Here is a 57,671-nt window from a genome sequence, read left to right as displayed (position 1 = left end):
AACTCTTAATTATTCATTATTAATTATTCATTATTCGGCAAGTACTGTATTAATTATTGAATATTAGCCATGAATATAAATTCATTACGATATTTGAGTCTTAATGTTTTGCTTATAAATGTTCTATAATACCAATTTTAAAAAAGAATATTACGAATAATAAGTGCGGTTAAAAGACAAGTTCAGGAAGTTTTCCTTTGACAAAAAAGAGAATTTACGACCTAAAAACTGTTATTGAAGCAATTCCCATACGACTCCTGAGGACTGACTCCTAAGAAATAGCCTAGCTATTTGCACCAAACATTTATAAAATCGGTATAATACTTAATATCACTATCATTATTCCTCTAATTCTTGCGTTACTTTTCTCTCTTTTCTCCTTCTTTGAATAATTTTCAGTGCCGAAGCTGCTCCAGCACTTATTGCAGCAGCTCCTAATATTAGAGTTGATGAATCTATTACTCCTATCCCCGTTCCAATTAGAGATACTGTAACCATTGCTGTACTCGCTATTGTTGTAGAAGTATTTTCATTTTCTCTGCTAAATGCTGCTTCATTTTTTTGATAACTGTCATTAGGTTCTTCTTTCATAACTAAAATTGTCACCTCTTAATTCCAAACACAAATAAAGTCATTAATCCTATACCTATTATATTAGAAAAGAAAATCAACCAAAAAGATTCTTCTCTGGGTGTTGTATCTTGCCATTCTTGATGCAAACTTAAAACATAGATAAAAAGCCCAAAAGATATCGTAATAAATAGTCCTGCTTTTTGCACTTCATCAGCATTAATATTAGAGTCAAATAATAGTGTTAAACCTCCAGAAATAGAAGATAACGTAAGTTCTATTCCCCAAAAGAAATCTTGTCTTTCCCAACCTCTCCCTCTTGCTAATTTCTTGGCAATAGAACCTATAAATATAATTACTAAAGGAATAAATAGAGCCTCAAATAAAAGGTCTAAACTAACATTGTTGATATTTACCACTTGCTTTTTTTTAACCTCCAGATGACTTTTAATTTTCGACTCTTGACTAATAAGATTGACAAATTATATGGCAATCTAAAATATAGGAAAAAATATATTACTCAACTTTTCTCTACAGAAGTATAAAAGTACATTATGCAAACCCTACCAAACCCAACCAAAACTCCAGCAAATCAACCTGCCTTTGACACAACTATCCATCGGCGAAAAACCCGTCCAGTCAAAGTCGGTGATGTAACTATAGGTGGTGGTCATCCAGTCGTAGTCCAGTCAATGATCAATGAAGATACCCTTGACATTGACGGTTCCGTAGCTGCCATTCGTCGTTTACACGAAATTGGTTGCGAAATAGTCCGCGTTACCGTTCCCAGTATGGCCCATGCCAAATCCTTAGCAGAGATTAAACAGAAATTAACAGAGACCTACAAACCCGTACCACTGGTAGCTGACGTTCACCATAACGGTATGAAAATTGCCCTAGAAGTTGCCAAACACGTTGATAAAGTCAGGATTAATCCTGGTTTATATGTATTCGAGAAACCTCAATCTGGCAGAAACGAATATACTGAAGCAGAATTTGAGGAAATAGGTAAAAAAATCCGCGAAACTCTCGAACCATTGGTAATTTCTTTACGAGACCAAAATAAAGCCATGCGAATTGGAGTTAACCATGGCTCCTTAGCAGAAAGAATGTTATTTACTTATGGAGATACCCCAGAAGGCATGGTAGAATCTGCCCTGGAATTTCTCAAAATTTGTGAATCTTTAGACTACTACAACTTGGTAATTTCTCTAAAGGCATCGCGGGTACCAGTAATGCTTGCTGCTTACCGATTAATGGTAAAACGGATGGATGAATTAGGTATGGCCTATCCTCTTCATTTGGGTGTAACTGAAGCAGGTGATGGAGAATATGGTCGGATTAAGTCTACTGCTGGTATAGGTACACTTTTAGCAGATGGAATAGGGGATACAATTCGCGTATCTTTAACTGAAGCACCCGAAAAAGAGATTCCAGTTTGCTACAGCATTCTCCAAGCCTTGGGTCTGCGGAAAACAATGGTAGAATATGTGGCCTGTCCCTCCTGTGGCCGAACTCTATTTAATCTAGAAAATGTTCTGCATCAAGTGCGAGAGGCGACAAAACACTTAACAGGATTGGACATTGCTGTTATGGGTTGTATTGTCAATGGCCCTGGAGAAATGGCAGATGCAGATTATGGTTATGTAGGTAAGCAACCAGGTTATATTTCTTTATATCGTGGACGGGAAGAAATTAAAAAAGTCCCTGAGTCTCAAGGTGTTGAAGAATTAATTAATTTAATTCAAGCTGATGGGCGTTGGGTAGAACCTTAGTCTATAATTAACGTTTAATTGGGAGTGTATTTTTAATTACACTCCTTGGTTATAAATTCCTAATGAAGTTTGAGGTATAAAATTCTTTTATTTTAGGGAGTAGGAAGTAGGGAGTAGGGAGTAGAAAAGAAGAAAAATAACTGTACCTCAGTAATTTGATAAACGCTATAAATTAACAACTGTTATAGATGGAGCTTTTATTTTTTTGCTATGAGGAATCTAATAAGAATCTAAATTAGTTAATTTGGATACAGATAAAATATCATAAATGTTGGCAATAAATATACTATTTTTCTTAATTAGAAAAGCTGATAATTGATAGATGAGAGTGAGACTAATATTATTATTAGCAGAGATAGTTAAAAATAATATGTAAGTATTCAGCCGTCAGCTATCATCCATCAGCTATTGCTTTTATCTCAAACTAAAAGCTTTACTAATTGAGTCAAAATTTATAACTATAAAAGCTGGCTGAAACAGTCTATATTTATTCAAACCCCCTCATAAGAGCTGAGAGCTGACAGCTAATAGCTGTTTGCGCAGCATTCCGCAGGAAATGCTTACAAAAATATTCAATAACTGTAGAAGTAAATTCTAACTTTAATATACCTCAAAAAATGGTTAATACTAAATGTTAGATTAAAGATAGTAAACAAAAATAATTATAGATTGCACTTATACTAATACTAGAAAAATCAACATTTATAGCAGTTTTAATTAGGGCTTGCTGATTAAATATAAAAGTATTTACAGATCAAAGTTTTAGTCTTTTTTTTGTCTTTAAAAAGTGCCTGGTTTTCAGATCTTCACGCTCAAAAAGGAGCGTATTTTAGACTCATAGTTGGGCAGAAAAATCATTCTTACAATTCTTGCTCCTACCTTCTCGCTCATTCCCATTTCTCCCCTCCTGGAACGGGTTAAGGGTGGGTTTTCTCCTGTTTACTACCCTCACCACCCATCAGACTTTTTCAGCAAACCCTAATTAACATAGAATACAGAAATTATGGCTTAAAGGCAGCCATGTAGAAGGCATAAATTTTGTAATCTACCTTGATGGAAACCGCTATAATCTCAATAAAAATATTTTTTTTTAGACATACACCATAAAAACAAAATACAAAATAAAGTATTTCCTTTAAATATCCTAAATTTATAGATGAGGATTTACCTGATTCCCTTTTCTTTATCTTAATTTTTAAATCTCAAACAACCTAATTATAAGGATTATATTACTTATGCTAAATTAGGCATAATAGTAGTGATGTAGTAATTATTGTTTAAATTAATTCAACAAAAAAATGGTTATAGCAAAACGTGGGCTAATTCTTGGTGCAACAGCATTAATGTTAACAGGCGTTACTGTCATAGGCGCTGGTATTCATCTTTCCTCTCAAGCATCATTAAATAATAACGACCCTAAAGAATTAATCGACCAAGTTTGGCAAATTATTGATAAAACTTATGTTGATGGTACTTTCAATCAAGTAGACTGGAAAGCTACTCGCACTGAATATCTCGATCAAACTTATACAACTGATGAAGAAGCTTATGATGCAATTAGGGAAATGCTAGAAAAGCTAGGAGACCCTTATACCCGCTTCATGGACCCGGAAGAGTTTAAAAATATGCAAATTGACACTTCTGGAGAACTCACAGGTGTAGGTATTCAACTAACCCAAGACCAGGATACAAAAAAATTAGTAGTAATTTCACCAATAGAAGATACTCCGGCCTTTGAAGCAGGTATTCAAGCTAAAGATATTATTAGCAAAATAGATGGTCAAAGTACTGAAGGGATGGATATAAATCAGGCAGTAAGTTTGATCCGTGGTCCTATCGGTTCTCAAGTAACTCTAACCATTAAACGAGAAGGTCAGGAAATAGACTTTCCTATTACTAGAGCAAAAATTGAAATTCATCCCGTAAAGTATTCTCAGAAAGAAAGTTCTCTGGGTAAAGTTGGTTATATCCGCTTAAATCAGTTTAGTGCTAATGCTGCTGGTGAAATGCGAGAGGCCATAGATGAGTTAGAGACTCAGAATGTATCGGGTTATATTTTAGATTTACGTTCTAATCCTGGTGGCTTACTTTATGCTAGCGTAGAAATTGCTCGGATGTGGCTCGAACGTGGAGATATTGTTTCTACTGTAAACCGTAGTGGTGTTACCGATCGCCAGAAGGCTACTAATAGGTCTTTGACAGATAAACCATTAGTGATTATGGTGGATGGGGGTTCGGCAAGTGCAAGTGAGATTCTTTCTGGTGCTCTACAGGATAATAAACGGGCGACATTAGTAGGTACTAAGACATTTGGTAAAGGGTTGGTGCAGTCCGTGCGTGGTGTGGGTAAAGGTGCAGGGTTAGCAGTGACGATCGCTAAATATTTCACTCCCAGCGGTCGCGATATTAACCATGAGGGAATTAAGCCAGATGTAGAAATTTCTCTGACAGATGAACAAAAAGAGGCTTTGCGGAAAAGTCGGGATAAAATAGGTACTCTTGACGATCCTCAATATGCAAAAGCATTGGAAATTTTGAATCAAGAGATTGCAAAAGTCCAGAATAATAAAGCTCAGTCAACAAACAAAAAAGTAGATTGATAAATTAATTCTATTAGTTATTGTGGTTGACATTTTCCGGCTCGAATCAATCCTACACGACGGGCGATCGCTTCTTCCACAGTATTAAATGGACCCCATGTTTCTATAATGTTGGGGTCTTTTTTTTGTTCGACTTGTGTACTAGACAAAATTTCACAGTTTTTTTCTGGTTTCTTGACAATATAGTATTTTTGTGATGAATCATTCATTATTGAAGAAGGCAGCTATGCTGAAGGCAGAAGGAAAAATTGCTTATGGATAGTCTTCGATACGCCACTGAGTGTCTCATAACCCCAAACAATTTTCAATACTTCCGTTGATGCTGGGGAATTAACCCGCAAAAGAAAAAATAATTGGTAATTGGTAATAATTTAGAGAGTATTTATACCATGTCCAGATAATTAAGCTTAATCAAAATTTGGCGTTGCATAAATGCGCTTGGGATTTTAATAGTTTTGTGGAATGGGTATCTTGCCTGTTCCTGATATTTTCACCGCAGGCAAGATACCCGCTTATATTCATTCCTCCCCTCAGCAATGCTCAAAATTTTCTTTCTATTGAAGGGTTATTGAAGGAATATCCCAAATTTATGCTTCGTTTCCAGTGTTAGGTATTGAATTTACACCTACGATTTACCACCTAACACCTACAGCCTAATAAAGATAAATATTTACTTAATAATGTTACAAACCATATTAACATAATAGTGCTTTTTGTACTTCCAGTAAAATCATCAAACTAAAAATATGGGACGTAAGTTTTATGGTGTAGTATTTCCATTAATTTTAGGCATAGGATTTGTCTTATCTATTACCCCAAGTAGTAAAGCTCAGAAACAACAATCAAGTGAAGGTCTTGACCAAACTGCTAAAATTTTAGACAAAATAGAGGAATACAACCCACTCAAGCAACCTCCACAGAAATCGAAACCACTTGAAGAATTAGACCAAAAAAAAACAAATATTGTTACAGACAAAAAAGACGATACTTTAGGACAAATAGAACAATACAATCAACTCGATCGCCCTCCCGAAATACCACCCTCCCTAGAACGAGTTAACTCTGTCAATCAACTTAGTGATGTTCTACCCACAGATTGGGCCTATAGTGCCTTACAAGGATTAGCAGAACGCTACGGTTGTTTATTGGCCTCCCCAAATAGTACATTTGGTGGAAATAGAGCCATCAGTCGTTATGAGTTTGCTGCTAATCTCAACGAATGTTTAGAAGTTATTCAAAGTCTAATTGAAGAATTCGGTGAAGGTTATATTAGTCAAGAAGACTTAGCTAAAAGTCAACGATTACAAGCAGATTTTGCCGTCGAAATAGCCGATACTAAATCCCGCCTTAATGCCCTAGAAACACGGACAGATATTCTCGAAGCTAATCAGTTTTCTACCACAACATTACTAAAAGGGCAAGTAACTATGGCCCTTTATGATGCTTTCGGTAACGATGGAGAAGATGGCGCTACCGTGAGTGCTGATGATAGCCAACTGGGGTTTGGTCATGCCTTGACATTTAACTTTGATACCAGTTTTACAGGTAGAGACTTCCTCAGAACGAGGATCAGAGCTGGAGATCTCCCTGGAGTAAATACAGGTACTGCTATGACCTTCTTGAACTCAGGTTCCCCACCTAACGACATAGCACGACTGACAGAGGTATACTATATTTTTCCCCTCAATAACGAAATGAGTCTTTATATAGGAGCTGCTGGACTTGACTTCGATTTAATGGCTCCTGCTCTTAATCCTAAATTAATCAGTGGTAGTATAGGAAGTTTGGCTTTGTATCCAGCTTACAACCCTACTATATACATCCAAGTAGGGGGTGCTGGTTTAGGTTATAGTTATCAAATTAACGATAACTTCAGGTTAGATTTGGCCTATCTCGGAGGTGGTCCTGGTGGTGGTACAGGTAGAGTCAATGATCCGAATGAAGGTGGTGGAATTTTTAATGGTACAAACAGTGCTTATGCTCAATTAACAGTCTCACCAACCCTAGATTTTGATTTTTCTTTTGCTTATGTAAGAGCGTATTATACGGCGGATTTAGTTAATGTAGCAGGTTTTACAGGTAGCCAAAATGCTCAACGGCCTTTTGGTAGGGTGGCAACTTCAGCAGACCATTTTGGATTTCAAACTAGCTATCGGTGGGCACCGTTTACTATTTCTGGTTGGGTTGGTTACAGTAATGCTGAAGCAGAAGCAGGGGAGCGCGAAGGGGATGAAGCTGATATTTGGCATTGGGCAGTAACAGTAGCCATAAATGACTTAGTATTTGAGAATGGAATGTTAGGTCTTTCGGTTGGTCAACAGCCAAAAGTGACTGATATTGACAATGGTGAAGATGACCCAGATACCTCCATACAATTTCAAATTTTCTACAGTTATCGAATTTCAAATAATATAGATATAACATCTGGTTTTTTCGTGGAAACACAACCAGAACATAATGATAAAAATGACCCAATTTTGGTATTTGTAACTCGCAGCGTTTGGAGATTTTAATCTTAAAACTAACAATTATGAACTTGAAACTGAAAATTATTATTGCTTCATCCCTAGCATTTTTGGGGATTATTTTTCCGCAAAAAATTAGTCACTCACAAACACAAGAAACAATTATTAGAAAAGAGCAGATAGTAGTAGGAGTTAGGGAAGATTCCTATTGGTTTGGTTCCAGGAATGATAAGGGAGAACGGGAAGGATATTGTATAGATATTGCCTATGCATTACGTGAACGTCTCAGTGCTAATCAACTTGAGCCAATTAGGGTAAGATTTGTGACATCAACTGTCCAAAGTCGTTGGGATATGGTAAAAAGTGGTATGGTAGATTTGGAGTGTGGCCCTAATACTATTAGTGCCGAACGTGAAGAAAAACATGGTATTAATTTTTCTGCACCTTTTTTTATCACGGCAACACAAGTTTTAGCTCAAAGAGGCAGTATAGAAGAAGATGTAAATGCAGGTAATGCCATAGTTGGTGTAGTTAGGAATACTACCAATGAAAGCGATTTAAAGAGTGCTTATCCTGAAGAACAAATTGAGGATAAATTTTTAACTAGAGAACAAGGTATTAAAGCTTTGGCGGATGGTGAAGTTAGTGGTTTTGCTAGTGATGGAACTCTTTTGTTAGGTGTGGCATTGAGCATGAACCTAGATATGGAAAATGATTATACTTTTGTTACTATCAATCAGGAAGATGGTCGTCCATTTTGTGCAGGTTATGGGTTCATACTTCCTGGAGGGGAAGAAAATTCTAGTTGGCAAAAGTATATTAATGACTTTCTTGCTAACGATAAAAAAGCTGAAAGAATTAGACAAGAATGGTTGCTGGAAGAGATAAGTGAGAATAGTCAGATGCTTTATGATGCTTGTACTCAGGAATAGGGAATAGGGAGTAGGGAGTAGGGAGTAGGGAGTAGGAAGTGGGGAGTAGGGAATTTCTTTCCTTTCCTTGAAGTCAAAAATCAAAAGTAAAAAGTAAGATCATTGTCATCTAAATATGAATTATAAATATTCACCCTAAACACTACTTGTTCCTTAACTATTGATAGAACTATTTTCTACTCCCTAATACCATTTATTTTCATTCTGGAATTTTATTTTAATCCTAGTTTATAAGAATTTAATCTATTACTAATTAGCCAATTAAATTCATGAATAAACGTATAATACGATTACTACCAGTAACTGTATTTTTAGTAATTATCATACTTGTATGGCTACTATTAGCTTGGATTCCAGAAGACAATTTTAATCAAAAACTTTCACTACGAATTCTCGGATCATTGAACTCTGTTTTATTAGGCATAATTACTGCCTATATAGTTAAAATTCTTCCTATAACAAAAAATTACACAAACCCGAATGTCCAAGTTAACAAACGACACAACTCACCAAACATATTCTTTATAGGTAAAGATACAAAACTCATATCACAACTCACATCACCCCTGGGTAATATATATTGTTGGACTTTTATTTTCTGCAAGCATTCTTTTTTTGATGCCCCTTATAAATTATTCTGATTACATAATGTATATAGTAGATAATTCAGGAAGCATGGGGGAATGTGAGTCTTATAATACAATCACAGGATGCGAAACTCGAGATAACCCAAAAGAATACCCTATAAACAAATTAAAGCAAAGCTTATCTAAAAAATTTAAAGATAAAAGTCTAGGATCTGAAGAAATTCCAAATCAAACACAAAATATTCTTCTTGAAAAGATAGTTGGAAGAAAAATTCAAACAGGATTAGTTGAAGTTGGAGGAGAATCTGGTAGAGGTGAATGTAATGCTCGAACTCTTCAAGAACCTCAACTTAATAACTAAACAAAATTAGCTAGTGCCGTAGAAGATGAAATAGTTCCCAATGATAGCGGACTGACAGCATTGGTAAAAGGACTTGAAAAAGCTAAACATGAAATTACAGAAGATACAAAAAAAATTTTGAATTTCAGTTCCTCAAATAACATTATATTTTTCACAGACGGGGACTAAGAAAATTGCCAAAAAGATGAAAGTTTTTGTGAAGCAGTTAAGAATGATATACCTAAAAATTTTAATATTAAACTAAATATTGTTACAACAGAAAAACCTAGCTGCAACTCATTTGAATGCTCTATTTTGAAAGACTATTCATGTGAAGTTGTCACAGATTTTTCCTATGAAAATATTTCTCCAAAAATTGATAAAATAGAAAAAAAAATAGTTGTTGAAAATATCAATAGAACAGAAAGTAAAATACCTCTTTTACCACAAAATATTAATTTGATAGCTAATTCAATAATTGTTTTTTGCTCTATAATTATCTTATTTGCAATAAGCAGCTTTTCACGGTTTAACTTTTCATGGATTATCAAAAAAACTAAAGATGCCTATTTATGGCTTAATGGTATAGAATTCGCATTCAGAATACGTTTATTGCCTACTATTATTAGATTTGCATTATTTGCACTCATTATCGCTCTTGCCACCATAATTTTAGGAAAGTAAAAAGCCCTTAAAAGTTATAAACATTGCTTTTGAAAAAATTGTATTATGATGTTGCTATCACCCCGGAAATTTTCCACCATGCGGACTGCCTACCAATATAAATTAAGACCCAACAAAGAGCAAATAGCCACAATAGAAATGTGGTTAGAATTGTTGCGTCGGCAGTACAACTATAGGTTAAGTGAGCGGTTCTCATGGTGGTCAGAAAACCGTTATCCAGTTAACGCCTGCACCTTAGTGATGCCAATTCCTCAACTAAGAGATAATCCAAATTATTACTCTCAAAAACGAGATTTGGTCAATACCAAAGACAAGTTTTCTGAGTACAAGCTGATTCATTCTCAAGTATTACCGCGATTGCATAAAACGGGTAAAACTTGCCTTTGATAGATGGTTTAAAGCAGACAAAAATGGACATAAATTAGGAAAGCCAAGGTTTAAAGGAAAAGGGCGTTATCGTAGTCTTACTTATCCTCAAATCAAACAAAACTGTATTGAAGAAAATCAAATTAATTTGCCAAAAATAGGCAAGATAAAGTTGATTCAACATCGGCCGTTACCTGATGGTTTTCACTCTTAAACAGTAACAATTAGTCGTAAAGCTGACGGTTATTATGTAACTTTATCCCTAGAAGAAAAATCAGTTCCAGCTTTAATAACTGAAGTTAAACCTACATTAAAAAACACTCTGGGAATTGATATGGGACTGAAGGAATTCTTAGTAACAAGTGAAGGAGAATTTGTCCCTATTCCTCAATACTATCGAAAATCTCAGCAGCGATTAAAAACTTTGCAAAAACGTTGATATCGAAAGAAAAAAGGAAGTAAAAGGAGGCTCAAGGCTGTTAAAGCTGTAGCGAAACAACATAAAAAGATTGCTGATAAACGTAAAGATTTCCACTTTAAAACAGCCAATGAATTGTTATCAAAAGCTGAGGTTATCGCCCATGTAGACGCGGAGCGGCGTGCCGGAGGCAAACTTAAATATCAAAGGGCAAGCATTGACCCGTTTGAGTAAATCAATTAATGATGCTGGATGGGGCAAATTCCTATCTATTTTGACTGTTAAAGCTGGAAATGCTGGAGGTGAAAACCATAGGAGTGAACCCCAAAAATACTAGCCAAGATTGCTCAAATTGTGGAGAAAAAGTCGATAAAGAATTAAACATACGAACCCATTCTTGTCCGCACTGCGGTACAGTAATAGACCGCGATGTGAACGTGGCGATAAATATAAAAAATAGGGCGGTAGGGCATTCTGTTATTAGAGCTTTGTGGAACCCGACGGGATACCGGGGCAACGAAACGAGAAGCCCACACTATAGCATCAGCTTAGTGTGGGAGATGTCACAACGGTGGGATCATAGTTTCAGAACGGTGGGATCATAGTTTCAGGAGCTTCTGTGGAGACACCTATTGATGCGCGGTTATGTGGAGAATCTAAATCTATCTCCGGACCAATAGGTACAATTTTAGTAGGATTAACATTTGGATGACTCATGTAATAATGTCGTTTAATATGGTCAAAATTACAAGTTTCTTTTATCCCTGGATATTGATAAATATCTTTCAGATAATTCCAGAGATTTGGATAATCCCAAATATGACGTAAATTACACTTGAAATGAACATAATAAACAACATCGAAACGAAGCAAAGTAGTAAACATACAAATATCAGCTTCAGTTAAGCGATCGCCACACAAATAACGTTGTTTTGATAATATATTTTCCCAATAATCTAAAGCAGCAAATAAATCTTTTACTCCTTCTTCATAAGCTAATTGAGAACCTGCAAAACCCGCTCGATAAACACCATTATTAATTGGCTGGTAAATAGTATCAAGAGTTTTTTCAATAGTATCTTTTAAATCTTCAGGACACAAATTCAGGTCATTTTTAGCAATACCATTAAACTCAGTATCAAACATCCGAATAATTTCACGGGATTCATTATTAACAATAGTATTTTTTTTCTTATCCCAAAGTACAGGTACCGTAACTCTCCCACTATAATTAGCATCAGCCTTCAGATAAACTTGCCAAAGATAATTAGTATGATTAATAGTATCAGGAATACATCCCGATTCAGAATCAGAAAATTCCCAACTATTTTGGTCAATTACTGCCCCTACAACTGACAACCCAATAGCATCTTCTAATCCTTTTAACTTGCGCATAATAGCAGTTCGATGTGCCCAAGGACAAGCCCAAGAAATGTATAGATGATAACGTCCTGTTTCTGCCTTAAACCCACTAGAATTATCTGCTGTAATTTTATTCCTAAATGTGGTATTGGGGCGAATAAATCTACCTTGAGAATCTTCTTGTTCTCGTTTAGATACCCATTTTCCATCAATTAAAATACCTAATCCCATGATTACCCCCTCAAAAAATAAAATACTTGTTGAATAACTATCATACTATTTGGGGGTGGGGAGTAGGGGATTCAACAATTAATAATTAATAATTAAATAATTCGCGCTTTGAAGCCTCCCCGTTTAAGGGGAAAAAAGCGGTCGAGGGATGGCGATCTTCGGAGCGGCTCTGATAAGAGCGGGTCTCGGAGCCATATCCATGAGACCAAGAGAAGAAATAATATTTCCTTATATTTAATTCCGTAGCGGTTAAAACCCGAGGTAATTATCAATTATCCATTATCAATTATCCATTAATGAAGTCTGCTTTGGAGATGTTTTTATGTCCAATCAAACAGATTTGATATAACTCCTAAAAAAGCTAAATTATATAGCTTAAAGAATGGGTTGGTTAGGACATAGACTGATAGATAAACCTGAGACAGGGAAATATTTTTCCCACTGTTGCCAGATGAGCTGTTGCCTATTCCCTATTCCCTATAACTTTTGACTTTTAACTTCCGCGTAGTGGCACTAGCTTCTTTTCTAGCCTTTAATAACTCCAAATTTTTTTTCAAAATCACCATAGCATCTTGATTTTTTTGTTCTATATATAATTCTCCAGCTTGCAATAAATTTTCTACACTTTGATCATCTTGACGTAGATTAGCAAAAGCCAAACCCCGATTATGATAAGCTTCAGCAATAGTTGAATTATTTTTGAGAGCTTCAGTAAATTTATTTATTGCCTGTTGATAATTGCCTTTTTGATAAGCCTCACATCCTTGTTGAAAATTTACTTCTGCCTCTGATGGTATTGGTGAAGATGTTGAGATAAATTCTGTAAAGAGGACAGAAATACTACCTTTTCCACGATAAGCATATATCATAGCACCAATACCAATGCCACTTATCAATCCAAAAAAGAGTAACCAAGTCAAAAAATTTGCGGTTTCCATATATTAATATAGTTCTAATAGTTCTAAGTCAATTGAGTAATCACTATTCAAGATTTAAACATCAAGTTATTGATGATTATAGCAATCCTAATTTAAGTTGTAATATTTGTAAGCATTCAGCTATTAGCTGTCAGCTTTTCGGTGCGGAATGCTGCGCAAACAGCAACAAGACTTTCTCATATAGGACAGTGTTTAAATTAATATAGACTTTAAGAGCAAGGGAGACAACTTTTATAGTAAGACAATTAGTCAAGCTTCTATCCTAAATTAAAATCAATAGCTGTTAACGTAGTTCCTCCGGAGGAGGCTAACTGATGGCTGACGGCTGAATGCTTACTAATATTTTGGTGGCAATTAGGAGTCAGGAGGACCGAGTCATAATTTTAAAGGTTTTCATTTAAAATTAACTATTATAAAAATTTTCACAACCAATGCGCGGATTGCTATAAGTAATTTTTCCCAGAAAAAATGGTTTAAATTATAGGGTTTTTATCTAAGATGTGGAGACCAAGTGTTATGAAAAAGGTATGGAGGGAATATTCAATAATGGATAATGGATAATTGATAATTACCTCTCCCTAAAAACGGATAGGATTGAATAAAAGGAAAATTTTTTCTCTGTTGGTCTCATGGATATGGTGAGGTCTCCTCGCCATCCCACCCTACGGGAAAGCTGCGCTTTTTCCTGACGGAATGCTCCGCAAACATGTCGCGTAGCAAAACGACTGCTTGTTTCTCCACGGCGAGTAAGAGGATTTTTACCTTAATTATTCGGTAAAGGAGGTAAAACAGCATTAAATAGTAGCAAACACAAAAATATAAGGTAATAAATTTATTAGTAACATTATTTTTGAATGCATGGTATTAGCGAGCAAAAACTTCCTTCTTTTTTCCTCCTGAGTCCTGAGTCCTGAGTCCTGAGTTCTGAGTTCTGACTCCTCCATGGTATTAACGATAGAACTCCGTTCCGCTGACGCAAACGAAAACTTCCTTCTTTTTTCCTCCTGAGTTCTGAGTTCTGAGTTCTGAGTCCTCCATTGACATAATTTCATCATATTACTTAAATCAACAGCAAGCTAGAATTGAGAAGATAATTTACCAGTGAACCTTATACCAATGGATAGCAAATTAGTCAACCAGGCTAGATATTGGCCTTTGCTGTTATCTGCCCTTCTATTAAGCTCCTGTGAAGGTGGAACACCACCAGCAGTAGCACCGCCACCTACTGCCGTCGAAATAGCCAGAGTCGATCAAACTCAAGTTGCAGACAGCACAGAGTATATCGCAACAGTAGAAGGAAAAGAAAGAGCAACTATTACACCAAGAGTTAGTGGACAAGTAAGCCAAGTATTTGTATCATTGGGTAATAGAGTTCAAAAAGGAGACCCCATACTGCAAATAGATCCTTCTCAACAACAGGCAGTTCTTGATAGTAATATTGCTCAGATAAGTTCAGCTCAGGCACAATTGGATAGTGCAGAATCTCAACTAAGAGCCTTGAGGGACGATAGAAGAGAACTAATAGCACAAAGAGACTTAAACTCTGAAAGAGCTAACTTAGAAAATGCTGAAGCGAACCTCCGGAGGGAACGTCAGGAACTAAATAGATTACTAGCTGAATTTGGTTTTCTGTCTGAAGAAGCTAATTTAGAAAATACTCAAGCAACTCTCAGGTCAGAGCGCCAGGAACTAAATAGATTACTAGCTGAATCAAGTTCTTTATCGGAAGAAGCACAATTAGAAGATGCCGAAGCAGCTTTACGAGCACAGAGAGCTGAAAAAGAAAGAAGAGAAGCAACTTTAGAATACCAAAAAATTGAACAAGTAAGATTTTCTACCCTGTATGAAGAAGGAGCTGTTCCTAAAGAAAGGTTTGACCAAGCTACCCGCGATATCAGACAAGCTGAAGCTGAAATAGATGCTATAGAACAAGAAATTGATGCTGCAAAAGCACGAGTAGAAAGTGCCAAAAAAGATTTACAAAGGCGTACAAGTACATTAGATGCTCAAATAGCAGCTCAAAAAGAAGTTATAGATGCTGCTAAAGCACAGGTAGAAAGTGCTAAAAAAGATTTACAAAGGCGTACAAGTACATTAGATGCTCAAATAGCAGCTCAAAAAGAAGTTATAGATGCTACTAAGGCACAGGTAGAAAGTGCTAAAAAAGATTTGCAGCGTCGTATTGAAACATTAGATGCTCAAATAGCAGCTCAAGATGAACAAATTTCCTCTCAGGAAAGTCAGGTAGTTCAAGCTCGCGGTCAACTACAACAAACTCAGGCAAATGCAGTGGCAGAACAAGTAGTATTACAATATTACAATATTCTTGCTCCGATTAGTGGGGTGGTGGGAAATGTACGACCGAAAGTAGGTGATTATGTGGATAGTCAAACTCAACTAACTACTATTCAGGACAATAATACTTTAGAAGCTAATATTAATATTCCTATAGACCGACTGCCTGAAATTAGACTGGGTACACGAGTTGAGTTACTAAGTCAACAGAGGGGTGAGTTAATTGGTAGCAGTAGGGTATCTTTTATATCTCCAGATGCAGGTCAAGGAACTCAGACTGTTTTAGTCAAAGCAATATATGATAATGCGGAAAAGAGACTGCAGACCAACCAACAGGTAAGAGCAAGAGTTATCTGGGAAGAAAAACAAGGATTAACTGTTCCGGTTACCTCTGTCAGACGGATCGGAGATCAAGCTTTTGTTTTTGTTGCAGAAGAGAAAATCATGGATGGTGAGAAAAAGTTGGTTGCAACTCAAAAACCTGTGAAGTTGGGAAGCATTCAAGGTCAAGCTTATCAAGTAATTGAGGGATTGAAAGGCACTGACAAAATAGTTGTTTCAGGTGTGGTCAAACTCCGGAATGGTATACCTATTGCTGATGATTCTGAGTTGGGCAACCCCACTGTGGGGGAGTAGGGGAGATGGGGGGATGGGGGGATTGAAGTAATTATAGAACCTGTTTGGTATCTCTAAAAATTTAGGCGTACGCTCTTATTACTTGACTTAAGCATGTATCTTTATCCTCAAAAGACATCTCCAATCATTAAAAATCAAATCAATTATCGTAGAGTATGTCATCAATTATTTCCCTCTACTCCCTACTCCCCTCCTGGGAGGGGCTAGGGGTGGGTCCCTACTCCCTCTTTTCTGGAGAGAGCTAAAAGATACGGTTGGTTCTATAGAATTATAAATATCAGGACTTACTCGGCATTAAAATAAAATATCTTATGTCTTTTAACCATATTCCCTACTCCCTTGTAACTAAATTTGAGAGCTTGAGAATATCTTAAGCTAAAGTCAGAAGTTAAATTATTACTGTACTCATAACTGATATAGCAATGTGCGCTGGCATATTTACAAATTGCAGGAATTGTCCAATAGCTAAAATCTGATAATATAAGATTTTTATTCCCCCTATTGCCTGTTACCTATTGCCTGCGCGCAGCCCTATAACTGATAACTGATTAATTATGCTTTTAAGTATTGCTGATACGTTTATAAAACGGCCTGTCTTAACGACAGTTTGTACAATCATAATTATATTAGCGGGGGCAATTTCAATTCCATTGTTGCCCATTGCCCAATTACCACAATTAGCTAATACCGAAATTCAAGTATCATCAACCTATATTGGAGCTGATGCTCAAACCACAGAAAATACCGTAACCACAATTTTAGAAAGAGAAATTAACGGTGTGGAAGACATGAAATATATGTATTCCAATACCAGTAATAGTGGTCAGACAAGTATTAATATTGTGTTCCCTAATGATGTAGACCGAGACACCGCTCAGGTTAATGTTCAAAACCGAGTTTCTCAAGCAGAAGCTTCTTTACCAGATTTAGTCAGACAAACAGGTATTACTGTAGAAGCTGCATCTCCTAATATTCTCTTAGTAATTGCCACTTACTCAGAAAAAGATGAAAATGGCAACTTTTACTACAGTCCTGACTTTATGAGTAACTATATCGATCTGAATGTCTTAGATCAAATTAAGCGTATTCCTGGAGTTGGTCAGGCAACAATTTTAGGGGAACGGAAATATGCCATGCGTATTTGGCTTAACCCCCAGAAAATGGCAGTTCGTGAATTAACAGCTCAGGATGTAGTCAATGCTTTGCGAGAACAAAATATTCAGGTGGGAGCAGGTAAAATTGGTCAAAACCCAGCGCCACCAGATTTAGTTTATGAAATTCCTCTGCAAGCTATTGGTAGGTTAAAAAATGCCCAAGAATTTGAAGATTTAGTGCTGAAAGTAGATGAAAATGGTACTTTGGTTAAGGTTAGAGATATTGGTAGAGCTGAACTTGGAGCGGAAAATTACGATCTAGTTACCACATATAATGGAGACCCGACTACGGGTTTAGCAATTTATCAACTTCCCGGTAGTAATGCTCTAGAAACAGCAAATCAAATCAAAGCTACAATGGCAGACCTCAGTGAGAGTTTTCCTCCCGGATTACAATATAGCGTTGCTTACGATACAACCTTATTCGTGGAAGTATCACTGCAAGAGGTAGTTATTACTCTACTCCAAGCTGTAGGGTTAGTGGTTTTGATTATCTTTATTTTTTTACAAGATTGGCGAGCTACTTTAATTCCAGCGATCGCTATTCCTGTAGCTTTAATTGGCGCAATGGCGGGTTTGAAAATTTTGAATTTTGAAATTAATACTCTGACTTTGTTTGCTTGTACTTTGGCATCAGGTCTGGTGGTGGATGATGCGATCGTGATTGTGGAGGCAGTCTCTAGTAAAATTGAACAAGGAATGAAGGCAAGACAAGCAGCATTGGATGCCATGGAGGAACTCACTGGAGCAACGATCGCTACTTCCTTAGTATTGATGGCTGTGTTTATTCCGGTTTCATTCTTCCCAGGAACAACAGGAGTAATTTACAAACAGTTTGCTTTGACTATTGCTTTTGCTGTTGCCTGTTCAACTTTTAATGCTCTGACTTTCTCTCCTAGTATATCTGGTTTGTTACTACGTCCAAAACAAGAAGCTACTGGACTCTTGGGATGGATATTTGATACCTTTAACCGAGGTTTTGGTTGGTTACAAGACAAATACGGTAAATTAGTCAGCTTTCTCACTCGCATTAATATCATTGTCATGGGGATTTTTATTGCGGGTCTAGTTGCAACTGTTTGGATGTATGGTTTAGTTCCTGGTGGGTTTGTTCCCGAAGAAGACCAAGGTTATTTTATTGTAATTTATCAAGCTCCTGACGGAGTTTCCCTCAATTATAATGCTGATGCAGCAGCCAAAATTCAACAGGAAATTGAGGAGATTGACGAAATCAAATCTTCTTTTGGTGTTGCAGGGTTTGGTTTTGATGGTCTCAACCCTAGTCAAGGGGTATTTTTCGTCTTACTTAAACCTTGGGAAGAACGAACTTTACCAGAGCAGTCTGTTTATGGCATCACCAGAAGATTAAATGGAGCGTTGCAAGGAATAAAAGAAGTAAACGCTTTTGCTGTGAATGCCCCACCAGTACCAGGACTAGGTAGTACAGGAGGTTTTGAGTTTCAGTTGCAAGACCGCAGTGGAAATTTGCCTATTCAAGCATTGCTAGATAATGGTAATAGATTAATTGGAGCAGCTTATTCCCCAGAATATCCTAGTTTACAAGGTGTTTACAGTCAATTTAGCGCTAATAAGCCTCAGAAGCAAATTGAAGTTTTACGCGATCGCGCTAAGGCATTAAATGTGAATGTTAATGATATATTTTCTACCTTACAAATTTATTTCGGTTCGTCTTATGTGAATGATTTTGTGTTAGGGCAACGCCAGTATCGGGTTTATGTTCAAGCAGAACCTGAGTTTCGTTCTAAACCTGATGATATTAATCAATTGTATGTCCGCTCTGTTGATGGTGAGATGATTCCCCTGGGAAGTTTAGTCACAATTAAAGATTTTGTTGGACCGGAGATTATTACTCACTATAATATTTTCCGTTCCATGAAAATTCAAGGAGGAGCTGCTCCTGGTTATAGTACTGGACAAGCGATCGCTGCTATGGAGCAAGCTTCGGAAGAATTGTTAGACCCTGGTTTTGGTTATGCTTGGCAGGGTAGTGCTTTAGAGGAAAAGTCTTCTGGTGGTGCTGCACCGATTATTTTTGGCTTGGGTTTTGTGATGGTGTTTTTGGTACTAGCAGCACAATACGAGAGTTACATCGACCCTTTAATTATTATGCTCTCGGTACCACTGGCGGTATTAGGTGCTTTGGTAGCAATTTGGTTTCGGTCGAATATACTTATGGCTGGTTCTGTTTGGCCAGTGGTGACAAATGATATCTATGCTCAGGTTGCCTTAGTGATGTTGATTGGTTTGGCTTCCAAGAACTCAATTTTGATTGTAGAATTTGCTAACCAGTTAAGGGATAAGGGTGTAAATATTACTAAGGCAGCGGTTACAGCAGCAGAGCAACGTTTTCGACCAATTCAGATGACGGCAATCTCCAGTTTGATTGGTTTTATGCCTCTAGTTATTGCTACTGGGGCAGGTTCGGGTAGTCGTTGGTCTCTTGGTACTGCAATATTTGGGGGAATGTTGTTTGGTACCCTTTTGAGTTTGTTGATTACTCCTAATTTATATATTGCTGTTAAAAATTTGGAGGGATGGCTGTTGAAGGGTGAAAAACCTAAGAAGTCAGAGCGACCTGATTTGTCAAATTATGATGATGCTCATTCTCATGGATATGAATCTGTTGATGATGGTATCAAAGATAGCGATCGTGAGCACACTGTCACTGCAAATGGTTCCAATGGTTCATCTGAAAATCAAGCTAATTCTACAGAAAATACTACCTCTGATTCTGATATTGATGAGGTTGTCAGACAGAAGCCACCTCAAAGTTAGATCGAGATAGGATTATTGCAGAAGGAAGAGGGAAAAATAGCGAAATAATCTCTCAATTCTTAAAATTGTTTCGCTAATATACCTCCATTTTACTATCCAAGTCTTTGATCTCATGTCCGGTAGCATCGTATAGAGTATGATAACTATTGTCCAATAGTTGTGAGCGCTATATATAGCGTATATGCGTAAGTCCTAATGACAACACTTTTCTACAAATAGCAACTACTTTATACAATTTTCATTCAACAGTTAATCACCCCTACTACTCCCAGGAGGCAGGGTCAATTTATTGTCACCCTTAGAAAAATTGTATCCTTTGAAATTTCGTACATCTTGCTAGGGTGTGTCATCAATTAAAAAATTGACAAAATGGATATAGTATGCTTTATGGAAATGGCGATCGCTATGCTAATAATAATGACTGAGGCTGCCTGTAGGAATTCCTCCGGTGAAAGTTAACCGAACGTTTATTGTATCTAGTAGCGATATAGCTGCCGCACTTGCTCCGAATGGCGCTCGATACTGTTTGAGAAGGCGCGAAAAAATTTTCTATCAGATGATGTGCTTTATACAATCAGGACTTACGCACAGACACTATATATAGCGTCTACCTATTTAGACGATTGCTGACGCAAAGCTCCGCTAACGCTTAAAAAATTATAGCGATCGCCTGACCAACAAAATTATCATAAGTTTTTACAAATATACGGTAATATAATTGATTTTAGCTCTATGTAAATGTGGCTAATTGTAAATAAATTTTGCTAAAATAGACTAATTATTGTAAGATTATATTATTGTTAATTTGAGCTGAAAAGATGAATTTTAACTATATTGATCCCATACCAATATCTACTCAATTCTCATACAAATTATACAATCACGCTCTTTAGCAAATCACCTAGAAAATGTTAGCCATGACACGATAAATCGTTATTTAAAAATCGAAAACTTTGATGGTCAAGATTTATGGAAAAATGTTAAAAAAGAAATTATAACTAATGGAGAAGGTTATTTAATCTTTGATGATTCAGTTTTGAACAAGAAACATAGTGATAAAATTGAGTTAGTTCGGCGACAGTGAGCGTGGTAATGAGCATCAAGTAGTTTGCTGACGCAAGGCTACGCCAACGTGGTATAGGGATAGTAAATTGTATATATTTTAATCCAAACATAGAGCAATTTTGGCTAATAGATTATAGAGTTTATGACCCAGATACCGATAAAAAAACGTGAGGAGCGATCATGTAGAAGAAATGATTTTCTGTGTGGTAAATAAGAAAAAATTACCATTCAAGACTGTATTAATGGATAGTTGGTATGCAACAAAAAGGTTAATGGGATTAATAGACAATATAGGAAAAATTTATTACTGTCCTTTAAAAATTAATCGCGCGCGTAGATGATACTGGTGTTGTAGAAAAATATAAAAAGATAGGAGAATTAAGTTGGAATGAGCCAGAAAAAATATCAGGTAAAATAATTAAAGTTAAAGGTTTTCCTAGAGATAAAAAAGCGAGTGCGTAATTCTGAGGTCCCCTCAGAATGTAAGACGCACTCAAGACAGTCAAGCTCCATACGGGCAACTGTTTCTACCAACAGGACAGAATATGTTGTCACTAATGACTTAAGTCAATCTTCGCTCTTATGCTGTAGAATTTGAATCTCAAACAAGATGGAAAATTGAAGAATTTCACGCCAGAATTAAGCAATTAACAAGTATTGAATTTTGCCAATGTCGTCTCAGCAAAATTCAAAAAAATCACATAGCCTGTGCTATGTTAGTCTGGAATTTCTTATGCATATTAGCAGTGAAAATAGGAAAAACTATTTATCAGGTCAAACACGAATTACTCTCAGATTATTTGCTCCAAGAGCTGAAAAAGCCCACAATAAAATTCAGGGCTATTTTTATTTTATAGGTGTTTTTTTTCCCTTGTTTTAACAATGGCAAAACTCTTGAGGCGTGAGCGGAGCTTTGCTTCAGCAATCGCTATAATTTTTTAAGCGTGAGCGGAGCTTTGCGTCAGCAATCGCCTAAATGGGTAGACGCTATATATAGTGTATTTGCGTAAGTCCTGACAATATCTCATCGTAATTGCGAAGTTCTTTTCGGTTTTTTTTGGAGGAATAACTACTTCTATTCCTCTGTCAATCAAAGGTCTAATTACTCGCTCCTGAGCATCATAAGCTATCCCCCAATACTGATTCTGCTTCTACCATTGGTAATAGAACATCTGCTCTATCATTCGTCAGATGCTTGAGCTGGAGTTAAAAAAAATGAGTTGGATTACCCAGAGCATCTACTACCCCATGTATTTTTGTGCTTAATCCTCCTTTACTACGGCCAATATCTTCTGGCTCTGCACTACTGTCTTTTGCTCCTGCACTACGAGTATGAGCACGAACAATAGTAGCATCGATCATGGCATATTCGGACTTCTGCATCCTCAGCTAGAGTGTGAAATACTCTTTCCCATACCCCTGAACGGCTCCAACGACTAAAACGGGTATGGACAACGCAAAAATCCCCAAATCTTTCTGGGTTATCTCTGGTTCAGAATTCCGGCTCTATACCTGTATAAAACAGCTTCTACAAAGAGGCGATTGTCCAATGCTTTCCTTCCTACAGTTTCTTCATGTCCTGGTAGTAAATTTGTATGGGCGTTCCCATTGGTCCTAACGCAGGCCATAACATTTATTCATCTATATAGAGCAGCCCTTTTTTTGTTATTCCTGTAGTTATAGCGCTGTGCGCAGGCAACAGCTCATCTGGCAACAGCTCATCTGGCAACAGGGGGAATAAATTGCCGATAATATAAGACTTTTAGCTATTTGGCCTCTCCTGCAATTTGTAAATATGCCAGCGCTCATTGCTATATTTTTATACGCATACTATACCATTAATGTCAACCTCTTTAATTGATTACACGCCCTAGACGACATGATAGAGAATCTAAAACATATAGAGAACGAGAAAATCACCTAGTAGAGATCGGATCAAGTTTTTTTTGTAACTCATTAAACAAAAATAAGATTGGCGCTCGAATTATTATGATTATTTTTTGAAAAATTACTTTCTTCATCTCTGCAAAAAGTAGTCATATCTGTACTTCCTCTGAGAATGTAACCCTTGCCTAATTTATTAGTTTTAACATCTGTTTTATTCAGACCATCAAAAGTTGTAATTTCTTTAATATAATTTGTACTAACTATTCTTAAATCTAAAGCCACTGTTGTAATTTGTACAGATGAATTATTCATTGATTTATATTGCTTACTTTTTCAAATTATACCTTAATCTTATCGTAAGCTGCAATGATTTTCTAGAGATTTAAATGATTTTTTTGTAAATATTTTCTTTCAGTAAATTCATCTAAGCTTATTCAATTATTCAGCAGTATTACAGATACAAATAGAATGATTAATTAGGGTTGACTGAAAAAAAGTTTTGGTAAGGGTAGAACTTAGAACTCCGTAGAAATGGGAATTAATTAAGAGGAGGTAGTCGGAAGAATTATTCCTTGACTTTTCTGACCTTGTATGCACAAAATACTAAATTTTTGAGCTTTTTAGACCACTTTTTTCGATCTAAAAAAGCACTTGCCTTTATTTGTCAATGCTTTGAAAGTTAATCAGCAAGTCCTAATTATAACAAATCCAAAACGGATAGATAGCGCTTTAAATAAAATTATTTGTTAGACAGAACAATTATTAAGCTGAAATAATTGTCAATTTACAGTGTAGATAATACTGATTTTAACTCTGTAAAAACTCAGTATTATCTGTCAAAAATATTCTCAAGTATGAAATTTTGTACTCGACCTACTGAGTAGCTAAGTTAATCTATTTAATCTATAGCAAAGAATAGGTTGGTTAGGACTTATGCTGATAATAAACCTGAGACAGAGAAATATTTTTCCCACTGCTGCCTGTTGCCTACTATAGAACCCATTTGATCGCTATATAATTATGGTAGTCAAGTCTTTTCGCGCATCAATTTTGACGAAAAATCAGCTATAAGGAGTGTTTTTTGTATTATTTCTCCCCACATCTTCCCTCTTACCAAATAATTAATAATTAATAATTAATAATTCTGGTTTAAAGCCTCCCCTTTCAAGGGGAAAAAAGTGGTCGTTTGCTTTGCAACGCTGGCGCGAAACGCGCATCTCGGAACGGAGTTCTATCTTCGGAGCTTCCCGCAGGGTGGGATGGCGTTTTGCTCCGCAACATATAAAGCGGAGCGGCTCTGTCAAGAGCGGGTCTCAGAGCCATATCCAATGGACCAAGAGAAGAAATAATATTTCCTTATATTCAATTCCGTAACGGTTAAAACCCGAGGTAATTATCCATTATCCATTATCCATTATCCATTAATGAACTCCTGTCTCCTAACTCAAGGCTAAAAAAACGCGCATATTTATGAAGATACGATCAGGGTTTCTATAGGGCATAAGCTTCCCGTAAAACCTAAGTCATTTGACAGAAAAATTCTTAAAATATGGAAAAGAATATATTTGAAGCAATTATCTTCGTGATAGGTTCTAAATCAAATCAAGCATTTGTCATACTTATAGTGACTTTCAGCTATTCATTAAAAGGAGTGTATCCATGGCCTTAAAAGTAGCCATCAATGGATTTGGCCGTATTGGACGTCTAGTTTTCCGTGCTGGACTTAACTATCCCGACTTAATCGAGTTTGTTGGGATTAATGATTTAGTACCACCACCAAACCTAGCCTATTTATTAAAGTATGATTCAACTCATGGACGTTTCCCAGGAGATGTATCAGCTTCAGATGATGGTATGACAATTAACGGAAAATTTATTCCATGTGTATCAGTTAGGAACCCTGCCGAATTACCTTGGAAAGAAAAAGGTGCAGATTATGTAGTTGAGTCTACAGGATTATTTACTACTTTTGATGGTGCTTCAAATCATTTGGCAGCAGGCGCAAAGCGAGTCATTATTTCAGCTCCAACAAAAGATCCAGATAGGGTAAAAACCTTGTTGATGGGTGTTAATCACGATCGGTTTGAGCCTACCGAAGATACTATTGTTTCTAATGCTAGTTGTACTACTAATTGTTTAGCCCCTATTGCTAAAGTTATTGATGATAATTTTGGTTTGGCAGAAGGTCTAATGACAACTGTTCACGCTATGACTGCGACTCAACCAACGGTAGATGGTCCGAGTAAAAAAGATTTTCGGGGTGGACGTGGTGCAGCTCAAAATATTATTCCCGCTTCTACTGGTGCAGCAAAAGCAGTAACTCTGGTTTTACCACAATTAAAAGGCAAACTGACTGGTATGGCATTCCGGGTTCCGACTCCAGATGTTTCTGTGGTTGATTTAACTTTTAAGAGCGAGAAGTCAACTAGCTACAAAGAAATTTGTGCAGCAATGAAAGCTGCTGCCGAAGGACCGATGAAGGGTGTTCTTGGATATACTGAGGACCCTGTAGTTTCGACTGATTTTACCAGCGACTCTCACTCTAGTATTTTTGATGCAGGTGCTGGAATTGAACTTAACTCCAATTTCTTTAAGGTTGTTTCTTGGTATGATAATGAATGGGGTTATTCTTGTCGAGTAGTAGATTTAATGTTATCAATGGCACAAAAAGAAGGTATCTTAAAGTAAATAGCTAACTAGCAATAATTCAATCATGGTAGAGGTACTCCACGCCTCTACATTTTATTCTTCTTTTATGTCCCTGGTTCATAAGTATAGCAGTTATCATTACTGCATTTGACATATCAAAAGCTTAAAACTCAGACAACGCCAGATTTTTTCTTCTTCCTTCTTCCTTCTTCCTTCTGCCATATCATAATATAATCATATAAAAATAAGTTAAATGGAGTCAGCTTTTATGTCTGAACTACCACCACTGAATACAGAAACTATTCAGGCAATTATTGATGAAAAGATTGATGATAATACTGTTAATCAATTAGTTTGGTATTATCTTGGTTATCGCTATGACGCTACTACTGATAAATGGGATGCTTCTGGTGTCGCACCGGAGTGGCGAGATGAATATCTAGAACCTCCTAATTTTATTGAATTTCGCCCGCCCACTGTCAAATTGACTCGTTCTATTCCTAAAGAAAATAAACAGTTACTAAAGCAAAAGTTGGGTTTTAAAGGTTATAAAATAGGAGAATTTACCCCTGTACAAGCACGTCGTGCTACTATGGCAAATTGGCTTTTAAGTTACATGGAAATTAGTGATCGTTGATATTTTTTACTTCAAATTGTGGCGTTGCATAAATGCGGGATAATTTTAATAGTTTTGTGGAAGTGGAATGGGCAAGATGCCCATTCCTGATATTTTCACCCCAGAAAGTATACCCACCCCACTTATATTTATAACCCTCTCAGCAATGCCCAAAGTATAAACTAAATGAGTCAATCCTCTTCTTTTCAAGGAGATGTATTTGTTAACAATTAATTAGGGTTTGCTGAAAAAGTCTTATGGTTGAGGGTAGGAGTCAGCAGACAGGAGTAAGAATAAATTGGAGTTATAAAACCCCTAACCGGATCTTTTCTTGAAATACATTGGCTGACAGAAAGCCGAATTCATCGCAGCCTAACAACTATCAGGGTTGCTGGAAACCGAAAAATTATGAACTTAGGACTATAAAAGCCGGCCGCAACTTATTACTCTATGTAACTTGTTATCTGTCAATAGCTATAATTACTTAAGCATTTCTACTTGTCTAAAATTTCTCGTTTTGAGATTATTCACCTTTGCCAAAAATATAAATATTCTGGATGATATTAACGTAAATACTTGCTTGTAGCTTTATTCAAGACAGAATATTTTACTTTTAAACACAACATTGGCAAAATACTTTATGTACAGACTATGATACCAAATGCCTGAAATAACGCAAGTGCGTGAAATATTTTGTAATAATTTGGAAAAAACCGGAGCTTGTTTGATTAAAATAAATAATTTTAATTACTAACGTGATAAGTTAAATCTATATTTTTCCCTTCTTGTCTAATTTTGAGGGGTGAAACTACTTTTGGATGATTGGCGATCGCCTGACTGACAAAAAAGAGAAAATTAAAGATACACTTAGGGGTTCTATAGAGGAGGTAGTCGGAAAAATGGTCTGTTAATTTTTCTGTCCTAGTTAGCCTTTTGTGCTAACTTTTTAAACCTTTTTGACCTCACTTCTAGCACTTTTTCTAGCCCTAAAAATGCTAAAAGCTTTATCTGTTAATGATTTTAGATTTAATCAGCAAGCCCTAATTATTAATTAATAATTCTTGAAACATAGATCTAGTTTTTCTGAATTTTTGTCTAAAATAATAACATCCGAGTTGCTCTCTATTTTGATTTTTTGAATCCAACCTTTATCTTGTAGTTGTAGTAAAACATTAGATTTTTGGTCAATATTTGAGGAGCTTTCAGTTGAACAAACAACTTGTAATTTTAACCAACTTTCTTCCGATTTATTCAATCTCATAGTTACTTGGAGAATACTACCATTACTAACTATACCTTTAACTTTCTTATCTGTTGTATTATTTAGTAATTCAATTGGTTCGTGTAACCTTTCGGGAGAATTAGCGCTATGATTAATCAAAATGAATGAACCTATATCCAAAGATAAATTTGGAGAAAATATGGAATTTGGTTTTGGAGATTTTACATCCAATGGCTGTACTAATTCTTTTGCTAAAGGACTTAAAAAATATGCCAATATTCCACCTACTAATACCAAACCTCCTAATATCCATATTTCTAATATCAATATTTGTCTTCTGCTTTTATTGAGTGGGGTTTGAGGGTTTACTACTACTGTTTTTGTTTGACCAGTTTTTACTACTGTTTTTATTTGGCCAGTTTGAATATTTAATGCTTCTAATACTTCTGTTGCATTTTCATAACGCAGCAGAAAATATTCATGTACCATCTTATCCAAAGTATTTGCTAGGCGATCGCTCACTCGTGCTTCATTTCGCCAGATAATATGTTCTGTCTTGGGGTCTGTTGGTAAATTTTCTGGGTTTTTACCAGTCAGTGCTTTTATTCCTACCATTCCCACTGCATAGATATCGCTACTTAGTTTTGGTTGTCCTCTAGTTTGTTCGCTTGGCATATACCCAGGTGTTCCCACTGCTACAGTGAAAGTTGTTGCACCTGGTTGGTTAGCTGTGGTTAGTACACTTATTTCTTTGACTGCACCAAAGTCTATCAATACTATTTTGTTATCTGACTTACGACGCATCAAATTTTGTGGCTTAATATCTCGGTGAACTATATTATTTTGATGAGCTACTGCTAATGCTTCTAAGATTCCTTTGAGTAAGGTGATAGTGTAAGACTCACTTAATTTTTTCCCCCAGTCAGTTCTTTACTTATATCGTGCCCTTCTATATATTCTTGTACTAAGTAAAATTCTGTTCCTTCTTGGAAATGAGCAAATAATTTTGGTATTTGGTCTGAGTCTTTGCCTAATTTGTACAAAGTCCTTGCTTCTCTCTCAAACAACTTTTGGGCAATAGGCAAAACTCCTGGGTCTGAACTTTTAGGTTTGAGTTGTTTAACTACACATTTCGGATTTTCTGGTAGATCTAAGTCTTGAGCTAAGTAGGTATCTCCGAATCCTCCACTTCCAAGAGGAGAGTCGATAATTTTGTAACGTTGTCTTAAGATTTTTCCAGATTGCATAGTTTTTTCAGTTATCAGTGATCAAACTTTAACGCCTTTATGTCTAACTAATCTTCTACACACCCATCTATTTTTTCTGAATTTCTTTCCAAAATAATGACACCCAAGCTACTCTCTATTTTAACTTTTTGAATCCAACCTTTATCTTTTGGTTGTAGTAAAACATTAGATAATTCTAGGTCAATATTTGAAGGAGTTACAGTTGAACAAACCTGTAATTCTAACCATGTTTCTTCCGATTTATTCAATTTTCTAGTTACCTGGAGAATACTACCATTACTAACTATACCTATAACTTTCTTATTTGTTGTATTATTTAGTAATTCAATCGGTTCGTGTAACCTTTCGCGAGAAATATCGCCATGATTAATCAATATCAATGAATCTATATCCAAAGATAAACTAGGAGAAAATATGGAATTTGGTTGTTGGCTAGGCTTTTCCGTATTTGCTGCAAAAGTATTAATCTTTGGAGACTTTACATCCAATGGCTGTGTTAATTCTTTTGCTAAGGGACTTAAAAAATATGCTAATATTCCACCTAATACCAGAAGTATCAGAATTCCTGACAAGTAAAACCACCCACTTTTATATTCTGAGTCATATGGAAAATTTTTGGGTTTATTCTCGAAAAATTGACTATCTGATGAATTAAATTCCGAATTTTTTCGTGATTTTTGTACTTTTAAATGCTGAACTTTTACAGGTGGAAGAGACAATTCTGTTATCTGACCTTGATCAGTTACTTGATAATACACTAAAGCTACTGTTACATTATCATGCCCATTTGTAGCGTTAGCAATTTCTATTAATCTATCTCTCACTGTAGCTAGATTTGTTTTCCCTTGTAGCAATGGTAATATTTCTGTTTGCCAATATTCCTCTACTCTATTTCTATCGCTTAAACCATCAGAACAAATCAAGAAAATACTATCTTCATCTATTGGAAAACGTTGTACAGTTGGATGTAAACTTGTTGAGGCCGTAATACCCAAAGCTTGTACTAAAGCACCTGATGCTACTTGGTTGACAGCATCCTGATATAAAGAGTAGCCTAATCTGACTTGACGAGTCGCAACGTCATCATCTAGAGTTACTTGATGGCATCGAGTTGGAGTAATCCAGTAAGCACGACTATCTCCTATATGAGTGATGTAGAGTTCGTGGAGATGGGCAAGTGCCATAACTAGAGTCGTTCCCATCCGTTGACGACCCTGGCGTTGCTCGTTATCGTTACGCTCATAGATAGCATCATTAGCAACATAAGCAGATTCTTCTAACTTTGTAGTTATAGTCAGAGGATCTCCATCTTCAGGTATATTCTGTAATCTTTGGCACAAAACTTTGATTGCTAACTCTGATGCTTCTTCCCCTCCTTCTTGACCACCAATACCATCGCAGACCATAGCTACTGTTTTATAACTCGGTGGATAGCTAATCATTGTTTTACTCGCTGGGTAACAAGCATCTTCATTGTTAGAACGATTAGGTCCAGTATCTGTAGCAGTGGCAATGTGAATTTTTCTAATTTGCGATCGCCCCAATACTTCCAGAGCTAGATCTAGTTGTACTATCAGTCGATCTGCATTGTGGACTTCACCTGTAATCATTTGGTGAAACAGTTGTTTCAAGAATTTTTCTACTACTGGATGAGCATTGCTTGCCCATTTCTGCCAGAATCTACCTAAGTGCTGTAATGTCAAAGATTTTCGATCTGCTTGTAGCTCTAATAAGCGTACTAATTGTCCTTCTACCCGCAGATTTTCTGAATTTAGCAAACTAGAAGCTACTTTTTGCACATTCAACGGTTGCCAAAGTTGAGCCATTTGCCATAACCAATTTAACTGTCGCATTGGTGTAGCATCTTTCCATGCTCTAGCTATTTCTGGCATTAAGCTTCCTGAATTGGCATCAATTGGCCCTCCTTCTAGGAGCCAAATTTCTCGAGTCCTTTTTTTTTCTGTTACTGATAAAATTCCATAAACTTGAGGAATATGAAGTCTATAGGGAAATAATCTCAAATATGGTTCTATTTCACCCGGAATTTCTTCGGGCATCTGGGGTGTTTTTTCTGGTTGAGTATCCAGTAGTATTCGATCGCCTTGAACTTGATAACGATCTACTATTATTTCTCCTGGCCGATAGGTTTTGATCCCTTCACCTATAGCCCACAGGTAGTGTTTTGGCATAGTGTTTTGCATCAAGGGTCCTCGCAGCTTTCGGCCATTTCTTTTATAAATTAGATTTATCTTTAATTCTTTGTGCTAGTTGAATTAGGTCTTTGTTATTGATTTTTCAGCATAATTTCAATACCTATCTCAAAATATCTAAATTACTAAAGTGTTTTCCTGATCAAACTATAAATATTATTTCAATTATTCAGTTGTATAAGCTAATTTTATCATATATTATTTTTAGTCATTTGAGGTCATTCATGTCTAAATATTCTGATTCTGGTGCTTTTAGTAATTTTACCAATCAAGAAACTAATGACAAACAGCCACTTCCTAAGATAGACATAGATGAGCTGTTAACTCAACTCAAACATTCTCATGAATTATATTATAAAATGCTTAATCTGGAAATTTTTGCTTTAGTCGAAACTCTAGAGGAATTTTTTCCTGGTACTTGGAGTCAATTTATGGCCAATCGTCAGATATCTATGAAGCAATTTTTGCAACATTATCAGAGTAGAAGAGCACAAATATAATCCGATAACAGTGATGTTATCAGATTATTATATTAGAGATTAAATTTTAATATGCTATTTAGCTTCTGGGTCAATGTCTACTCTTGGTAGTCCTAGACTATAGTTATTGACACGACCACCTAGATTATAGCTAATTTGACCTGATTGTAATAGCGATCGCACAAAATGCTCTAGATCGGAACCTATACGACGTAGGTTGTATTCAGTTAAATCTTCCCCATTATAAGATTCTACCAGGTCGTCAAACTTGCTGTTAATCTGCTGCACAGCAGTATCATTCCAGTTAAGTTCGTTATCGGGATCTATATCGAGAGTTAGTACCTTGTCATCAGGAACAAGTTCATTGTCTTCTATAACTCCGGCAAAGATATGTATATGTCTAGTGGTTGACTTTAATAGCATAAGTAATTTTCTGTCTGTGACTTTTTGTTAAATTCTATCGTAAGTATCGAACCCACATTCCGCACCACAAAATGTAGTATATAATCAGTCCTCAGTCCTCAGTCCTCAGTCCTCAGAATTTAGGAGAAAATCATAGCTGTCGTGATTGAGTAAACAATTAGGGCTTGCTGATTAAATATCAAAGCATTGATAGATAAAGGTTTTAGCTGTTTTAGATTAAAAGGGGTGCGCCTGTTTTCGGTAAAGATTGCTCAAAAAACTAGCATTTTGTGCAAGAGTTGGGCAGAACAATTTTGGGACAAAACGCCCGCTCCTACCTCCTCTACATTCCCATTTCTCCAGTATAGCTGTCTTCCCCTCCACGGTCGGGGCCCGCGGGTGGGTTGTCTCCTGTCTCCTACAAAGAGCAAAAAGACTTTTTCAGCAAACCCCAATTAAGTAAGTATTTATGCTTAATTGTTTGCTCGGAATTTGATGAACGAAAAAAGTAATTGAGATAACTTGCATAGTATAAATGCTTAAGTTTGCTACAGATTTTATACTAATTTTCATGTTACAAATTGAAGTGCGGAATGTGGGTTGAAGGATCAAATTACTTAACTTAATAGGTTAAAAAATTATTACGGAAAAATATTCAGATAATTAACGCTAAAATACTATATAGCTAGGATGAAAACTATAGTGCTACGCTACATTTAGTGTTTATAACTAAAAAATTTGTAATAGCATTACTATTCACAAATGTGATGTTTGATGAGCGTCTCCCCATCTCCCTATCTCCCCATCTCCCCATTACTAAAGATAAATAGCAAACTTTTTGAGATTTGGTATAACATCAAGTTCGCTGAATTCGATATAAAAAAATGTTCCAACCGATGCGCCATTGCCAAATCTTTCTCACTCTCCCCCTCCTGAGAGCTATCCATTACCCACATCTTTCTTAACATAAAGCTTGACAAAATAGACGAGTTATGAATAAGTTTTAGCTCGGCTTTTTCGGGATAAAAAATGTATGGAAAAATACATTTTTTTGGACAACTTCAGTAGTTTTACTTAGCTACTATGATTTTCCTCCTTTCTCCCCTGCTCCCTGCTCCCCTGCCCCTCCTGGAAGCAGGGCTAATTCATTGTCGTAGCGAGAATATTCATCAGAAATACATTTAATTGTGCAAATATACAAATCTCCCCATCTCCCCAGGGCTAATTCATTGTCGTAGCGAGAATATTTACAACCCTATATTTTTTTGAGTTCCTGTGCTTCCCCCTCTCCCCCCTCTTCCCCTCTTCCCCCTCTTCCCCCTCTTCCCCTCTTCCCCTGACTTCCTGTGCTTCCCCCTCTTCCCCCTCTCCCCCTCTCCCCAAACTCCCCAAACTCCCCTACTCCCATTCTGGACCCATTAACTTACCTCTTAATTGCCATTTACCTAGCTTAGGGTCATCAACTTCTAGTAACCCACTATACAACTCTTGTTTGGTGTATGGACTCTCTAAAACAGGCCAATTTTGTAAAATTCTTTTTTCCCCATTAATTACAGCGTCCCCAATAGCACCATCTTGCTGATATGTCATAACTATGCGATCGCCAGCTAAACTCAAATAACTCAAACGCCCTTGACTATCCCATTCACTATCATCAACCAGAGTTTTATCCAAAGCCTGTTTTAAACTTTCAAAATCTCCAATATCAGCTACTCTTGCTACATCAGTAACCCAAGCTGTCTTTTTTCCTTTAGCAACCATTGCTTGGTAATCTTTATATTTCCGAGATAATGGTTCAGGACTTACCTCATCTGCCCAAGGTCGAGCACATAACCAAATATTTTCAATACGCCAAATATACCAATTTTTATATTTTGTCGGTTCGCCATAACGCTTTGGCAAGACTAAATGCGACTGTGCTGGAACTCCTGCTTGCAAATCTTGATCGCTAAGAATTAACTGAAATATTACTGCTCCCTTCTGCTGAACATATTGATCGCCAGGACTACGTCCAGTTGCTTGGGGTCCATGATAAGTGCCACCTAAACCTACTACTGCGTTATTAATGCCTTCTGGGTCGCGCACTACTAACTTATAAGTAACATATTGTGCGCTAATTGTACCCTCAACTTGATAACTGCGAGTAGGCTCTAATAAAGTTCCTAAACTATAATCCTCTGTTATATAGAATTTTTCCCATAAGCGGTTTCCTTGAGAGTAACTGTAGTAAATTGGATGACTTGCTCTGAGCTGAAATGGTAGTGGCACTTGTTTAAGAGCTAGTGCCCGCAGATGTTCTGGAGGACGATATGTGCTTAGAGCTGCTGGCAATGCTAACCTAGCAGTACCATTTGTCATTTTTTCTGCAGCTTCAGTGCCTTCTCCCCACCACATCCATGCTAATGCACTTAACCCACTATTCCAGGTACGGCGATCGAAACCCCGACTTTCTGCACCTCCAGCAGTCCCCCAACTTAGTCTTAGTGCCATATTAGTTGCATACCAATCTAGTAAACCTTTTGCCAGTTTTTTTAATTCTGGGTCGCCAGCAAAATCATAGATATTAAGTAATCCACCAATACTATATCCATAATAAACTGAAGAATGAAATTCTCCTTGTCCAATAGTTAAAAATTTATTCAGTTCTGCTCGCAACCATGCCTCATTTGTAGCTTCACTTGCTGGGTCTCCTACAGGCCAACCACTTCCATTCATCAATGCTAAACCGGATGCACGTTGCATAAACATATGATTTTCTGTTCCAGTTTTTATCCAGTTGAAGACTTTCGGTCGTTGTAGTTGACTTTTGTAAGATGCTAATACATCAGATGGCATTTTCTCTCTAAATAAAAAGAAAATTCGCACATCTAGATAACTACGGAAGTGATAAAGGTCTGGTTTATCTTTATCTAGTTGGAATAAAATTTTCCAGGTTTTTTCTTGATCATAAAGTTCTCCTGCTTGTGTGTCTTCTAAACTTAATCTAGCTAAAATTACTGGCAGTAGATATTTATGAGGATCTCCAATATTTCTTGGTCTCCACCAACTATCTAGTTCTTCTAAGTCTACGGCTGCTAGTTTCTTACGAATTGCCAAACTTCTTGCTTGAAATTTACTTTCTTCTTCTACAGTATTTGGTTGTAACAATGTTGTATTGTTTTTGTCATCTAATTCCTGTATTTTTTGGCTATTTTTTTGACATCCTAAGATTATGAAATTTAATAGTATAGTGGCTATTATTACTATGCTAATATAAGAATTTTGCTGATTTTTCATATATGTCTTGCTGATTTTAAAATATAGTTTACTAATGCCAAATCATAGATTTATCAATATTTTTTACCGAAAAGTTGTGGGTATGTGCCTCCCTTTTTAAAGGGATAAAAAGCGGTCGTTTGCTTTTGCTTCGCAAAACTGGCGTAACGCAACGCTGACGCGAAACGCGCATCTCGGAACGAAGTTCTATCTTCGTAGCTTCCCGCAGGGTGGGATGGCGTTTGCTATCGCAAAGCTGCGCTAACAGCGGAGCGGCTCTGTCAAGAGCGGGTCTCGGAGCTGGCCTCCAATCAACCAATAGAAAAGAGACTATTCCTGATGTCAAGCCTCCTTATTGCAGAGGTACTGATAACTGATAACTGAAATGACTGCCATATCGTACTTGAGCTTTTTGCATAATATAATAATTGATATTGATAATTACAAGATTTATAGCCCAATACAGTTTCCTACGGAATGCTGCCCAAACAGATAAGACAAAAACTCATCAGGTATGGAACCATTAAAGTAGCTCTTCAGATGACAGAACTGACAAAAAAAATCTGTAACTGAACCATATTGATTTATAGCCGATCCAGACAGTTCATTATCGCTAATATCATCTAACTTAATATCATTTTTGTATGATTTGCTTCTGACGATCAAGTTTTTTTGAAATAAAAATATAGTAATCACTGATTGCAAATTATTATGTTGTATTTTGGCACTAAAATAAAAAAAATATTATCCTTAATATATTAACTGAAAGAATTCTATTTTGACTATAGTGATATAAATCACTAATTTTTCAGATAAATATCACTTGGAGTTAAGTCATCTGTCACAATTATTTATTGTTAAATTGGAAATACTATAACTATAAATAGTATATTATGATGAACTGCTATGAACTATCAAGCCCTTTTACCAGAAGTAATAATTGCAGAGTTAGTATTCCAAGTCTATCGCTCTGGCATTTTGACTCTAGAGCACAGAAAACAACTAAGAAGTTTATTTTTATATCATAATCTGAGTGAAGAAGATACAACAGCAATTAATCGATTACTTCATGCTATTAGGCGTGGATGGCTGAAGATAGCAGATTGATACTTTGACTATTTTACTTAGCTAATAATAGAAAAATAGATATCATCAAATACACCTCTTTTCTAAATCATTGGAATATATAACATACATTTGAATAACACCAAAATTTCAGTTTGTAGAAAATTGTTATAGCATTTATGAAAATGTGAAACCAAACAAAACTTTGACCAGAAACAAAGATTTAGTGGTGGTCAAGCCTATATTGGATAACCTGCAATTAAAATCCCTAAAAAAAAGCCCAAAATCAAGAATTAGTATCTGAAAGTATTTTTGTTGAACATCTAATTAGATTAGTGAAAATATTTCGGGTAGCTCAAGAAATATTTAGATGAAATTGTCATAAATATGAGCCAATAATATTGACTATCTGTGGTATTGTCAGATTACAAATAGGTACATTTATTTTGTATAAATAAATCAGCCTTAAAAATATAAAAATTAGTTAACTTGAGATGCTATTTTTGAGCTAAATTTTAATAGCAAGTATCTATAGTGCTGATTTTATCGTACCAATTAACTATCTTGAATATTATTAGCTACATCTCCTTCAAAAAGATAGTTACAGTGTATCCTTGAGTATTTTCAGAGATGTCTATTCTTTCACAAAATATAATGCTTGAAATACAAGTGACAGTTTTAGGTAAAATTAAAATCATCCTATTTTTAGATGATACCAAATTAATATGAAGCCGCATAGAATAATATTTTATGAGAGTTGACTGTAGATCGAGATAGACAAGTGAATAAATTGCATAATTCTGTGCCACCTCAGATAAAATTGACATAACACCTAATACCTAATTCTGTGCAGCCTCACATAAAATTGGTACGATCGCTATTATTTTAAAGTTCACAAATGAGTGATATTTACATCTCTTGGCCAGAGTATCATCAAACAATTGAATATCTAGCAGCAAAGATTTATCAATCCCAATGGGAGTTCAATCAAATTGTCTGTTTAGCTAGGGGGGGAGTAAGAGTAGGAGATATTCTCTGTCGCATTTTTAGGAAACCTTTGGCAATTCTCGCTACTTTTTCCTACGGCGGTATTAAAGGTCAGGAGCGAGGTAATATTAAGGTTGGGAAAAATTTGACTATGACTACAGATACTTTAGGTAGTCATGTTTTGTTAGTTGATGACCTAGTTGATTCGGGAATTAGTATTCAAAAATCTATTGTTTGGCTACAGGATAATTATAGTCAAGAAATTCAAGAATTAAAAACGGCTGTTTTATGGTATAAAGCTTGCTCAATATTTGAGCCAAATTACTATGTTGATTATTTGACTGATAATCCTTGGATTCATCAACCGTTTGAGATATATGAACAAATGAATCCTGCTGATTTAACTTTTGCCAAGATGGGTAGTGATATTAACTTTGATTAAATACTTAATTTATTGATACCGACTGAGGGGCAAAATTTTGGCGTTGCTGAATTGAAGTATGAATGCACGATTGTTTGGTTCTCGCCTTCGCCCCCGCGCATATCCCATTCAACAAAAAGCGCAGCATCCTCTGGCTTCCCCCTTGAAAAGGGGGAAGGGAGGGGGATTAATAAAGGGGGACTTTTAGAGTTTTATTCCCCCCAATTTTGGGGGGTTAGGGGGGCAAAATTATACCCATAATCAGCAACGCCAAAATTTTTTGTACTAAGTCAAGAAATACCCAAATTAATTAAGTTAATTTCTATTTAATTAGGGATTGCTGATTAAATCTAAAAGCATTGACAGATAAAGACAAGTTCCTTTTTGGGGTCTAATTGCAGTGCAAATTTTTCAGCTTTTTATGCTCATGTATGGAGCGTATTTTAGGCTCATAGTTGGGCAGAAAAATCCCAAATTGACAATTGTTATACCAATTTCATAAAATATTGCAAAGCGTGACGACACAGCTCCGGAAGGCAACAGCTCCGGAAGGCAACAGGGAAAGAAAAACATAAATATTAAAGAGGAAAAAAGGTGAAAATTTTAGAATTTATGGAATTTATAATTTTTTCTTTTAGGAATAAATCACAAATTAAGATGTAACTACCTTTTTTGAATTTGGTATTACTTCTACCTCCTCGCTCCCGAGCCATTTCTCCAGTATAGCTGTCTCCTGTCTCCTACCCCTACTTAAAGACTAGTGAAGCGCAAACCCTAATTATTTCTGCCATTCTGCAATAGTAAATTGAGCTTGAGGTTGAGGTTGTGTGATATAGTTCTATATTGCTAAGAGTTTCTATATATTTATTTGTATTTAATTTCTTATGTCTACTTCTAAACTAACCTTGAATTTGGTAGAAGGATCTATATCTTTTGAATTTTCTCCTGAAGCTGCAAGAAATTTACAAGGTGTTATAGCTCAATTAATGCAGCAATTAAAATCTGTTGCGGCCAAAAATGCTGCTGGTATTTCTGGCAAACCAACTCCACAAAAACCTACAGAATATCAGTATACAGGAGATGTCTTTTTAGAAATATACTGCAATCCTAATATTTGGCCTAGTCCTTTTGCCGCTAAAGTTTTGATTACTTTACGAGATGAGCGGATTCGGATTACTACTGAAGCTGAACTTACTAGGCTTAATGAGGATATTAGTCAATATTTAGAGCAAGTAGGTTAAAATTTTTGGTGGTCTTAAATATGAAAGGATATTAGTTAGTATGTAAGCATTCAGCCGTCAGCCATTAGCTAGCCTCCTCCGGAGGAACTACGTTAACAGCTATTGCTTTTAGTTTAGGGTCAAAGCAATATTTAACTGTCTTACTACAAAAATTGTCTCTCTTACCCTTAAAGTAAGTTGTTAATTTAAACACTGTCCTTTAAGATAGAGTCTTGTTGCTGAAGTCCGCAGTTCCTCCTCCGGAGGCTAGCTGACAGCTAATAGCTGTTTGCACAGCATTCCGTAGGAAATGCTTACGTTAGTGTATCTCTTTAATTGTCAGGAGCTAAATGGAATTAATTATAAATAACAATGTGCATCAAGAGTATTAACTTTCAAAATTGGATAGTCAAGCGGGAGGTTCGCCCTATTATGGTCTAATAAGTTGGTATAAATATCAAATAGATTCTCATAGATTAAAAATAGCAATTCAACAAATAGTAGATAGTGTGCCAATTTTGGGAGGGAGATTGGTAAAGAAATTGTTCTCTCCATTAAAAGTTGTATGTAACCCACAAAAATCTGGTTTGGGTTTTATAGAAATTGATCTAGACGAACAGGAAATAAATCTTGATAATTTATTAGATGCAAAAACTTATTTGACATCCTCCCCGGCCTAAAGGCGCGGGGATTCCTACTAAGCCGTAGCTCCTCGGCGGGTTGACGTTTCACAGGGTGCTGCTTCCTTGGCGGTAGTCTAACGCTTCCCTCCACGTCCGTTTAGAGTTTCCGAGTGCCCCCCGGCAACTAATAACACTATAGCATATATTCAATTGACTTAACATAAAAATAAAAAGTCGCCCTACAAGGGCGAGGCTTTAAACCCAATTTTTCGGTAAACAATGAATTCAATATTCCCAAAAATTCTTCAGATGCTATTAATCAAGATACTCCATTAGTATATGTAATTTTGAATCATAATCAAAATTATTATGGTGTAACTCTGCTGGTTAATCATCTCATAGTAGATGGTGGAACATATTTTCTATTGTTAAAATATCTTTCTCAAGCATACGAAGACCCAGAATATGTTCCTAAATCTGAACCATTATTTACAATAGATTTTAATAAAATAGATGATTTTATTGCTGCAAGTTTTAAAAAATTATCATGGAAAGATAAACTTTTAAATTCAACATCTTCAATTATTTTGATATGTAAAATGCTTGTTCAAAATAAGAATAATTGGAGTTCTCTTGAATGTATCTTAACCAAAGAAAAGTTAGACTTAATTAAGAGAAAAAATCAAAATCTTGATAATCAAGAAAAAGTATATAGTACAAACGATGCTTTATTTGAATTTTTATCAGTTGTTCCTATTAAACGATTTATCTTTCCTGGTAATCTAAGATATAGAAACGTTGGCATTCCAGAAAATTATTTAGGAAATGCTGACGTTTTTGTCTCGGATTTAACTAAAGCAGAAAGCAATTATATGTTAAAACATACTGATGTGAGAAAATCCGTCAATCAATTTCCACTAATATATAGTTTGATACCTGCTTTGAATGAAGACTACATATTTCATAATTCATGGGTTAAATTACAAAATTATTCACCTAGTTTTGGTGGAAAATTAATTCTGCAAAAACTATTTGAATTTGATGATGTACCAAGAAAAGATTTATTATCATTTGCTGTAAAATATTCACTAATATACAAGTTGACAGAAAATAAATACTTCTTGATGTATATCAATTTAAAAAATGTTGTTTCGCAAGTTGAAAAGAAGTTAAGAAATTTTGGTGTAGAAGAGATGATTATTAAAGCACTTTCATAAAGTAGATAATAATCACAAATTGCTTCTGCTTCAAAAATCAATTAGCCTTTAAATTTCTAGTTATTCAGATTAAAAAAATCTAGTTCCAGCTAAAAATATTCTCAAATAACTTTGTCACTTGCTTCTATCCGCGTTATATTATCCAGTACAGTCTATTTCTCAATCTGTAATCAGAGAGAAATTGTCATTTGATATTGAATTAACTTACACTTATGAATCCTGATAATCTGACCCAAATAATACAAAAAGGATTTCGTGTCACTCTAGGTGCAACTTCCTTTTTAATAGAAACTGTGCAAGACTCTACTAAGCGAGATGAAAATTTGAATAAATTAAGTACTGATTTCAATCAACTAACTGAGGAATGGGCTGATAGAGGAGAGATGACTGAGCAAGAAGCTAGGAACTTTGTTGATACAATTTTGAACCAACAAAATAGTCAGCTCAATACTGATAGTACAACCGTTTCTTCAAGTCCTACTTCTGCTTCTGGTTTTGCATCATCAGACGTACAAGAAGATTTGCTGGAGCTAACTCAAGAAATCGCCAATCTACGAGCTGATTTACAGAAGCTTCAGGAGTCAAACTCTCAAAACTAATCATACATGACAATATCTACTTTTGGATAAATCTTAGTCCTTTATCCAGCTATTAAAAAGTATTTGATCTCAACATTGGTTGAAGACCCACCCTCAGGAAAGCACGGGAGCGCCGGGATTTTTGCGTAGCATGACCCAGGAAAAACCAATCAATTTTGTGGTTTTGCCAAAGCGTGTGTTAGAATAGATAAGGCTTCTGGGCTAGCAGTGTCTAGGGGAGCCTTCATGTTAGCGACGTACTGTGGAGCGACCATAAGACCGGAAAGAGGCAAAGGCCTTGGAGGTAGGTGCATTGTTTTGCTAGGGCATAACTATCGTTAACCCTTCACGACATATTTGCGCAACATGACCTAGGAAAAAGCGCAGCTCTTCTGTCAAGAGGCAGCAGACAGCCACTATCAGCGATAGTTAAGAATCCCGCTTGGGCGACAAAGCGCAACGTCGGGAGGATGTCAAAAATAGGATAAATTACAAAACCTAACCCAGCTAATAGTCCAATTTAGCTGAGTTAGTTTTTTTTAGTCGTTTTCCCATTTTTCATTACCTATTAGGTCAGCAATTCGGTCTCTAAGTAGAAAGTTACATTTTTCTAACTCATCTTCTACACAAGCCCATTCTCTGATAGGAATGTATTGGCAGAGAGTATAAATAGGTTGCTGACGTCCAAGGACTCCTTTTTGTACAAGTTCTTGTGCTTCATCCCTGATGATGTCTAAAGAATATTGAACTGTAGTGTAAGTCATAGTCACCCTTTTCTTTTTGCGTAGTTTTTAGTAATTTTCGGCGCTATTAATAATATAGAACAAAAATCCGGATTATGAATGTTAATTTTTTCAGTATACAGAGTTACAATTTGTTATGTTCTTTTGATAAGAATTCTAAAAGTCATAGAACCAAAACATTTCTTTTCGTGTTGGTCTAAATTGCAACTATGTACTATGAAATATGATCTACAAAGTCACTAATTGAGGATTTCTCTAGCCTCTTCACCTTAAATAATCGTCTCCGATTATCATTTTTATGTTTTTTTGTCAATAGTCAGGCTAGTTCTTTTAGATTTTAGAGAAATACTTGTAGATTTGTAAATTTTTAAGTATTGTGAATTTGCAAATTTTTAAAGAAAAGCTTTAAAGCGATCGCCAGGGCTTTCGGCATTTGTCCATAACAAAAAACATTAAGGTATATCTGATCACATTTCACAGGAAAACTGTTTCAATGTATACTGATCTACCGTATATGATGAGACCCTGTAATTCACCATTTATTAATAATTTTTTAATTAAATCCTGCGATGCTTGTGTTAAACTAGCTATTTTACTATCCGTAATATTTCCCATAATTTCAGCATACTCTATAGCTTTTTTGAGATTTGTTTGAGTAATAGCAGCGATCGCCATTGGTGGAGGAAACCAAGTTGCCCCGGCGAACCTTTGACCTACTCCCTCCTCAATATCAGCAGCCAAAAGTAGAGGAATTTTTGCCCAAGACTTAAACTGTTGGATACGAGTTGCCAAATCTATAGCGTTGTTGCTCAAGCGAAGATTTGAATGTTAGCGGTATGTTTCGCTGCGCGACATGAAAAGCTAACCATAAGCTAGCTAAATCAATTAGCAGACAGTGCTTTTATGAGTTTCGGAGACAGCTCGAATATAAAACACGATGGCACGGTTCTAAATTAGTAGCAGTTGATAGGTTTTTTCCATCATCAAAAACTTGCAGTAGGTGTGGTCATGTTCAAGATATGCCGTTAAGCCTGAGAACTTATGATTGCCCTGACTGTGGCTTGTCAATAGATCGAGATTTAAACGCAAGTATAAAGAGCGACAGATGCGGTCGGCTCGACCGTGAATGCCTGTGGATGAGCAACCGCCGACGGCCTCACAAGAAGCAGGAAGTAAACCTCAAGTTGTCACACTATGTGACGCTTTGTATCAGTTTTATAGAGCAGGTTCCCAGTCTGGATCAGGAATTTGATTGTCAAACAGGTTGCCGGAAGCTCTAACTACAAGCATCTGAGCGACTTTTTCTGCTAAATTCATAGTAAGGGTGACGAGTATTGTAGAAATGAATGGGTAATTAACAGCCTTCTCTTGACGGAGACGCTGCGCGAACGGCTGGAAGTTAGTCCTCAGGAAGACCGAGTTAGTAGAATGTTTTTGCGAATGCTCCGATAAGCTGGCTCCTGGCACCGAAGCCTTATGGGGTATAAATTCCCACCGTCACCCGTGGTGTCTACAATTGTTTGGGTTTGTAGACACGAAGTGGCCGGTCGTTGACTATCCCCATGCAATTGATTCTGTCTCCTGTCTTCTGTCTCCTGACTCTTTCTTCAATCTATTCCGTCTGAAGTAAGTTTTCCTATATTCTGAGAATCTGATTCTGTAGGATTTTCAGTTGCCTGTTGTTGACGTTCTTCAGAAAGCTGGTTTAAAAGTGATATTATTTGAGTCCCACGTTCTAGAGAGCGGTCTTCGACAAACATAACTTCTGGAGTCCTACGCAGACGTATCCTATGACCCAACTCACTCCGGACATAACCAGTAGCAGATTTTAGACCTTCCATAGTTTGGAATCTTACTTCCTCAGAACCATAGATACTGACAAATATTTTAGCGTGTTGTAAATCTCCAGAAACATCTACGTCTGTGATGCTGACCATACCAATACCTACACGGTCATCTTTGATGTCATGGAGCAACATCTGGCTGACTTCCCGCTTTATTAAAGAAGCAACCCGGGAAATGCGGCGATCTGTAGCCATGATCATTACCCCCTACAATTTAATACTTAACTATACTATTCTAATAGTTCTGTATAACTTTTACGATACTTCTGATAAACTTATGGCAGCTTTGGAGAATGAAGTTGATTAATACCCAGGCTATAGTTTTTTGATTTTGAATTTTTTATTCATTAGGCATTAGTAAGGATATTGTATGGAATGTTTGGCGTTGCTCAAGTGGGGGTATGATTTTCTTGCTTAGGGAGTAGTTAAACAATTAATAATTAATAATTAATAATTAACAATTATATCATGTCCGGTAGCATCGGTATTGTATAGCTAAGGTAAGGAAGAAGGAAGAGAGAATAGGGAAGAAGTAGGAATGCTTAAGAGCAAGAAAAAAACTTAAATTTCCAGACATTCACCCTTGGGTTTACACAAACGCGCCCCAACGGACATGATATTACCTCTCCTTGAAAAACGGATAGGATTGACTCAAAGGAAAAATTTTCCTTGTTTCTCCTTTAAAGGAGAGGATTTTTACCTTAATTATTCGGTAATGAAAGAGATTGACTTCTCACCCGACTGAAGTACGGGTGATTCTAAGGAGTTGTTCCAAATCGGTTTAAAAACACGATTCGTCACACCTACTAGCTGTCACTGGACTTAATCTTCCCAGTGGTAGCAGTCAAAAACCACCTACAGACTCAGATATGCTGACAAAAATGCCACACACATTGCCTTTACTTTTTTAGTTTTATTTTCAGAGTGGTTTTACTCAAGTCAGAGCCATAAATCCCTATCTCTGCTGCCTACTTGCCTGTGCCAAGCGTCTTAATAGAACAGTGCTACTAGTTTCTTACTGGCGGGAGTTTCACCCCTACAAGCATTGAGTCTATGGGACAAACCTTGTTCCTACTCGTATTCATTAACATTATTCCACATTTTGGGATACTTGGGAATAAATTCCCACAACTTGTTTTCATCCAAGGGCTAAAGCCACTTGGCTTTCAACTGCACGTTTTTTTTGTAAATATTTATAATTCCTATCTAAATTATGCAACGCCCAATTTTATATAAAGACGGAAAAAAATGCGTAAGTAAACGTATAGTAGATTTATATACTATTGGATGATTAATTAGTGCTAATTAATCAGCTCTTTAGTATTTTGATTGTTCAAATTCTGATTATAGCAGTCGAAGGAAAGGGCGCGGACAAATCAAAAGCTTAAAACTCAGATAACGTCAGATTTTTCCTTATCCTTTCTTCCTTCTTCTTTCCTCCTTCTGCTATATCAACTTATTTGCAAACCGCTATATTTGGGGTGATTAAAAATGGAGAAAGAATTTTTTATTGGTCAGAAAGTAAGGTTAGCTATTAAACCACCATACATTAAAACTGCTGAATCAATGCCGATATTACGTCCCCCTGATATTGTACGTTTGGGTGAAGTAGGAACTGTTTTGAGTCACAAACCAGGAAATTATTGGGCTGTTCGTTTTGAGAAAGGAGCATTTCTCATAGATAGTCAATATATAGAAGCTGCGACAGTTGATGCTGAAACTGCCCAGCCACATCATAATATTGAAGAAGATACTGCTAAAATCAGTCCACCTTCAGATCAATTGTAGACTTATCTGAGAAGTTCTTCCAGATTACCAATAGTTCCTTTAACTTTGTCTACGATTTCATTAATTTTACCTACATCTATGTGCATTTCTTCCGTAGGATATTTTTCTAGAACTTCCAGGACTGATATTCGATTGTCATCTGCTGCTGCTAAGATTATGGAAGAACGTAAGGCTTTGTCGCTTTCGTAATTGTGTCTTGTCTGAACTACTTCCGCAATACCTTTGGTTACATTTTGGCCAAGGTTACTATAAAGCACTTTGGCTAAGTTACTAACATTAGCTCCTACTTCTAATGTCATTAAGCCACGAACTGTATTAGGATTAATTTTCGATATTCCGAGAGCTTGGGAAATTGTTTTGGTAGTTTTGCCCGTTTCTGCAAATACTCGCAGGTCCTTGACTTTGATTGATGCTCTTATTGGGCCAACTAGATTTATTACTATTTTTTGTGTGGCGATCGCGCTTTGAGAAGAGAGTATCACTCCAGCGATCGCTCCTAAGACAATTAATGGACTACGAGATAGCATATTTGGTAATTGCATATTTAGTTTTCAATTATATTTTAATCTAAGCAATTGAATACACATTTCTGGATGGTTTGTCAATCTATAGTATGATCTTTAATTCTCATATTTATTTTTTGTTTGTAAGCATTTCTGCGCAAACAGTCGTCAGCTATTAGCTAGCCTTATAAAGTCCGCAGTTCGGACTTGAGCTATTAATTTTGCGGAAAGTCATTTCAGTTATCAGTTAGCTTCCTCGGGAGGAAATGTGGACTTCAGTACCTCTGCAATAAGGAGGCTATGAAAATAAGGAATTCTCTTTTTTTTTATCCCCTTAAAAGGGAAGGCACATACCCAGAATTTTTCGGTAAAAGCAACCTTTGAAATTGATGCAAAATAAAAGTTACTGCCAAAGTCTGCGGACTAAACTTTAGAAGTAATTATTCATTAGGCATAGGCGTGAAAATAAACTTGCCCTTTATTTGCTATAAACTAGAGTTTAATCACTCAAAAAATCATTTTCCGTATTTTTTTCCTAAAAACATCTTCCTTATTCCCTGCTCCCTACTTTTAGAGAAAGTCTATATCTTTTTCAAGCCTATGTCTATTACTAATTGCTTTTTGCGTAGAATTCCAAAGGAAGCGCTGACTGCTTATAGCTGTTTGCATTTGTATAGCATCCCGCAGGAAATGATTACTAAGATGTTTTTATAGATGTCATTTCATATTAATAATCATGGATTAAATCGGAGGATAATTCTCTTTTTCTGGGATTTATTTTGACGATTTTTTTATTGACAAAAGTCTTGACTTAGTTTTGAATAAAATTCAATTTATTATGGCTGTTTTTTATTAAGCGATCGCTCCTACTTTACTCTTCCTGAGAATTTTTTTTGATAATCACTACATACAATTATCATTAAAGGCCAAATAAAAGCCTGGCCAAAAAAATTGACAAATTTTTATTCTGATAATGTGTTTTTGTTACCGCTATAGTGTAGAATACCGAATCAGTTCTTCACAGTCATTTTGGCTTGATAAATAGAACTTAGGCTATGGCTACATTACTACATATAGTTATCATTAAAGGCCAAATAAAAGCCTGACCAAAAAAATTGACAAATTTTTATTCTGATAATGTGTTTTTGTTACCGCTATAGTGTAGAATACCGAATCAGTTCTTCACAGTCATTTTGGCTTGATAAATAGAACTTAGGCTATGGCTACATTACTACGTTAAAAGTGACGGAGCTGAACTTAATCGATACATATACCTACTTTTGATTGAAGTAATTAATTAAATTACTTAACAACAATTCATGTGTTGAAAAAATCAGAAGCGATCTCTAGCACTAACCAATGTGTGAGATAGTCACCACACTTTCAAATTTCTTGAAATAGATTGGGTGGTATCAGTGGAATTTAAGTATTTTTTTTTGAGAAAGTATTAATAAAATGAAAAATAATAAATCAATATTCAACTTAAGTAGTAAAATTTTGGGAGCTTCATTATTTTGTCTCACCACATTTGTACCTGGTGCTTACTCTCAAACCAGTGTAGAAAATTCAGCTTATTATACAAAACCAAGTGAAGTAGATTTACAACAACTTCCATCATTAGTATCTAATATTGCCCAACAAGTTACTGTGAGAATTTTTACAGACAATAGTGCTGGTTCTGGAGTAATTATTAAACGGCAAGGTAATACCTACACTGTTGTTACTAATCATCATGTAATTGACAATAACTCTAATAAACTTTACCCAATTATGAGTGGAGATGGGATGACTCATCAAGCCACCCTAGTTTCATCTCCTCAAATAGGCAACCTGGACGTAGCATTATTGCAATTTACTAGCGATCGCCCTTATCAAGTTGTAGAAATTGCCAACAGTAATCTACTTTCAGTAGGAGAAACTGTGATTGCGGCAGGTTTTCCCAATTGGCATCAACCAAACTCCTCAGAAATGAGTAGTACCCGTAGTTGGGGTAGTCGTGCTTTTCAGTTAACTTTAGGAGCTGTAAAAATGTTACCCAGTCGCACCCTCAGCCAAGGATATCAATTAGGTTATACCAATGATATTAAAAGTGGCATGAGTGGTGGACCAATTTTAAACAGTAAAGGTCAGTTAATTGGTATTAACGGACGTTCAAAATATCCCATTGCTGGAATTGGAGCATTTAATTTTACAGATGGTTCTCAACCATCTGTTGACCAGTTCAAAAAAATGGAATCTCTAAGTTGGGGTATTCCAGTTTCTAGAATTATCACAGAAAAGAGGCAGTAGGCAGTAGGCAGTAGGGAACCCACCCCTAACCCCTCCAAGGAGGGGAAGAATTGATCTATCTAGTGTGATAATTGATTTGATTTTTTATTATCACACCTATGTCTATTAACTAAAAGCTCAAGCTCCTAAAATTCTACAGACAAAGAGTCCCACTTTTCATCAAACCATTGTTTCTCGCTTTTCCATTTAGGGTCTCTACTTTTCCGCATTTGGAGATTAATGCTCTTGGTGACATCATCTAGTGCATTTCTAGATAATCCATGTCTACCTCTATTAGTAGATTGTTGAGTTAAACTCGTACTTCTATCCTTGGGCAAACTATTAGCACTGGTACTCAACAATTGTTCTGAGGAACCTGTAACATTCGTTACTGACTTTTCTTGAGATTTTGCAGGAGTAGCACTTAAGCTAACAGCACAAAACATTGTTAATGTTGCAGTAAATAAAGTTTTAGTAGTTGTAACTTTCATTTTTTTCCTCTTGACAATTGATTGAGATACTTTGGGTAAACAAATTCACGCTAAAGCGTTATTTTATTATCCCATTAATTAACTACAATTAACTACTTTTTTAGAGGTTACTTAATTTAGAAAGTATAATTTTGAGAATGAAATTAGAAATTAATTCATAAAGTAGTTAAAACAGACACAAACTTAGAGAAAACTAAGCCATTAGTGCCTGAGAAAATCTTCTACAGATTTTAATTGGATATTTCCTATTTATTATAGTTTGAATTGAGAAGAGAAACTTATTTTCAACTAGCCTTTTCTCAAAATTATCCAATTTAAATAATTCAGTAACTAGAGAGTTCAGAAATAAGGAATGAAGAGGGGAATTTTATTTGCTTACTTATCAAAATAATTGAGTCTAAAGCCCAGCCTTTTAAGGCGAAATTTTTTTTGGGGGGGGGTTGCTCAAGATCCCCGTTACAAAAACAACTTCTGACTTCTGACTTCTGACTTTGTTATCCCCTCAACATCTCTACTAAAACCATTTACTTATTCGTAGATAGGTTCGTCACTAGCAGTACCTTGTCCGAAATCTTTAAATTGAGTGATAATCTCTTCTGATTTATCACGATTTCCTGGCTTTAATGTAAATACTACATTATCGAAGCTAGGCTCTTCTTCTGGAGAAACATAAACTACTTGCTCATAGTTTACAACTCCAATATTACTGATATCTGCAAAAGTTTCCATTCCCAGGGCATAAGCAAGGTTAGTTAGACGAGTGCTAACAGATTGACAACGACGGTCAGGAGTATAAGCACCTTTGGGATGATCGGAAGAGAGAGTTGCAGTCCACACAATCATTGGTTTAGAGGAAACTTGAATAACTTCTCGTTTTACTAGGGGATATCCACCTAAAAGTCCAGGCTCACTTGTATCCCGTGTTTCACGAACTATTTGAGGAACAGTAGCATATTGATTTTCTGCAGCATTCATTGAAACACAAGTAAATACTACTTTGTCAGTAGTTTCTAATTGTTCTGCTTTGGCTTCTGATTGAGGTATGAAACCCCAGAGACCAACGGTTGCTAAGACACCTACTAGGGAAACTTTTAATTGGTTGTTCACAATCTTGACCTCTGAAACTTAATATCTACATTTGAGAGAGAAGTTATTTGTTTTTCTCCATACTTTTACGGTAGAGGAATTACTTATTCTTGTCAGTAAGAATAAAGTAATCTTTCAAAACATACTTTTTAGGTAAGAAGTGATAAAAAAGTAATATTATTAGCTTTTTGTCTATTATTTTACTGATTTTATGTATCGATTTTGCTAGATATAATTGATTAGTTTATGAGTTATATACTAACTCAAATTTCAGTTTTTGCAACCCTCAATATCTAAATTTAGATCGTAATTTAAACTAGGTAAAGGTTTGAAGTAGAAAATTATATAAATTAAATGTACTTTAAGTAGGGTTTGCGCTTCACTAGTCTTTTAGTAGGAGTAGGAGACAGGTAGACAGCTATACTGGAGACAACCCACCCCTAACCCCTCCCAGGAGGGGAGAAATGGGAATGAACGAGGAGGTAGGAGCTAAGTTTTGTCCCTTAATTTTTCTGCCCAACTATGAGCCTAAAATACGTTCCATGCATGAGCACCAACAGCTGAAACAGGCGCACTTTTTTCGCCCCCAAAAAGGCACTTGTCTTTATCTGTCAATGCTTTTAGATTTAATCAGCAAGCCTTAAGTAATATCATGCCCGGTTAAATACTTATAAATAACGACAGAGGCGTCATAAGTTATAAGTTATAAGTCAGGAGTCAGGAGGAAATAAAGAAGAAAGTTTTTGGCATTGCACAGCGACGAATGATTTGAGATTTTTGATTGAATTGAATTGTTGGCGTTGGTAATTTGAGGTATGATACCATGCCCGGATAAGAGCGCGATAGAACTCCGTGACCTTTATGCTCCCCGAAAAACTTTATCTTTCTACTCGGGGTTTCAACTTCATTCTTCCCCTCCTGGGAGGGGCGAGGGGTGGGTTGACTCCTGACTCCTGACTCCTGACTCCTCAAGAATTAAGATTCATATCATACACGCGCTTTACCAACGCCGAATTGTTGATTAATCAATTGCTAGAATGATTAATTAATGGTTATTTTTAGTCAAAGTCTAAACTAATTTTTGGCAATATCATTCCATAATGTGCAACCCCAAGTTTTTTATCACGCTATTAAGCGGACATGATATAGCGCTACGCGCAAGTCAGAAGTTAGAAGTAATTCCTGATGCTTGTTTGAGTGTTTATAATTGCCCTAACCTATTTGCGTAGTGCTATGTAATATTATTTCTCAAAAAGAATGCAAGACTTCAATGATTAAGTAATTAGTAGAATTCAATCAAGTTTTGAGCGATTATTAGACATCTCCTCGAAAAGAAGGAATAGGGATAAATAAAGGAATAGGGATAAATAATTGAAAGTTGATGGTAGTGCATAGTAACCCACATTCCGCACTTCAATTTGTAACATAAAAATTAGTATAAAATCCGTAGCTTGCTTAGGTATTTATACTATATAAATTATCTTTATTTACCTTGATCGGCAGTCAAATTCTCAGTTAAATATTAAGCAGAAATACTGACTGAATCCTTGACTCCTATTGACCACTATAATTTTCTTCTTACTTCTTACTTCTTACTTCTGATTTCTTACTTATTACTTCTGATTTCTTACTTTTGACTTATTTCTGACTTTTGACTTTTGACTTTTAACTTATGTTTTTATGCTACATTTTGTGGTGCGGAATGTGCATAGTAATGGTAGAAAGAGTGTGGGGAGTATGGGAAGAAATGAAAAAATATATATCTTCACAGGTTGGTGACCAGGACTACCAAAAAATTTTCCATCTGAGCGTCATTGCCAAATCTTTCTAAATTCTCTTCCTTCCTTGCCTCCTGACTCCTGACTCCTGACTCCTGACTCCTGGCTCCTTCTTCTTCCTAGTGACTATTCACAAACTGCAAGTAAGAATTACTCAGTTCCTTTACTGCCAACTCATAAAACTGCTTACCATGTTCAGGGGTTGCTAATGCAGGGTTTGAACCCATCCGACCATCAGGATATCGGTAACGGAAATTAGCAGCACCATATATGGGATAACCACTAGCTACATCTTCTGAAAGTGGTGCTACTTTAATTGCTTCTGGGTAAACATACTGAGTTAAAGCTACTTCACTCGGTGTAGCGTGAGAACCTTCCTCATTGCCATACAATTCTTTAGCTAATTTATAAACTGAGCCACACATAAACCAATTTCCTACCTTGCACTTGACCAACTCCCCATTAGCCATATTTAGATCGGCCAAATGAGCATAAGTTTCTGAGAAGGCAGCCTTAAGAGTCGCAATATTGCCTCCGTGGCCATTGATAAAGAAAAATTTGGTAAACCCAGACCTAGTTAAACAAACTATATAGTCACGAATTACTTGAATCATCGTACTAGGTCGCAGACTGATTGTACCTGGGAAACCTGTATGATGTAATGCCATACCTACATTAATCGTCGGTCCGACTAATGCTCCTACTGTTTCTCCCACACCCTTAGATATAACTTCTGCACAAATAGCATCTGTGCCAATCAACCCTGTTGGTCCATGCTGCTCCGTAGAACCTATTGGCAGAATAATACCTTGAGATTGACTCAGATAAGTTTCGACTTCAGACCAGGTACTTAATTGTAGTAGCATTTTTTAATTATTTATACTTTTGATATTGAATATAAGTAGAAAAATTAATCTAACTTTAAATAGGGATTAACCTTTTAACTAGCTATCAGCTATTAGCACTTCAACTATCAGTCTAAAAAGGTAGTGTAGCCGATAATAGTATTTGGCAAGAAGAGCATTCCGGAACGGAAAAGCTTGGGTTGTTTGTCCCCGACTTCTAGCTCATTCCCTTTCAATGGCGGAATGCTTTGTGCGTTTGCAAAGCTGACTCCTAAATATACCCTAAATTTCTCAATCTTTACATTTCAATGATTAAAAACTGTTCCGGAACACAAAGGGGATGTTTTATCCATAAATTTCTCAATCTTTAATTTCAATGGTTCAAAACTGTTTCGGAACACAAAGGGGATGTTTTATCCATAAATTTCTCAATCTTTAATTTCCATGATTAAAAACTGTTCCGGAACACAAAGGGGATGTTTTATCCATAAATTTCTCAATCTTTAATTTCAATGGTTCAAAACTGTTCCGGAACACAAAGGGGATGTTTTATCCATAAATTTCTCAATCTTTAATTTCAATGGTTCAAAACTGTTCCGGAACACAAAGGGGATGTTTTATCCATAAATTTCTCAATCTTTACATTTCAATGGTTCAAAACTGTTCCGGAACACAAAGGGGATGTTTTATCCATAAATTTCTCAATCTTTACATTTCAATGGTTCAAAACTGTTCCGGAACACAAAGGGGATGTTTTATCCCTAAATTTCTCAATCTTTACATTTCAATGGTTCAAAACTGTTCCGGAACACAAAGGGGATGTTTTATCCATAAATTTCTCAATCTTTAATTTCAATGTTTCAAAACTGTTCCGGAACACAAAGGGGATGTTTTATCCATAAATTTCTCAATCTTTAATTTCAATGTTTCAAAACTGTTCCGGAACACAAAGGGGATGTTTTACTCCTCCTAAAATTAAAGGAGTGGGGGAGTAGGGGAGTGGGAGAGATTAGAGTAGGGGTGATTCGCGAATCGCCCCTACAGGATAAACGAGGAATTATAGAAAAGATAGCCGGAACAATTATAAGAGTGATTTTTTTGCTATTTCCCTGCCTTTTATCCCACATTCCGCACCACAAAATGTAGTATAGAATCAGGAGTCACCAGACAGCTATACTGGAGACAGAATTTTATCAGAAAATCATAGCTGCCGCGATTGAGTACACGATCAAGTAAGTGTTTATACTCAATTATTTACTCGGAATTTGATCTACTAAAAAAGTAATTGAGATGATTTGCTGATGATAAATATCTACCAAGCTACGGATTGATATACTACTTTTAATGATACGCCCTTGAAGTGCGTGTGGGTGGGTTTTATACTAACTTTTTGAGGGTTTTCCACAGAAAACCAGGGGCTTTTTTCGATCCTTTAAATAAAAGCTAAAAAAATTATCTATCAATGCTTTGAGATTTAATCAGCAATCCCTAATTATATGTACAAATTTTTCGGCTGATAGCTGTTAACGTAGTTCCTCCGTAGGAGGTTAGCTAATAGCTAATAGGTAGTTAATCTCATGAAAAAATAATTTAACCTTTTGATAACCTTGAGTTAACTTTTGTTTAACCTATTAGACATAATATGAGGACATCCAAGTTTTGTATCCAGCACAACAATGGAATATGGAAGTGGGCAATGCTTACTAACTTGATACCTCTCCCAAAAAACGACCAATGGCCTGACTATAGAGCAGGCCCCGCTATTACTACTATTAGTATAGCAACAGCAATATTTCAAAGTCAGAATGCGTTGTATGAATGGATAAAAAAACCAGTGCTTTTAGCTGTTGGATGGTTGAGCATTAATGAAGTTAATTAGCTACAAAATTAGCGATCGCCTAAATTTTCACTTCAGGCAACATTAATGATTTACTGTCAAATACATCAAAAGCGATATTTATGTTTTCCCCCGATCTAAGCGAAAGTCTTTTAAAGTCTGGCGTGAGAATAACTAGCAAAGTTTTGCTATTAGAATCTGAAGAGCTATTTCGGGATATGTTAGCCTTAGCTCTAGAAGAACAAAGTTGTGAAGTAGTTATTGCTCCAGACGGACGTAGTGTAATTCCTACGGTTCAGAATTATTCATCCATTCAAAGTGAACCTTCTTTCAATCTTCTAATTCTTGACTCAATTAATGGTCTAGACATATGCCGGATGTTAAGACATCAAGGTAATTCTATACCAATCATGATTTTAGGAGCAAGAGGCAGTGCAAATAATTGTGCTTTCTATTTAGAAGCTGGAGCGGATGATTATTTGACTAAACCTTTTGGGATGCGGGAATTTATGGCTCGTTGTCGGTCTCTGATGCGTCGCCAACGTCTAGGTCAACTGCCTCAACCAATTATGCTTCAGTACAAAGATATAGTTCTTTATCCAGAAGAGTGTCGAGTAACTGTTAGAGGTCAAGAAGTGAAAATTTCCCCCAAACAATTTCGCTTACTTGAGCTATTTATGAGTTATCCACGCAGAGTTTGGTCTCGCGAACAATTATTAGAACAAGTTTGGGGGCCAGATTTTATTGGGGATAGTAAAACTGTAGATGTTCATATTCGTTGGTTACGGGAAAAACTAGAGTTAAATCCTAGTAAACCAGAATATGTTGTTACAGTTAGAGGTTTTGGATATAGATTTGGTTAATTTACAGCAGTTTTCATTAACATAGAATACAAAGATTTTGGCTTAAAGGCAGAAGGCAGAAGGCAGAAGTTTTGTTGTCTACCTTTGTGAAAACCACTGTAATTATTTGAATAACTGAGAATTGTTTAGTTAGAAGATTATTTAATGATTTTTTCTAACTCCAATTTTCAGTTGTATAGCAGAAGAAAGAAGGAAGAAGGAAGAAGGAAAAATATTGCATTGCCTGAGTTTTAAGCTTTTGATATGTTTCCACCCTTTGCTTCAAATGTTATATCGCAATTAGTCTGAAGCTTTAGTAAAAGTGAGGAAAAAGGAAGAATATAGCCAGGAAGGAGTTGGTTAGGACATAGGGCGTTATACCAAATTCAAAAAAGGTAGTTACATCTTAATTGGTGATTTGTTCCTAAAAGAAAAAATCATAAATTCCATAAATTATAAATTTTTCACCTTTTTTACTCTTTTTTATTATGTTTTTATTTCCCTGTTCCCTGTTTATTGTGTCGTCACTGTAGTAATATTTTATGAAATTGGTATTACTGAATCAAGGTATGAAAATAAAAATTGAACAATCTCAAATATTTGTTATTCAATAGTTTAGCAACTACCAAAAAATACAAATCATACCCACGCATCAGCAACGCCAGACATAGATTAATAGACATCTCCAATAATAAAAAATAAAATGAATTATTCCACAGAAATTATCAATTATTTCCCCCTACTCCCTACTCCCTACTCCCTATTCCCTATTCCCTATTCCCTATTCCCTAAACAAACTTAACTGACTCTCTGAATTTTCTGCCGACAAATCTACTCCATCTGATAGTAATTTAGCAGCAGCTTCTAACATTTCTTCCTGAATATCTTGAATATCTTCCCTACTTTCTAAATAAGTTTTTAATGCTTTTAACGGATCGATACTATTACCTTTTGCCAATTCTGGTAAACGGGGTCTTGCTAACTGACTGACTAATTCTGGTTGAATAGTATAAGTATGTGCCTCACTTAAAGCTTGATGTAATACTCCATTATCAATCAAATCTAACTGCTCGGAACGTAACTGATAAATTAACCGCACTACAGCATCTTTTATATGAGTTTTACTAATAGCTTTTAACAATTCAGCTTGTGGATTTTCTGCTTCGGAAACATTAACCTTAATAGTATAAAAATTTCGCACAGGCAAAGAACAAAATTCCCATTTAACTGCGCCTTTTTCTAATTCAAGTAAAACAAAACCTTTCTCTTCTTTTTCTTCACTAAAATCTACTCTTTCAATACTTCCCGGATAAATAATTGGTGGATTATTAGACTTATTCAAATTTTGATGTTTATGAACATGACCCAAAGCTACATAATCAAAACAATCACGGTTTAACAAAGAAACAGGAATATTAAAACCCTTACCCACAGCTAAAAAACGTTCTGCACCTAAACTCGCCCTATCTGCCATTAAATGAGCTAAAAGTACCGTCGGAATTTCTGGATTTAATTTGCGAACTTCTCCTTCTAATACCAACTTCAATTTTTCAATTAATAACTCATTCACTTTACCCATTGATAAACTTTCAGTCTCAGATTTTGTCATCAAACTAGAAGCAGTTAACCAAGGCAAAGTAATAATCTGAATAGCACCACTTTTAGTTTGAATATTGTGAGTTTCTAAGCGATCGCCTACCACTACTCCGGGCACTCCTAAAGTACTATAAATACCTAAACTTGCTCCTCCTTGACCTTGGGAATGTTGGTCGTGATTTCCTACTAATAATACTGTGGGAATTTTAGCATCTACTAAACGGCGTAATTCGCGAGAAAAAGCTTGTTTTATGTATGGCGCGGGAGTAGCATCTGGAAAAGCATCTCCACCGAATAATACTAAATCGACTGGTTCGGAAATTGCTTTATCTATACAAAGTTTTAGACTGGAAATAAAGTCTTCGAGGCGAGTATTTAGACCTGTTTTTGGGTTGATACGACCGTGGGAAAAACCACTACCAATATGAATGTCGGAAAGATGGATAATTTTTATCATTTTGTTGTGGTTTTGTTTGTTTTAGGGAGTAGTAATTTGGCAAAGCCGTTTTTTTATGAGCTTCAGAGAATGAAAATATTGATGGCTTTCTAGTGAGTTTGACATCCTCCCCGGCCTAAAGGCACGGGGATTCCTACCGAGCCGTAGCTCCTCGGTGGGTTGACACTTCATTGACTGCTGCTACTTTTGCAGTAGTCTTACGCTTGCCTCCACGTCCGTTTAGTGTCTCGGACTGCCCGCCCGCGACTAATATATTTATGGCTGCATTCTCGTCTAAGAACATGTTTTGCACCGCAGTTGA

Annotated in this window: 45 protein-coding genes and 2 pseudogenes; 27 read left to right on the top strand and 20 right to left on the bottom strand. The window is 36.1% G+C overall.

All coding sequences use genetic code 11. The features are described from left to right. Positions 1-339 precede the first annotated feature (339 nt). Together F6K15_RS03900 and F6K15_RS03895 are read right to left on the bottom strand one after the other, a co-directional pair. Positions 340-591 (bottom strand): hypothetical protein, encoded by a 252-nt coding sequence (locus F6K15_RS03900; protein WP_293057286.1) that lies wholly within the window; start codon positions 589-591, stop codon positions 340-342. Positions 592-602: 11 nt separating this feature from the next. Continuing rightward, a complete protein-coding gene (locus tag F6K15_RS03895) occupies positions 603-989 on the bottom strand; it encodes a hypothetical protein (protein WP_293057284.1) in 387 nt (128 codons plus the stop codon). Between the two features lie 135 nt (positions 990-1,124). On the opposite strand from F6K15_RS03895, the gene ispG reads away from it, so the two are divergent. Together ispG and ctpC are read left to right on the top strand one after the other, a co-directional pair. Next, positions 1,125-2,345, top strand: coding sequence for a (E)-4-hydroxy-3-methylbut-2-enyl-diphosphate synthase (gene ispG, locus F6K15_RS03890; protein ID WP_293057281.1), 1,221 nt, complete (start codon positions 1,125-1,127; stop codon positions 2,343-2,345). A 1,298-nt stretch (positions 2,346-3,643) separates the two neighbouring features. After that, positions 3,644-4,945, top strand: coding sequence for a carboxyl-terminal processing protease CtpC (gene ctpC / locus F6K15_RS03885; protein WP_293057278.1), 1,302 nt, complete (start codon positions 3,644-3,646; stop codon positions 4,943-4,945). A gap of 17 nt (positions 4,946-4,962) precedes the next feature. Here ctpC and F6K15_RS03880 read toward each other — a convergent pair whose 3' ends face one another. Beyond that, entirely contained in the window at positions 4,963-5,154 is a 192-nt protein-coding gene (locus tag F6K15_RS03880) for a DDE transposase family protein (RefSeq protein WP_293057275.1), read from the bottom strand. 537 nt (positions 5,155-5,691) lie between these two features. Here F6K15_RS03880 and F6K15_RS03875 point away from each other — a divergent pair. From F6K15_RS03875 to F6K15_RS38070, 7 genes are all read left to right on the top strand, one after another. Next, positions 5,692-7,458, top strand: a complete 1,767-nt coding sequence (locus tag F6K15_RS03875; protein WP_293057272.1) for an iron uptake porin — start codon at positions 5,692-5,694, stop codon at positions 7,456-7,458. A gap of 17 nt (positions 7,459-7,475) precedes the next feature. After that, entirely contained in the window at positions 7,476-8,342 is an 867-nt protein-coding gene (locus F6K15_RS03870) for an amino acid ABC transporter substrate-binding protein (RefSeq protein ID WP_293057269.1), read from the top strand. Between the two features lie 648 nt (positions 8,343-8,990). Further along, the gene (locus tag F6K15_RS03865; protein WP_293057266.1) at positions 8,991-9,290 is read left to right on the top strand and encodes a hypothetical protein; all 300 of its coding nucleotides are present in this window, start codon (positions 8,991-8,993) and stop codon (positions 9,288-9,290) included. Between the two features lie 294 nt (positions 9,291-9,584). Then, entirely contained in the window at positions 9,585-9,953 is a 369-nt protein-coding gene (locus tag F6K15_RS03860; protein WP_293057263.1) for a hypothetical protein, read from the top strand. A 78-nt stretch (positions 9,954-10,031) separates the two neighbouring features. Continuing rightward, complete coding sequence (locus F6K15_RS38080) at positions 10,032-10,340, top strand: helix-turn-helix domain-containing protein (protein WP_363267219.1); 309 nt, start codon at positions 10,032-10,034, stop codon at positions 10,338-10,340. A 578-nt stretch (positions 10,341-10,918) separates the two neighbouring features. After that, positions 10,919-11,074, top strand: coding sequence for a hypothetical protein (locus F6K15_RS38075; RefSeq protein ID WP_363267252.1), 156 nt, complete (start codon positions 10,919-10,921; stop codon positions 11,072-11,074). Then, positions 11,031-11,342, top strand: a complete 312-nt coding sequence (locus F6K15_RS38070; RefSeq protein WP_363267217.1) for a transposase — start codon at positions 11,031-11,033, stop codon at positions 11,340-11,342. Before F6K15_RS38075 ends, F6K15_RS38070 begins: the two co-directional genes overlap by 44 nt. Here the strand turns inward: F6K15_RS38070 and F6K15_RS03850 are convergent. Both F6K15_RS03850 and F6K15_RS03845 read right to left on the bottom strand, forming a co-directional pair. Continuing rightward, positions 11,323-12,330 (bottom strand): glutathione S-transferase family protein, encoded by a 1,008-nt coding sequence (locus F6K15_RS03850; protein ID WP_293057260.1) that lies wholly within the window; start codon positions 12,328-12,330, stop codon positions 11,323-11,325. The two genes, F6K15_RS38070 and F6K15_RS03850, sit on opposite strands and share 20 nt — an antisense overlap. 470 nt (positions 12,331-12,800) lie before the next feature. Next, a complete protein-coding gene (locus F6K15_RS03845; protein ID WP_293057257.1) occupies positions 12,801-13,268 on the bottom strand; it encodes a tetratricopeptide repeat protein in 468 nt (155 codons plus the stop codon). Positions 13,269-14,369: 1,101 nt separating this feature from the next. On the opposite strand from F6K15_RS03845, the gene F6K15_RS03840 reads away from it, so the two are divergent. The 3 genes and pseudogenes from F6K15_RS03840 (at position 14,370) to F6K15_RS03830 (ending at position 22,071) form a co-directional block, all read left to right on the top strand. Then, complete coding sequence (locus F6K15_RS03840; protein ID WP_293057254.1) at positions 14,370-16,199, top strand: efflux RND transporter periplasmic adaptor subunit; 1,830 nt, start codon at positions 14,370-14,372, stop codon at positions 16,197-16,199. A gap of 554 nt (positions 16,200-16,753) precedes the next feature. Then, a complete protein-coding gene (locus F6K15_RS03835) occupies positions 16,754-20,149 on the top strand; it encodes an efflux RND transporter permease subunit (protein WP_293057251.1) in 3,396 nt (1,131 codons plus the stop codon). A gap of 822 nt (positions 20,150-20,971) precedes the next feature. Next, positions 20,972-22,071, top strand: a pseudogene (locus tag F6K15_RS03830) (transposase). Positions 22,072-22,420: 349 nt separating this feature from the next. Here F6K15_RS03830 and F6K15_RS03825 read toward each other — a convergent pair. Both F6K15_RS03825 and F6K15_RS03820 read right to left on the bottom strand, forming a co-directional pair. Then, positions 22,421-22,597 carry a hypothetical protein gene (locus F6K15_RS03825; protein ID WP_293057249.1) on the bottom strand — a complete coding sequence of 59 codons (177 nt, stop codon included), beginning with the start codon at positions 22,595-22,597 and terminating at the stop codon, positions 22,421-22,423. Between the two features lie 573 nt (positions 22,598-23,170). Then, positions 23,171-23,413: a hypothetical protein gene (locus tag F6K15_RS03820; RefSeq protein ID WP_293057247.1), complete on the bottom strand. Its 243-nt coding sequence runs from the start codon at positions 23,411-23,413 to the stop codon at positions 23,171-23,173. Between the two features lie 1,347 nt (positions 23,414-24,760). Here F6K15_RS03820 and gap point away from each other — a divergent pair. Together gap and F6K15_RS03810 are read left to right on the top strand one after the other, a co-directional pair. Continuing rightward, a complete protein-coding gene (gap, locus tag F6K15_RS03815; protein WP_293057244.1) occupies positions 24,761-25,789 on the top strand; it encodes a type I glyceraldehyde-3-phosphate dehydrogenase in 1,029 nt (342 codons plus the stop codon). Between the two features lie 229 nt (positions 25,790-26,018). Beyond that, entirely contained in the window at positions 26,019-26,387 is a 369-nt protein-coding gene (locus tag F6K15_RS03810) for a DUF1823 family protein (RefSeq protein ID WP_293057241.1), read from the top strand. A gap of 1,030 nt (positions 26,388-27,417) precedes the next feature. On the opposite strand, the gene F6K15_RS03805 is transcribed toward F6K15_RS03810, so the two are convergent. From F6K15_RS03805 to F6K15_RS03795, 3 genes are read right to left on the bottom strand one after another with little or no spacing between them, the layout of a single operon-like run. Further along, positions 27,418-28,461 carry a hypothetical protein gene (locus F6K15_RS03805; protein ID WP_293057498.1) on the bottom strand — a complete coding sequence of 348 codons (1,044 nt, stop codon included), beginning with the start codon at positions 28,459-28,461 and terminating at the stop codon, positions 27,418-27,420. 32 nt (positions 28,462-28,493) lie between these two features. Beyond that, positions 28,494-28,835, bottom strand: a complete 342-nt coding sequence (locus tag F6K15_RS03800; RefSeq protein WP_293057238.1) for a protein kinase — start codon at positions 28,833-28,835, stop codon at positions 28,494-28,496. Positions 28,836-28,882: 47 nt separating this feature from the next. Continuing rightward, complete coding sequence (locus tag F6K15_RS03795) at positions 28,883-31,024, bottom strand: protein phosphatase 2C domain-containing protein (protein WP_293057235.1); 2,142 nt, start codon at positions 31,022-31,024, stop codon at positions 28,883-28,885. A gap of 245 nt (positions 31,025-31,269) precedes the next feature. Between F6K15_RS03795 and F6K15_RS03790 the strand changes: the two genes are divergently transcribed. Next, positions 31,270-31,545 carry a hypothetical protein gene (locus F6K15_RS03790; protein ID WP_293057232.1) on the top strand — a complete coding sequence of 92 codons (276 nt, stop codon included), beginning with the start codon at positions 31,270-31,272 and terminating at the stop codon, positions 31,543-31,545. Positions 31,546-31,599: 54 nt separating this feature from the next. On the opposite strand, the gene F6K15_RS03785 is transcribed toward F6K15_RS03790, so the two are convergent. Both F6K15_RS03785 and F6K15_RS03780 read right to left on the bottom strand, forming a co-directional pair. Then, positions 31,600-31,947, bottom strand: a complete 348-nt coding sequence (locus F6K15_RS03785) for an NAD(P)H-quinone oxidoreductase subunit M (protein WP_293057229.1) — start codon at positions 31,945-31,947, stop codon at positions 31,600-31,602. A 1,377-nt stretch (positions 31,948-33,324) separates the two neighbouring features. Continuing rightward, the gene (locus F6K15_RS03780; protein WP_293057226.1) at positions 33,325-35,202 is read right to left on the bottom strand and encodes a hypothetical protein; all 1,878 of its coding nucleotides are present in this window, start codon (positions 35,200-35,202) and stop codon (positions 33,325-33,327) included. 885 nt (positions 35,203-36,087) lie between these two features. On the opposite strand from F6K15_RS03780, the gene F6K15_RS03775 reads away from it, so the two are divergent. From F6K15_RS03775 to F6K15_RS03750, 6 genes are all read left to right on the top strand, one after another. After that, on the top strand, positions 36,088-36,288 hold the full coding sequence (locus F6K15_RS03775; protein ID WP_293057223.1) for a hypothetical protein: 201 nt from the start codon (positions 36,088-36,090) through the stop codon (positions 36,286-36,288). An 856-nt stretch (positions 36,289-37,144) separates the two neighbouring features. Next, a complete protein-coding gene (locus F6K15_RS03770; protein WP_293057220.1) occupies positions 37,145-37,675 on the top strand; it encodes a phosphoribosyltransferase in 531 nt (176 codons plus the stop codon). Between the two features lie 863 nt (positions 37,676-38,538). Next, complete coding sequence (locus tag F6K15_RS03765) at positions 38,539-38,895, top strand: hypothetical protein (RefSeq protein ID WP_293057217.1); 357 nt, start codon at positions 38,539-38,541, stop codon at positions 38,893-38,895. A gap of 380 nt (positions 38,896-39,275) precedes the next feature. Further along, positions 39,276-39,554, top strand: a complete 279-nt coding sequence (locus tag F6K15_RS03760; protein ID WP_293057215.1) for a hypothetical protein — start codon at positions 39,276-39,278, stop codon at positions 39,552-39,554. A 290-nt stretch (positions 39,555-39,844) separates the two neighbouring features. Further along, entirely contained in the window at positions 39,845-40,714 is an 870-nt protein-coding gene (locus F6K15_RS03755; RefSeq protein ID WP_293057213.1) for a hypothetical protein, read from the top strand. A 212-nt stretch (positions 40,715-40,926) separates the two neighbouring features. After that, positions 40,927-41,313, top strand: coding sequence for a hypothetical protein (locus tag F6K15_RS03750; protein ID WP_293057210.1), 387 nt, complete (start codon positions 40,927-40,929; stop codon positions 41,311-41,313). A gap of 518 nt (positions 41,314-41,831) precedes the next feature. On the opposite strand, the gene F6K15_RS03745 is transcribed toward F6K15_RS03750, so the two are convergent. Beyond that, a complete protein-coding gene (locus F6K15_RS03745) occupies positions 41,832-42,056 on the bottom strand; it encodes a DUF4327 family protein (protein ID WP_293057208.1) in 225 nt (74 codons plus the stop codon). Positions 42,057-42,509: 453 nt separating this feature from the next. Continuing rightward, entirely contained in the window at positions 42,510-42,848 is a 339-nt protein-coding gene (locus tag F6K15_RS39000) for a glycoside hydrolase family 3 N-terminal domain-containing protein (protein WP_375341043.1), read from the bottom strand. A 2-nt stretch (positions 42,849-42,850) separates the two neighbouring features. Between F6K15_RS39000 and F6K15_RS03735 the strand changes: the two are divergent. Then, a pseudogene (locus F6K15_RS03735) lies at positions 42,851-43,150 on the top strand (RNA-guided endonuclease InsQ/TnpB family protein); the annotation flags it as partial. A gap of 492 nt (positions 43,151-43,642) precedes the next feature. On the opposite strand, the gene rbfA reads toward F6K15_RS03735, so the two are convergent. Continuing rightward, positions 43,643-44,074 (bottom strand): 30S ribosome-binding factor RbfA, encoded by a 432-nt coding sequence (rbfA, locus tag F6K15_RS03730; RefSeq protein ID WP_293057205.1) that lies wholly within the window; start codon positions 44,072-44,074, stop codon positions 43,643-43,645. 1,296 nt (positions 44,075-45,370) lie between these two features. Here rbfA and sipA point away from each other — a divergent pair. After that, on the top strand, positions 45,371-45,667 hold the full coding sequence (gene sipA, locus F6K15_RS03725; protein ID WP_293057202.1) for a regulatory protein SipA: 297 nt from the start codon (positions 45,371-45,373) through the stop codon (positions 45,665-45,667). Between the two features lie 2 nt (positions 45,668-45,669). Here the strand turns inward: sipA and F6K15_RS03720 are convergent, their stop codons facing one another. Next, a complete protein-coding gene (locus F6K15_RS03720) occupies positions 45,670-46,209 on the bottom strand; it encodes an alpha/beta hydrolase (protein ID WP_293057200.1) in 540 nt (179 codons plus the stop codon). A gap of 1,416 nt (positions 46,210-47,625) precedes the next feature. Here F6K15_RS03720 and F6K15_RS03715 point away from each other — a divergent pair. Continuing rightward, positions 47,626-48,459 (top strand): serine protease, encoded by an 834-nt coding sequence (locus F6K15_RS03715; RefSeq protein ID WP_293057197.1) that lies wholly within the window; start codon positions 47,626-47,628, stop codon positions 48,457-48,459. 125 nt (positions 48,460-48,584) lie between these two features. Here the strand turns inward: F6K15_RS03715 and F6K15_RS03710 are convergent, their stop codons facing one another. Beyond that, positions 48,585-48,929: a hypothetical protein gene (locus F6K15_RS03710; RefSeq protein ID WP_293057194.1), complete on the bottom strand. Its 345-nt coding sequence runs from the start codon at positions 48,927-48,929 to the stop codon at positions 48,585-48,587. A 528-nt stretch (positions 48,930-49,457) separates the two neighbouring features. Further along, positions 49,458-50,036 (bottom strand): COP23 domain-containing protein, encoded by a 579-nt coding sequence (locus F6K15_RS03705; RefSeq protein WP_293057191.1) that lies wholly within the window; start codon positions 50,034-50,036, stop codon positions 49,458-49,460. A gap of 1,651 nt (positions 50,037-51,687) precedes the next feature. On the opposite strand from F6K15_RS03705, the gene F6K15_RS03700 reads away from it, so the two are divergent. After that, the gene (locus tag F6K15_RS03700) at positions 51,688-51,846 is read left to right on the top strand and encodes a hypothetical protein (protein WP_293057189.1); all 159 of its coding nucleotides are present in this window, start codon (positions 51,688-51,690) and stop codon (positions 51,844-51,846) included. 66 nt (positions 51,847-51,912) lie between these two features. Here the strand turns inward: F6K15_RS03700 and F6K15_RS03695 are convergent, their stop codons facing one another. After that, entirely contained in the window at positions 51,913-52,659 is a 747-nt protein-coding gene (locus tag F6K15_RS03695) for a creatininase family protein (protein ID WP_293057186.1), read from the bottom strand. Positions 52,660-54,334: 1,675 nt separating this feature from the next. Between F6K15_RS03695 and F6K15_RS03690 the strand changes: the two genes are divergently transcribed. After that, positions 54,335-54,517 carry a hypothetical protein gene (locus F6K15_RS03690; RefSeq protein ID WP_293057183.1) on the top strand — a complete coding sequence of 61 codons (183 nt, stop codon included), beginning with the start codon at positions 54,335-54,337 and terminating at the stop codon, positions 54,515-54,517. 80 nt (positions 54,518-54,597) lie between these two features. Next, on the top strand, positions 54,598-55,338 hold the full coding sequence (locus F6K15_RS03685; RefSeq protein ID WP_293057180.1) for a winged helix-turn-helix domain-containing protein: 741 nt from the start codon (positions 54,598-54,600) through the stop codon (positions 55,336-55,338). Positions 55,339-56,098: 760 nt separating this feature from the next. Here F6K15_RS03685 and F6K15_RS03680 read toward each other — a convergent pair. Continuing rightward, positions 56,099-57,370 carry an exonuclease SbcCD subunit D gene (locus F6K15_RS03680; protein WP_293057177.1) on the bottom strand — a complete coding sequence of 424 codons (1,272 nt, stop codon included), beginning with the start codon at positions 57,368-57,370 and terminating at the stop codon, positions 56,099-56,101. Positions 57,371-57,671 lie beyond the last annotated feature (301 nt).

It is taken from the genome of Okeania sp. SIO2B3, assembly GCF_010672525.1.
Classification (GTDB): Bacteria; Cyanobacteriota; Cyanobacteriia; order Cyanobacteriales; family Microcoleaceae; genus Okeania.
The sequence above is the reverse complement of the archived record's forward strand: the minus strand, read 5'-3'. Positions and strand labels throughout refer to the sequence as shown.

Excerpts from the sequence above, each read along its gene's own strand:
- F6K15_RS03900 (WP_293057286.1), bottom strand. The coding sequence starts at position 591 with ATGAAAGAAGAACCTAATGACAGTTATCAAAAAAATGAAGCAGCATTT.
- ispG (WP_293057281.1), top strand. The coding sequence starts at position 1,125 with ATGCAAACCCTACCAAACCCAACCAAAACTCCAGCAAATCAACCTGCC.
- ctpC (WP_293057278.1), top strand. The coding sequence starts at position 3,644 with ATGGTTATAGCAAAACGTGGGCTAATTCTTGGTGCAACAGCATTAATG.
- F6K15_RS03880 (WP_293057275.1), bottom strand. The coding sequence starts at position 5,154 with ATGAATGATTCATCACAAAAATACTATATTGTCAAGAAACCAGAAAAA.
- F6K15_RS03875 (WP_293057272.1), top strand. The coding sequence starts at position 5,692 with ATGGGACGTAAGTTTTATGGTGTAGTATTTCCATTAATTTTAGGCATA.
- F6K15_RS03870 (WP_293057269.1), top strand. The coding sequence starts at position 7,476 with ATGAACTTGAAACTGAAAATTATTATTGCTTCATCCCTAGCATTTTTG.
- F6K15_RS03865 (WP_293057266.1), top strand. The coding sequence starts at position 8,991 with ATGTATATAGTAGATAATTCAGGAAGCATGGGGGAATGTGAGTCTTAT.
- F6K15_RS38080 (WP_363267219.1), top strand. The coding sequence starts at position 10,032 with ATGCGGACTGCCTACCAATATAAATTAAGACCCAACAAAGAGCAAATA.
- F6K15_RS38070 (WP_363267217.1), top strand. The coding sequence starts at position 11,031 with ATGCTGGAGGTGAAAACCATAGGAGTGAACCCCAAAAATACTAGCCAA.
- F6K15_RS03850 (WP_293057260.1), bottom strand. The coding sequence starts at position 12,330 with ATGGGATTAGGTATTTTAATTGATGGAAAATGGGTATCTAAACGAGAA.
- F6K15_RS03845 (WP_293057257.1), bottom strand. The coding sequence starts at position 13,268 with ATGGAAACCGCAAATTTTTTGACTTGGTTACTCTTTTTTGGATTGATA.
- F6K15_RS03835 (WP_293057251.1), top strand. The coding sequence starts at position 16,754 with ATGCTTTTAAGTATTGCTGATACGTTTATAAAACGGCCTGTCTTAACG.
- F6K15_RS03825 (WP_293057249.1), bottom strand. The coding sequence starts at position 22,597 with ATGCAGAAGTCCGAATATGCCATGATCGATGCTACTATTGTTCGTGCT.
- F6K15_RS03820 (WP_293057247.1), bottom strand. The coding sequence starts at position 23,413 with ATGAATAATTCATCTGTACAAATTACAACAGTGGCTTTAGATTTAAGA.
- gap (WP_293057244.1), top strand. The coding sequence starts at position 24,761 with ATGGCCTTAAAAGTAGCCATCAATGGATTTGGCCGTATTGGACGTCTA.
- F6K15_RS03810 (WP_293057241.1), top strand. The coding sequence starts at position 26,019 with ATGTCTGAACTACCACCACTGAATACAGAAACTATTCAGGCAATTATT.
- F6K15_RS03800 (WP_293057238.1), bottom strand. The coding sequence starts at position 28,835 with ATGCAATCTGGAAAAATCTTAAGACAACGTTACAAAATTATCGACTCT.
- F6K15_RS03795 (WP_293057235.1), bottom strand. The coding sequence starts at position 31,024 with ATGCCAAAACACTACCTGTGGGCTATAGGTGAAGGGATCAAAACCTAT.
- F6K15_RS03790 (WP_293057232.1), top strand. The coding sequence starts at position 31,270 with ATGTCTAAATATTCTGATTCTGGTGCTTTTAGTAATTTTACCAATCAA.
- F6K15_RS03785 (WP_293057229.1), bottom strand. The coding sequence starts at position 31,947 with ATGCTATTAAAGTCAACCACTAGACATATACATATCTTTGCCGGAGTT.
- F6K15_RS03780 (WP_293057226.1), bottom strand. The coding sequence starts at position 35,202 with ATGAAAAATCAGCAAAATTCTTATATTAGCATAGTAATAATAGCCACT.
- F6K15_RS03775 (WP_293057223.1), top strand. The coding sequence starts at position 36,088 with ATGAACTATCAAGCCCTTTTACCAGAAGTAATAATTGCAGAGTTAGTA.
- F6K15_RS03770 (WP_293057220.1), top strand. The coding sequence starts at position 37,145 with ATGAGTGATATTTACATCTCTTGGCCAGAGTATCATCAAACAATTGAA.
- F6K15_RS03765 (WP_293057217.1), top strand. The coding sequence starts at position 38,539 with ATGTCTACTTCTAAACTAACCTTGAATTTGGTAGAAGGATCTATATCT.
- F6K15_RS03750 (WP_293057210.1), top strand. The coding sequence starts at position 40,927 with ATGAATCCTGATAATCTGACCCAAATAATACAAAAAGGATTTCGTGTC.
- F6K15_RS03745 (WP_293057208.1), bottom strand. The coding sequence starts at position 42,056 with ATGACTTACACTACAGTTCAATATTCTTTAGACATCATCAGGGATGAA.
- rbfA (WP_293057205.1), bottom strand. The coding sequence starts at position 44,074 with ATGGCTACAGATCGCCGCATTTCCCGGGTTGCTTCTTTAATAAAGCGG.
- sipA (WP_293057202.1), top strand. The coding sequence starts at position 45,371 with ATGGAGAAAGAATTTTTTATTGGTCAGAAAGTAAGGTTAGCTATTAAA.
- F6K15_RS03720 (WP_293057200.1), bottom strand. The coding sequence starts at position 46,209 with ATGCAATTACCAAATATGCTATCTCGTAGTCCATTAATTGTCTTAGGA.
- F6K15_RS03715 (WP_293057197.1), top strand. The coding sequence starts at position 47,626 with ATGAAAAATAATAAATCAATATTCAACTTAAGTAGTAAAATTTTGGGA.
- F6K15_RS03710 (WP_293057194.1), bottom strand. The coding sequence starts at position 48,929 with ATGAAAGTTACAACTACTAAAACTTTATTTACTGCAACATTAACAATG.
- F6K15_RS03700 (WP_293057189.1), top strand. The coding sequence starts at position 51,688 with ATGTTTTTATGCTACATTTTGTGGTGCGGAATGTGCATAGTAATGGTA.
- F6K15_RS03695 (WP_293057186.1), bottom strand. The coding sequence starts at position 52,659 with ATGCTACTACAATTAAGTACCTGGTCTGAAGTCGAAACTTATCTGAGT.
- F6K15_RS03690 (WP_293057183.1), top strand. The coding sequence starts at position 54,335 with ATGCTTACTAACTTGATACCTCTCCCAAAAAACGACCAATGGCCTGAC.
- F6K15_RS03685 (WP_293057180.1), top strand. The coding sequence starts at position 54,598 with ATGTTTTCCCCCGATCTAAGCGAAAGTCTTTTAAAGTCTGGCGTGAGA.
- F6K15_RS03680 (WP_293057177.1), bottom strand. The coding sequence starts at position 57,370 with ATGATAAAAATTATCCATCTTTCCGACATTCATATTGGTAGTGGTTTT.